Genomic DNA, 55,601 nt, shown 5'->3' on the forward strand with positions numbered 1-55,601 from the left:
CCCCGGGTCCACCATCGGGGGGGGGGCGCTGTTTGTGGGGGCGGGGGTGGGGTGGCTGCGGGGCACGGGGCCCCGCCCCCCCATGACAGGCTATCTCTGGCTGCCGGCAGGCGTGACCATGGCTGCCTTCATGCTGCGGCCGTACCGCGAGTGGCCCGGGCTCGGTGCGGCATTTGCCGTGGCACAGCTCGCACTGGCGGCGCTGGAGCGATGGCTGGTCGACGCCGTGGTATCGCGACCTGCGCCATGCGGTGTATTGCATTCCCGGCATGGCAGCGCGCATGCGCGTGGAAGAGGCCAAGCCGTTCGGCATCAAGAACCCGCTGCTGCGGCGGATCATCCAGGCCAAGCTTGCGCGCGGCGACAGCTTTCACTATCCGTGGGTGCCGCTAGCCTGCATCCGGCAGGTCGACCGGCTGCGAGCTTGGGCGCGATGCGCCGCACCGCAAACACGTTGCCAGACGCTCATCCTCCACGCGCGCGAAGACGAACTCACCAGCCTGCGCTCGGCAGAAACGCCGCAGGCCACACTGTCACTCGCGCGCACCGTCGTCCTGGAGAACAGCTATCACATGATCTGCGTGGACAATGACCGCGAGCAGGTCGCCACCGAAGTGCTCGGCTTCTTCGGGTTCGATCCTGCGGCCGCGAAACGCATGGACCGGGTGCCGATGGATGTTGATCCGGCAGCAGGCCCTGCCGCCACGCGCTCGTGCGCCGCATCCAGCCGGTGCAGCTGCGCGCTCCCTTGAACACGCGCCGTACCGCCATCAGGAACACCAGCAGGAAAGACAACGCGCGCACGGCGGTCAGAACACGCGGCCGAGCTGCAGATAGACGTTCCACACCTCGCGCGTATCGCCAGCGGCAGCGAACCGTGGTCGAGGATCACCGGGTTGCCCGTGGCCAGGTCGGTCGCCATGGCCTTGAACGGGATCGGCAACCGCGCAAAGTCAATGTTGTCGGGCCACCGTGCGGTCCAGTTCTTGAGCAGCGCCAGCAACCGATTGCCCTGCACCAGCCCTGCGGGCAGCTTGAGCTTGCCGTCGCCATATCCGGCCGACAGGCCGATCGGGTACTGGAAATCATCCTCCCGCAGCGATTGAGGGAGTTTGGCGCGCTCGTTGCGATCGAAAGCGATATCGCTCAGGTCGACCTGCGAGAGCTGTTGCTCCAGGGCATCCGCACGCAGACCGCTGGCGTACAACCCGCCGACCACTGCCCCGATGCTGGTGCCGGTGATCACGTCGACAGGAATGCGCAGTCGCTCCAGCATCTTGAGCACGCCGATATGCGCGTACCCGCGTGCTCCGCCTCCCGACAGCACGAGGCCGATGCGCGGCCGCGTCGATTCGGCGCCCTCCGGGTTGGCGGCTGCGGCGCTGCGCGCGTACGCAGCAGAGGGAAAGATCACCAGTGCCGCGAACCAGACCAGCACGGCAGCGGCCAGTCGAGACCCGTGGCGGCGAAGAAAGACGGCCGTCTGGCAAGCCATGGAGTGGAGGTGATTTCCGAATGACGCAAGGGTGATTTCAGGCGCAATGATTCCACAACCCGGATTTACCCGGTGCAATTGCCTGCGCCGCGTCAAGCGGCGCGCGCACGCCGATGAATACTTTTCAGGTCGAAAGTGACAGAATATTGCCGAACCCCCGGCACGCTTGTTCCTACAATCTGCGCTTGCTCCGCGCACGGGGCTACAGAAGACGTTCAGTATCGAGAAGAACTGAAACGCTCAGAAACAGGAGGAGATCAAGATGTGGAATCAAGTCTATGACCCACTCGGCAGTGCCGTGTGGTCGACCATCGCGGCGGGGATACCCGTAGCGGTACTGCTGTGCTCGCTGGCCTTTTTCCATATGCAGGCCCACCTGGCTGCCGGACTGGCGCTGATTGTCGGGGTGGGGATCGCCTCGTTCGTGTTCGGCATGCCCGCCGCCATGGCTGGCAAGGCCGCTGGCCTGGGTATCGTCTCCGGCCTCTTCCCGATCGGCTGGATCGTTCTCAACATCATCTTCCTGCACCGGCTCACCACCTTGAACGGCTCGTTCAAGGTCTTGCAGAGCTCGATCTCGGGCATTACCGAAGACCGCCGCCTGCAACTGCTGCTGGTGGCGTTCAGCTTCGGTGCCTTCTTCGAAGGCGCCGCCGGCTTCGGTACGCCAGTGGCGGTGACGGGTGCCATCCTGATCGGTCTGGGCTTCTCGCCGCTGGCCGCCTCGGGCCTGGCGCTGATCGCCAACACCGCTCCGGTGGCCTATGGCGCGCTGGGAGCACCGCTCATCGGTTTGGCATCGGTCACGGGCCTGGACCTGCTGCATCTGTCGGCGATGGTCGGCCGCCAGCTGCCGTTCTTCTCGGTCCTGGTGCCGTTCTGGCTGATCTGGGCGTTCGCGGGCTTCCGCGGCATGATCCAGATCTGGCCGGCGATCCTGGTGGCAGGCGTGTCGTTTGCGGTTCCGCAGTTCCTGGTCTCGAACTTCCATGGCCCGTGGCTGGTGGACGTGATTGCCGCGCTCGTCTCGATGGGCTCGCTCACGCTGTTCCTGAAGGTCTGGAAGCCCAAGACCATCTGGACGTCGACGGCCCTGCGCAACCGCGAGGACAACTCCCGCGTCGATCCCGAAGCCGCCGCCGACGCGCGCGAAGCGACCATGACGACCAACGGCAAGATCACGCGCGTGCAAGCCTGGCTGCCGTGGGTCATCCTGACGATCTTCGTGTTCATCTGGGGTGTGCCGCAGTTCAAGTCGTTCGCCGACGGCCTGTGGGCGTACAAGTTTGCCGTTCCGGGCCTGGACAAGATGGTCCTCAAGGGCCCGCCGGTGGTGCCCAAGGTCATCGCCGAAGGCGCTGTGTTCAGCTTCAACGTCCTGTCGATGGCTGGCACGGGCATCCTGGTATCGGCCATTGTGGGCGGGCTGCTGATGGGTTACTCGTTGCCGCGCATGGTCAAGGAGTACTGGAACACCATCAAGGTCACGCGTTATTCGCTGCTGACGATCTGCGCGATGTTCGGTATCGGCTACCTGACCCGCTACTCGGGCCTGGACGCAACCCTGGGTCTGGCATTCGCCCACACGGGCGTGCTCTACCCGCTGTTCGGCACGATGCTGGGCTGGCTGGGCGTGGCGCTCACGGGTTCCGACACGGCTTCGAACGTGCTGTTCGGCGGCCTGCAAAAGACCACGGCGGAACAGCTTGGCCTCTCGCCAATCCTCATGTCGGCGGCCAACAGCGCTGGTGGCGTGATGGGCAAGATGATCGATGCGCAGTCCATCGTGGTGGCCTCCACCGCGACCAAGTGGTACGGCCACGAGGGCGACATCCTGCGCTACGTGTTCTTCCACTCGATCGCGCTGGCGTTCCTGGTGGGCTTGATGATCACCCTGCAGGCCTACGTGGAGCCGTTCACGCGCATGGTCGTGCATTAAGCACTCGCTGCTGCACCGTTGTACAAAAAAGCCGCTCGACCGAGCGGCTTTTTTCATGGATGGACACGCGGCGCCCCGTTGGCTACCGACAACGCGCGACCCGTCGTGAGTCGAGCGCCAGCCGTCGGGTTTCAATCCTCGCAACGCGGGTCACCCCGAGGAGATCGACGCCTTACCAGCGCGCGTAGACGGGTGCACTGGACGCGATCCTGGTAACCGCTGGGCCAACGCAACACACGCCGCAGCGTTTGCACGGCCGGGCAGCCTTGACGCGCCCGCAGGCGCTCCAGACGGGTGATCAGGTAGATCGCCCGTCCGACGCGTCTATACCAAGCCCAGGCCGCCGGCCAGCGCCCCCAGGCTCACCAGCACCAGCGGATGCACCCGCGTGAAGGTACAGGCCAGGACGGTGGCCACGGTCAGCGCGATGGTGCCGAAGCTATTGTCGGCGCCGTGCGCAAGAACCCAGCCGGTGGAGAACAGCAGGCCGATCGTCAGGGGTGCGAGGCCACGGCGGACCAGCGCGATCCAGCGCGCGTCGGGCTTGCGATCCATGACGCGCGCGATCACGGCCGCAATCACGCATGACGGTCCGCAAATGCCCACCAGGGAAGCGATCGCTCCGCCCAGCCCTGCGGCCTGCCAGCCGAACAATTCGACGAAGAGCACGTTGGGCCCGGGCGCTGCCTGCGAGATGGCATACATCGCGCTCAACTGCTCGCTGGTCATGTAATGCCGCGTGTCGACCAGGAAGCGATGCATGTCGGGCAGCGTCGAACTGGCCCCGCCAATGGCGAGAAACGACAGCACCAGGAAGTGCCAGAAGAGGTCGAAGACCGCGGTGAGATGACTCATCGCATCGCCCTCCATTCCAGCACGAGCGCAAGCGGAATCAGCACCAGCATGACGGGAAGCAGCGGCCACTGCAGCACGCCGATGGTGAGGAAGACCGCCAGGCCGACACCGACCGCACGCCACGTGCGCGACTGTCCCTGTGCCAGCTTGACGGCCGTCGAGAGCACCAGCCCCGCCGCCACCGCTGCCATGCCCTTGAGCAGGTTCTGCACGAGCGGCAGCGCGCTGAAGTGGTCGTACAGCATGACGATCAGCAGCAGCAGCACGGCAGGGGTCAGCACCAGCCCCGCCATTGCCGCCGCGGCACCGCGCACGCCGTGGTAGCGGTAGCCGAGCATCACCGACAGGTTGACGACATTCGGACCAGGCAACACCTGCCCGAGACTCAGCAACTCGGCGAACTCGGTGTTGGACAGCCAGCGGTTACGGTCCACGATGCCGGCACGCGCGAACGGCAGCACGCCACCAAACCCCGACAGCCCCATGCGCGCAAACTCGGTGAAGAGCGTGCGGCACGAGGGAACGTTTGCGTCTGTCGGCGAACCCGCTTCAGGCGGCGTGTGCAGATCGCTCATCGGATCAGCCGGCTGCTGGCGCGGGTTTCGGCAGCGAGAGCCTCGGGTCGCGCAGCTTGGGCTCCAGCACCTTCCCCTTGCGGGCCCGCTTGCCGGCGAAAGGTTCCTGGGCACGTGTCGTCATGGTCTGCTCGACAGCCTTGCCGCCCCGCGGTCCAGTGCCCGACAGCACGAAGCCCGCCGCGCCGAAAGCCAGCACCTGGGCGAGCGTCTCGTTTTTCTCGAGTTCCATCAGAATCACGCCGCGGCCGCCGCTGGCGAGCGTCTTCAGTTCGGTGATGGGGAACAGCAGCAGGCGCCCGTTGGCCGACAGGCAAGCCACCCCGTACGCATCTTCCGGCGCAGGCGCGGGCTTGTTGGGCTGGTCACCCTCATCCAGTGTCAGGAATGCCTTGCCCGCTTTCTGGCGGCCGACCATGTCGCCCACCTTGGCCAGGAAGCCGTTGCCGCCTTGCGTGGAGATGACGAGGTTCTGCTCGGCATGGCCAGCGAAGGTGTGGGCGATATGCGTGCCCGGCGCCAGCTCGATCAGCGTGGTCAGCGGCACGCCATCGCCACGACCGCCCGGCAGGTTGGCGACCGCGACGGAATAGACGCGGCCGGTGCCCTTGTCGTCGCGCGAGCCGAAAATGAGGAGCGTATCCGTCGTGCGGCACTCGAAGGTGTCGTACAGCGCGTCGCCGGCCTTGAAGCCGAATTGCGTGGCGTCATGCCCATGACCCTGGCGCGTGCGCACCCAGCCCTTCTGCGAGACGACCACCGTGACAGGTTCGTCGATGACCTTGACTTCAGCGGCGGCGCGGCGCTCCTCCTGGATGAGCGTGCGGCGGTCGTCGCCGAATTGCTTTGCGTCGGTTTCGATCTCCTTGATGATGCGGCGGCGCATCATGGTTTCCGACTTCAGCAGCACGTCCAGATCAGCCTGCTCCTCACGCAGGTTCTTCAGTTCCTGCTCGATCTTGATGGCTTCCAGACGGGCCAACTGGCGCAGACGGATTTCCAGGATGTCCTCGGCCTGACGGTCGGTCAGGTTGAAGGCCTGGATGAGCGCTGCCTTCGGCTCGTCGCTCTCGCGAATGATGCGGATGACGTCCTCGATGCGCAGCAACACCATCTGCCGGCCTTCGAGAATGTGGATGCGGTCTTCCACCTTGCCCAGCCGGTGGCGCGTACGGCGTGTGACCGTGGCAAAGCGATAGCTGATCCACTCGCGCAGGATCTCGGCCAGGCCCTTCTGGCGCGGGCGGCCGTCCATGCCGATCATCACGAGGTTGATGGCCGCGCCCGATTCCAGCGACGTGTGCGCCAGCAGCGCGTTGGCAAACTCCTGCTGGTCGATGTTCTTGCTCTTGGGCTCGAACACGAGGCGCACCGGCGCATCCTTGCCCGATTCGTCGCGCACGGCATCGAGCAGGCCCAACATGGTCTGCTTCATCTGCAGCTGATCCGGCGACAGCGATTTCTTGCCGGCGCGCACCTTCGGATTGGTCAGCTCCTCGATCTCTTCCAGCACCTTCTGCGACGAGGTGTTGGGCGGCAGCTCCGTCACCACCAATTGCCACTGGCCGCGCGCGAGCTCCTCGATCTTCCAGCGCGCACGCACCTTCAGGCTGCCGCGGCCGGTCTCGTACACCTGCGCGATGTCTGCCGCCGACGAGATGATCTGCCCGCCGCCCGGATAGTCCGGCCCGGGCATGTACTGCATCAGGTCGGCACTGGTGAGCTTGTCGTCGCGGATCAGCGCCACCGCGGCGTTGGCCACTTCACGCAGGTTGTGCGACGGAACCTCCGTGGCCATGCCCACCGCAATGCCCGATGCGCCGTTGAGCAGCACGAACGGCAGGCGCGCCGGCAGGAGCTTCGGCTCGTCCATCGAGCCGTCGTAGTTCGGGATGAAGTCGACCGTGCCCTGGTCCAGTTCCTCAAGCAGCAGGCGCGAGATGGGCGTGAGGCGCGCTTCGGTGTAACGCATCGCCGCCGCGCCATCACCGTCGCGCGAGCCGAAGTTGCCCTGGCCGTCGATCAGCGGGTAGCGCAGCGAAAAATCCTGCGCCAGGCGCACCAGCGCGTCGTAGGCGGATTGGTCGCCGTGGGGGTGGTACTTGCCCAGCACGTCGCCGACCACGCGCGCCGACTTGACCGGCTTGGCATCGGCGCGCAGCCCCATCTCGTGCATCGCGAACAGGATGCGGCGCTGCACCGGCTTCTGGCCATCGGCCACCTCGGGCAGCGCTCGGCCCTTGACCACGCTGATGGCGTAGTCGAGGTAAGCGCGCTCGGCATACGCGCCAAGCGTCAGCGCTTCGGCCGGCTCGCTGGGGTCGAAGAGGATGTCTTGTTGTTCCATGGAGGCTCAGGCGAAAGCGGCGCACATCCGCAGCAATGCGATGCGGCGCCGCCAGGATCAATGTTGTGGTGCGTTCGTGGCCACGCCGGTGGCCGGGTCCAGTACGAGTTCGATGCGTGCAGGCCGGCCGGTGCGGCCCGGCTTGCGCGTTGCCATCACGCCATGGGCGCTGACGTTCATCAGGCCCGGCACGGCGGCCATCGGGTTGTAGTAGCGGTAGAACTGCAGCACCGTCTTCACGTAGTTCTGTGTCTCGGCGTACGGCGGGATGTCGTTGCCGTGCTTCTGCACCGCGCCCTCGCCCGCGTTGTAGGCCGCGAGCACGAGTTCAAGGTTGCCCGAGAACATGCGCAGCAGGTCGCTCAGGTAACGCACGCCGGTGGCGATGTTGGTCTTCGGGTCCGCCAGCTTCTGCGCGGCGGTGCGGCGGGCGTCGCCGGTCACGCCATAGCGTGCGCCCGTGTCGGGAATCACCTGCATCAGCCCGATCGCGCCCTTGGGCGACACGGCCTGCGGGTTGAAACCGGATTCGGCCGCAATCACGGCCTTCACCAGCGCAGGGTCCACGCCATGCCTGGTTGCCGCCTGGCGGATCAGCGGCTCGACCGTCGGCACGCTGGGGTGCTGCAGCACGGCACGCACCAGGCGCTGGCGCATGCCGCCGGCGTTGTCGAGTGCATCGCGCTTGCTGGCGTTGAGGTAGGCGTCGGCATCCGGCAGTTCCGTGGCGGGCAGCGCGATGGCTGCCTCGCCCTTGTCGTCAGGCGCGGTGACGGCGGCGCCCTTCATGAACAGCACGTAGCGGTCATCGAGGCGCTCAGCCGCAAAGTGCGCCAGTCCATTTTCATCGATGTAGCCGTAGACGTCGGCGTGCGCCGGCTGGCTGGCCACCAGGGCCAGCGCCGTCAGCGCAAACGCGAAACGTCGGAACAGCGTCATCGTGTAATGGTCGTGCTTCAGATATCGGCTTCCACCTCGTTGCCGCGCGCTTCCAGCCAGGTGCGGCGAGCTCCTGCCTCGCCCTTGCCCATCAGCATGTTCATCACGCCGATGGTCTGCTCTTCGTCCAGATCGCCCAGCGTCACGGGCAGCAGGCGCCGCGTGTCGGGGTTCATGGTGGTTTCCCAGAGCTGCTCGGCGCTCATTTCGCCCAGGCCCTTGAAGCGGGAGATCTGCCAGGCGCCTTCCTTCACGCCATCCTTGCGCAGCTTGTCTTCAATGGCTTCGAGCTCGCCGTCGTCCAGTGCGTAGAGCTTCTGCGCGGGCTTCTTGCCGCGCGCCGGGGCATCGACACGATACAGCGGCGGGCGGGCCACGCACACATTGCCGCGCGCGATCAGTTGCGGGAAGTGCTTGAAGAACAGCGTGAGCAGCAGCACCTGGATGTGTGCGCCGTCCACGTCAGCATCGGACAGGATGCAGATCTTGCCGTAGCGCAGGCCCGACAGGTCGACCGCATCGTTCGGCCCGTGGGGGTCCACGCCGATGGCGACGGCAATGTCGTGCACCTCGTTGTTGGCGAACAGGCGGTCGCGCTCGGTTTCCCAGGTGTTCAGCACCTTGCCGCGCAGGGGCAGGATCGCCTGGAATTCCTTGTCGCGGCCCATCTTGGCCGAGCCGCCAGCGGAGTCGCCTTCCACCAGGAAGAGTTCGTTGCGGGTGACGTCGTCGGATTCGCAATCGGTCAGCTTGCCGGGCAGCACGGCCACGCCGGAGCCCTTCTTCTTCTCGACCTTCTGTGCTGCGCGCGTGCGCGCCTGCGCCTGCTTGATGACGAGTTCGGCCAGCTTTTTGCCGTGCTCAACGTGCTGGTTCAGCCACAGTTCCAGCGCCGGGCGGCTGAAGGTCGACACCAGCCGCACCGCATCGCGGCTGTTCAGGCGTTCCTTGATCTGGCCCTGGAATTGCGGGTCGAGCACCTTGGCCGACAGCACGAACGAAGCGCGCGCAAACACGTCTTCCGGCATCAGCTTGACACCCTTCGGCTGAAGCGCGTGCATCTCGACGAAGCTCTTCACGGCCTGGAACAGGCCTTCACGCAGGCCGGATTCGTGCGTGCCGCCCGCCGGCGTGGGGATCAGGTTGACGTACGACTCGCGCACCGGCGAGCCCTCTTCCGTCCAGGCCACCACCCACGAGGCGCCTTCACCGAAGGCAAAGCCTTCCTCGCCGGGCTTGTCGGGGTCGGCAAAATGCTCACCCTCGAACAGGGGGATCACCGGTTCGGCGCCGCTGCCCTGCGCGAGCGATTCGACCAGGTAGCCCCGCAGGCCCTGGTCGTATTGCCATTCGAGCGTTTCACCGCTCTTTTCCAGCGTGAGCGTGACTTTCACGCCTGGCAGCAGCACGGCCTTGCTGCGCAGCAGGCGCTGCAGCTCGGCCTGCGGGATGTTCTCGGAATCGAAATACTTGGCGTCGGGCCACACGCGCACGCGCGTGCCGTTCTTCTTCTCGCCGCGCTCGGCCTTGCGCGTGGTCAGTTTTTCGATGACGTCGCCACCGGAAAACGTCAGCGTCGACACATTGCCGTCACGCCAGACCGTCACTTCCATCCGCGTCGACAGCGCGTTCGTCACCGAAACGCCCACGCCATGCAGGCCGCCGGAGAATGCATAGGCACCGCCACGGCCCTTGTCGAATTTGCCGCCAGCATGCAGGCGCGTGAAGACGATCTCGACCACCGGCACACCCTCTTCCGGGTGAATGCCGACGGGAATGCCGCGCGCCTCGTCCTCCACGCTCACGCTGCCGTCCTTGTGCAGCGTCACGGCGATCAACTTGCCGTAGCCGCCCAGCGCCTCGTCGGCGGCGTTGTCGATCACTTCCTGCACGATGTGCAGCGGGTTGTCGGTGCGCGTGTACATGCCCGGCCGTTGCTTGACCGGTTCGAGGCCCTTGAGGACCTTGATCGACGATTCGCTGTATTGGGAAGTTTTGCTCATGGAAGGCGGAAAAACTGGCCGGCGCAGGGTGTGTCCCTGCGTGCCGGGAATGCAGCGCGCATTGTAAAGGAAGCTGTCCCTACCAATGCGAAGGGATCGTCAGCCTTGGGATGCGACGCGCGGTCGACATCCCGCTGACATATGGACAGACCACCGAAGCGTCAAGCCGTGCCGGCGCGCTTGGCATCGAGGGCTTCCCAGCGCTCGAGCGCCTCCAGCAATTCCAGCTCGATCGCCTCGTGGCGCTCGGCCAGTTGCTGGGCACGCTCCGGATCGCGGCCGTAGATCGTGCCGTCTTCGAGCTCGGCGCCGAGCGCTTTCTGCTCGGTCTCCAGCGCCTCGATGCGCGCGGGCAATGCGTCCAGCTCGCGCTGCTCCTTGTAGCTGAGCTTGACCGTGGCGCGCTCGCGCGGGCGGGCGGCTTCCGCCTTCTTTTCCTCCGCGACGGGCTTGGCGGCCTGCGCCATCTGCGCGGCGCGTGCCGACTGCGTCTGCCAGTCGGAGAACCCGCCCACATACTCGCGCCAGCGGCCCTCGCCTTCCGCGGCAATCACGGAGGTGACGACGTTGTCGACAAAGGCGCGGTCGTGCGACACCAGGAACACCGTGCCGCTGTATTCCTGCAGCAGTTCTTCCAGCAGCTCAAGCGTATCGATGTCCAGATCGTTGGTCGGCTCATCGAGCACCAGCACGTTGGCCGGGCGCGCAAACAGGCGTGCCAGCAACAGCCGGTTGCGCTCGCCGCCAGAGAGCGAGGCCACCGGCGAGCGCGCCCGCTCGGGCGGGAAGAGGAAGTCTCCCAGGTAGCTCATCACGTGCTTGCGCTGGCCGTTCACTTCGATCCAGTCGCTGCCCGGACTGATGGTGTCGGCGAGCGACCGGTTCAGGTCCAACTGCGCGCGCATCTGGTCGAAATACGCCACCTGCAAGTTGGTGCCGTTGCGCACCGTGCCCGAATCGGGCGCCAATTCGCCGAGAATCAACTTCAGCAGCGTGGTCTTGCCGACCCCGTTGGCGCCGAGAATCCCGACCTTGTCGCCGCGCATGATGGTCGCGGTGAAGTTGTCGACGACGGTTTTGTCACCATAGCGCTTGGTCACGTCGATCAGCTCGGCGACGATCTTGCCGGAGCGGTCGCCCTGCGAGACTTCCAGCTTCACGTTGCCCTGCACCTCCCGGCGCGCCTGGCGCTCCACACGCATTTGTTCCAGCCGCGCAACTCGGCCCACGCTGCGGGTGCGGCGCGCTTCCACGCCCTTGCGGATCCACACCTCTTCCTGCGCGAGCAGCTTATCGAAGCGTGCGTTTTCGAGCGCTTCAGCTTCCAGCTCCTGCGCCTTGCGCGTCTGATACGCCGTGAAATTGCCGGGGTACGAGCGCAGCTTGCCGCGATCGAGTTCGATGATGCGCGTGGCGACTCGGTCGAGAAACGCGCGATCGTGCGTAATGAACAACACGCTGCCGCGGAAGGCCAACAGCAAGTCTTCGAGCCAGCGGATGGAGTCGTAGTCGAGGTGGTTGGTCGGCTCGTCCAGCAGCAGGATGTCGGGCGCGCCCACCAGCGCCTGCGCCAGCGCCACACGCTTGGTCAGGCCGCCAGACAACGAACCGATGCGCGCGCCGGGCTGCAGGCCCAGCTGGGCGATGGTCGTTTCCACGCGCGTACGCAGTTGCCACGCATCGGCCGCTTCCAGTTGGGATTGCAACGCTTGCAGCTTGTGCAGCGCGTCTTCATCGTGGGAATCGCCCATCGACGTGATCAGCGCTTCGTATTCGGCGAGCAAGCCCGCTGCATGCGGCACGCCCATCGCCACGGCTTCCGCCACGGTCTGGTCCGGATCGAACGCCGGCTCCTGCGGCACATAGGCGGAAGTGACGCCGCTCTGGCGTGCGATGAGGCCATCGTCGGGCGCGGTGATGCCCGCCACGATCTTGAGCAGCGACGACTTGCCCGTGCCGTTACGGCCGATCAGGCCGACGCGTTCGCCAGCTTCAAGCGAGAAATCGGTGTGGTCGAGCAGCGCCACGTGGCCAAACGCCAGTTGCGCATCGGAAATGGAAAACAGGGCCATGCGGGACAGGGATGGATGCGGGCCGAGAGCGGCCAGGAGGCGCGTATTGTACGACCGGTATGATCGCCGTCATTGCGCTGATCCATGCCGGTGCTATAACGCTTGTGCTGCCGGGCGCGCTTTCTTCAGCGGCGCCTACCCATCTGGACCGTAGGGGAAAATCAATGCGCGAACTGTTTGGACTGCTGATCGCCCTGATGCTCGTGGGCATTCCGGTACGGCAAATCATGCTGCGAACGGGTTTTTCGCAGTGGTGGGCACTGGTAGTGGTGGTGCCGGTGGTGAACCTAATCGCGCTGTGGGTTTTTGCCTTCTCGAACTGGCCAAGGCAGTCTCCGGACGCCACCAGTACGCTGCCGAGTCAGCGCTGAAACCCTGCGCACCAAAGAAAACGGCCCGCTTTCGGCGGGCCGGAAGAGTCTCTCCTCGATGCCTTGCGAACAAGACATGGCCGCAGGATAGCGCCCATTTTCCCTCTCAGGCACTCGGGACAAACCCGGTAAGGAAAAACGCGTAACGCCAAGCGCCGAGCGGCTTTGCACCGCGACAACGCATGGGGCGTCAGGCCCATGCAGAACGCACCGCGAGCGGGTCAACCACTCTCCGCAAAAGTGCGGCCTGCGCCCGGAATGTGCATGACGCGCACCGTAACTAGGCGGACGCGCCGCGCAGCCATCTACAGGACCAGATCGGTCTTGCTGCCTACATACAACACTGCAAGGTTCGGGCTCTGCACGGTGCTGCATCGCAGCCGTATGATGCGCCAGGCCCTCCGGCCACAAGCCGGACATAACGATAAAGCGGGCCGCCCATTCTTTCCCGGGGGATACAACCATGCCGTACGTCAAGCGCGCACTGCCTGCCGCAGCGCTGCTCTGCATTTCGCTGTCCGTTTGTTCGCCGGGTACCGTCCTGGCCTCGTCCACGCCGGTGCTCGACCGCATCCGCGACACCGGTACGGTTCACATCGCGTACCGCGAGAGTTCCGTGCCGTTTTCGTTCTACGACGCCAACGGGAAACCCGTCGGTTACGCAATGGACCTTTGCCTGCGCGTGGTCGACAAGCTGCGAACCGACCTCAAGCGTCCTGACCTGAAAGTGCAGTACGTCATGGTCACGCCGTCCACCCGAATGCCGGCCATCATCGACGGCAAGGCTGATCTCGAATGCGGATCGACCACCAACAACCGGGAACGCCGCGAGAAGGTCGCATTCACCATCCCGCACTACATCGCGGGCATCCGCATGATCGTCAAGAGTTCGTCGGGCATCCACAAGTGGGACGATCTGCGCGGTAAAACCGTGGTCACCACCAAAGGCACCACCAGCGTGACCGAATTGCGCAAGATGAACGACGTTCGCGTGCTGAACATGAAGTTCATCGAAGCGAAGGATCACGCCGAGTCGTTCGCGATGGTCGAAGCCGGCAAGGCTGACGCCTTCCCAATGGATGATGTGCTGCTCTATGGCTTTCGCGCCAACACCAAGAACCCGGCGGACTACGCCGTGGTTGGCGACATGCTGACGGTCGAACCGTACGCGATCATGCTCAGCAAGAGCGACGCTGAATTCAAGCACCTGGTCGATCGCGCGATGACCAACATCATCCTCGACTACGAGGCCGACAAGCTTTACAAGAAGTGGTTCCAGCAGCCGATTCCGCCCAACGGCGCGAGACTCGACATTCCGATGAGCTTCCTGCTGCGGGATTCCTTCAAGTACCCGAGCGACAAGATCGCCGACTGACCGCCAGACACCGCATTATCGACGCCGCCCTGCAGGGCGGCGTTTTTCCTGGTGGCGCGTGTCAGCGCCGCGGAGGCAGCATCGGCCTGCCGAGCAGTTGGGAGAGGACGGCTTCGGGCGAGTGTGTGCGGTCGCCAATCGCGGCCGGGTCCAGATAGAAGGTCTGCTCCATCATCGCGCGCCCGCGCATGGCCGCATGCAGCGTCTGGTCACTGAAGACGACCCAGGTCGCGCCAGGCGCGAACGCAAAGGTCTGCTGCGGCGCGCTCTGTTGGTACTGCAGGTCGACCTTGGCCAGATCGTGCAATTGCAGCATGCGGTGGTCGTATTCCGAACGCGGACGCTTGGTGATGTGCAGCTTGTGCATGAGCCACGATTGACCCGGCACCATGCCGCGCGTCTTCGGCACGAAGCGCTGCGCGAAATCCACAAACGGTTCGCCGACACGCCAGACGCGGGCGGCATTCGGATCGACGTTGTGGAAGACGCGCAGGAGTCGCTGACCGTGCAGCGGGTTCGATGGGAACGCGTCGACGTGCAGGCGTGTATCGTCCTTGCGCCAGCTCACTGGCCTTCCGGCAATCTCGGCTGGCCGCAGCGAGGTGCCTGCGCGCCCGAGGTACTGCCCATAGTCGGGGAACAACGCGAGAATGAGGCGCTCGGCGGCATCGGCATAGCGGCGGATCAGCGTGGCGAGATCCCGCAGATCCGAAGGGGCGCCCACAGCGCCGCGCACCGTCGTCTCGTTGGCGCGCAAGTTGATGTTTTTCGTCTTGCCGTCCGACCAGCGGGCGTCAAGGAAGCGCTGTTCGCGCGCATCCAGGTCAAACCCAAGATCGGGAAAATGCAGTACGTTGCCCCGCTCCAGCGCGGCCCGCATGGCCGTAGCCTCATCGGGCGTCACGATGGGCGCCCACTCTCGCACCGGCCAGGGCACCACCATGTCAATCGCTGGCGGTGCGCCGGTCATCGAGGGTCCTGCGCCCTGTTTTCCTGCTGAGCCCCCTGCCGGCATCAATCCTTGCTGCATGCTTGCCATGAACTGATTCAACGCGTGCTTAATAAAATAATGACGAATGATAGGACGCTCGCCCGGGATACGCATCATCAGGAAGCACAATGCAACATGTCACACAGCCGAGGCAAGCCGGCCGTGCGGGCAGCAAATACGAGGGAAACCGCGGGTCTACAGGAAGTGCTTGACGACCTGCTCTTCCAGGCCGACAAAGCGCACGAGCTGGCGCGAACCGTCGGGGAACTGCTTGATGACGTGCCCCTCGGGCGTATCGGTATGGCGGAAGTAGATGGGGCGAGCAGGCGTCCCGGACCGATGCTGCGGTAGCAGGCCTTCCAGCGACGGCTCCACCGTCCACGGATCGTCCCGTTCTTCGGATGTCAGCATGATGGTCGCCTGAAGATTGCTGGGGTTGGGGTGCGGAAGCATAACTTCCGTGAACAATCATGCAAAGTTCGGAATACTTAATTCTGGTTCTCTGAACGATCGTTCGTTTTATTTACCGTTTGCACCGCCCCCTCACTGCACTGAGTGTGGGGCGTACCCCACAGAAGCCATGTCATCATCACGGCTTCACGCAGTTTTGATAACACGACACGCTACGACCCCTGCATTTCCATGAGCGACGCTCCCCGCCCCTCCCCATTTGCCATGCTGCGCGAACAGCTGTTCCGCGCCTTCGAGCGCAAGTTGCGCCAGACATCCCGCATGTCGCGCAATGGCTTGCGCTTCACGATTTTTCTGGCCGGCGCGATGGGGGTCGCCCTATTCTCGCTGGTGTTTTCCTGGCTGGCCGATACCGCGCTTGCGTGGCAACGGGCCTTGCATGAACGCCATGCCTGGGCGGCTTTCGCCCTCTTGCCCCCTGGTCTGGCCGCCCTGCGCTGGATGACATTGCGCGTGGCGCCGCAGGCACGTGGCAGCGGCATTCCGCAGGTCATTGCCACACAGCATCTGCCGCCGTTTGGCACCGCGCAGACGACACTGGTGTCATTCCCTCAGGCGCTGTGGAAGATCGCGCTGACAGCCGTGGCGCTCTTCCTCGGAGCCTCCGTCGGGCGCGAAGGGCCGTCGGTTCAGGTCGGCGCAGCCGCCATGTTGGCGTGGGGTTACTGGTGGCAGCATCGCGCCGGGGTACGTGTCGGCTTCCATGCACAGGCATTGCTCACGGCCGGTGCCGCAGGCGGTCTGGCGGCGGCCTTCAACACCCCGCTGGCAGGCGTCGTCTTTGCCATCGAAGAACTGGGCAAGGGCGCGACCTTGCGCTGGGACCGCCTGGTCCTCGCGGGTGTGCTGGCTTCGGGCTTTCTGTCGCTCGCGGTGGTCGGGAACAATCCCTATTTTCTGGTGCATGAGCCGATCCTGTTCCTGCGCGAGGCGTGGCCGTGGATCATGCTGGCCGCGCTGGTGTGCGGGGTCTTCGGTGGGCTGTTCGCCAAACTGCTGCTGGTCGGCGTCGCTGGACTCCTCCCCGGCCCGATCGGCCAACGGGTGCAGCGTCATCCGGTATGGACGGCCTTTGGCTGCGGCGTCGTCATTGCCTGCATCGGCGCTGCCACCCAGGGGGATACATACGGCACCGGCTACACACAGGTCGCCGCGCTGCTCAACGGTCACCCCATCGAGACCCATTGGTTTGGCGTGTCCAAATTGGTCGCCACGGTAGCCTCGTACTTTGCGGGCATCCCGGGCGGCATCTTTACGCCCTCGCTGGCGATTGGCGCGGGGCTGGGGCAACACCTGTGGCAGCTCACGTCAGGCCTGGCCGACGAACGCATGCTCGTCCTCATCTCGATGGCCGCCTTTCTGGCAGCCGCCACGCAGGCACCCATCACAGCCAGCGTAATCGTCATGGAAATGACCCGCAGCCAGGACATGATGTTTCACTTGCTGGCGGCGACTTTGCTGGCGTCGTTCGTGGCGCGGCAGTTCTGTCCACGGCCGTTCTATCACGCGGCCTCGCGCGGATTCCGGCGTGAAGCCCTGGCCGTCGAAGCCTCATCGGCAAACGCCTCCAGGGCTTAGGCCGGCTGGCCTTGGCTGCGCAAATTGCGTAGAATCGCCGATCGCTCCGGGCGGCCTCCCGCGCCACCCGGACGGGTCACTCGCCGTAGCACAATGGATAGTGCACGCGCCTCCTAAGCGTGAGATACAGGTTCGATTCCTGTCGGCGGGACCAAACAAAGCAAAGCCAGGCACACCGCCTGGCTTTTGTTTTTTCTGCCCAGAAACAACGAGGCCCGCCGTCCTGGGCGGGCCTATGGCTGCGGATGGCCCGGGGCCGTCTAGGTCAGCGCCGGCAGCGCTTCGAGCAAGAGCAGCCCGATCAGTACCCCAATGATCGTCAACAGCACACGGATACCCACCTGTGTGCCTCGGATCACCAGTGGCGCCGACGCCAGGCCGATCACGCCTGCCACGCAGACGGCAAGCAACAAGTACAAGTTGGAGAAGGCCATCGGGAATTCCATCATCCGCCCCTTTCGGCCGCGTATGGCCGGTGTTTCGAGTATAGGTCGCATCCCCGATCCGGCAACCATCGAGAGATTACTTTGACGCACTGCAAAAAATCGTGCTACAGTTCCGGGCTTGGTTGCTTACTGCCCTGATTGCGGTTGGCCGATGTGCAGGTTTCAGTACCAGCGTCCATCGTTCACTATCCCGCCTAGTAAAGCATGTGCAGCCGATTGCCATTGTGCTTGGCATCGTCTCCGATCTCCCGCGTGGATTCACATCACGCCGAAGGGACCGCCGCCCCACCTCGCTGATTGATACAGCTTGAGGCCGGCCACTCCCCCGCCTTTGTCCGTTTTGCAGCCCCGTCTGTCGAACCGGCCTTATCCGATTGGCGCCGACGCCCCGTGATTAACCGGTCGCCGTATCCCATTTCCGCCGTTCGCATCGCTTGATGCGGCTGGCGCGGCAGCCCTACTACCTATTCGACATGACGCAGCCTCAAGACGGCAGCGGCGCCATTGCGCACGCTGAAACAACCTCGAACACCAACGACCTCATCGCCGACGTCGCCACGCGTGCCAGCGCTTTTGCTGAGCTGGGCCTGGACGAACGCATCGTCCGCGCACTGGGCGAGGTGAACTACACCACCCCGACGCCCGTGCAGGCGCAAGCCATTCCGGCCTGCCTGCTGGGCCGCGACCTGCTGGTGACGAGCCAGACCGGCTCGGGCAAGACGGCAGCCTTCATGCTGCCCGCCATCCAGCGCATCAGCGAGCAGCCTGAGCCGCAGCGTCCGCGCATGGACGGCCCGCCGCAACGCATGAAGGGCCGTCGTCCGCGCCCGGCACCTGCCAAGCCGTCGCTGCTGGTGCTGACCCCCACGCGCGAACTCGCGCTGCAGGTGACGACGGCTGCATCGCAGTACGGCCGCCACATGCGCCGCATCGTCTGCGCAAGCATCCTGGGCGGCATGCCCTACCCCAAGCAGCTCGACATGCTGGCACGCATGCCGGACATCATCATCGCCACGCCGGGCCGCCTGCTCGATCACATCGACTCTGGCCGCATTGACCTCTCGGCGCTGAACATGCTGGTGTTCGACGAAGCCGACCGCATGCTCGACATGGGCTTTGCCGACGACATCGAAGCCATCGTCGGGGCCACGCCTGCCACGCGCCAGATGCTGATGTTCTCGGCCACCATGGACCGCCGCATCGAGCAACTGGCCGAGCGCATGATGCGCGACCCGCAGCGCATCGAGATCGCAGCCGCAAAGATCGACCAGAGCAACATCGAAGAGCGCCTGCACTTCACCGACGACGTCTCGCACAAGCAGCAACTGCTCGACCACCTGCTGCGTGATGCGTCGCTCAAGCAAGCGATCGTCTTCACGGCCACCAAGCGTGACGCCGACTCGCTGGCTGACCGCCTGACCGAGCACGGCTTCTCCGCCGGCGCACTGCACGGCGACATGCATCAAGGCGCGCGCAACCGCACGCTGACAGCGCTGCGCCGCGGCCACCTGCGCGTGCTCGTGGCTACCGACGTGGCGGCGCGCGGCATCGACGTGCCCGACATCACGCACGTGGTCAACTTCGACCTGCCCAAGCAAGCCGAGGACTACGTGCACCGCATCGGCCGGACAGGCCGTGCCGGCCGCAGCGGGATCGCGATTAACCTGGTGAACCACAACGACACGTTCCAATGGCGCCGCATCGAGCGCTTTGTTGACCGCCGCATCGACGCGAGCGTCATCGAAGGACTGGAGCCCAAGCGTACGCCGAAGCCGCGCAGCGGCGGCCCGCGTGCCGGTGGCGAACGCGGCGGCTATCGCGGAAACGGTAGCAACGGCGGCGGCAACTGGCGCGGCCAGCGTGACGGCTATGCCGCACGTCAGGGCGGTAACGGTGGCGGCAACGAAGGCCGCTTCCAGCGCAGCTTCGGCGGTGACCGCGAAGGTTTCGCCCCCCGCCGTGACGACCGTGGCGATCGCAGCACCGGCGGCGGCTACCAAGGTGGCCAGGGCCAGCGTGAATGGAACCGAGATGACCGTGCCCCGCGCCCATCGTACAGCCAGCAAAACCGCGGCGACGCGCAACAGCGCCCGGCCCGCACGCAGGATGGCAACCGCGGTTTCGGCAACAGCAGTGGCAGCGGCTACGGCAACCGTGACGCCAACCGCGAAGGCTACGGCAATCGCGAAGGCGCGCCCCGTCGCTTCGGTGACAACAACGGCAGCCGCTTCGGCGACAGCAATGGCACCGGCGCGCCCCGCCGCAGCTATGGCAATCGTGACGGTAACCGCGACAGCTACGGCAGCAAGGGCCGCTCGCGCGACTTCGATCGTTGATCGGTTCAGCGCATCGCCCTAATGAAACAGGCCCCGCAAGGGGCCTTTTCTTTTTGCTGACGCGCCGAGTTACAGGGCGCAGGTGCGGAAGCCGACAAAGATGTCGTCCCGCTCCGGCAGGAGGAAACCCCGGAAACGCACGTGGCGCGCGCGCTGCGGCGTGTGCGCAGCCGCGCCGCGCACCGTCTGCATCGCCACGAAATGGGGTGCCGACAAGCGGGCAACGCGCCCGTGCGGAGCCCCCGGCACAAAATCGGGGTACGGCTCGAATGGCGATGACGTCCACTCCCACACCTGTCCCCAATGAAAGCCTGCGCGACCCTGTACCGCCGCCATTTCCCATTCGTCCTCGGTGGGCAGACGGCGGCCGGCCCAGCGGCACCAAGCCTGCGCTTCGTACAGGCTCACATGCCGCACCGGCTCGTCGCGATTGATCGTACGGGCCTCGCCGTAACGCAGCGCTTGCCAGACGCGGGCGGCCGGATCCCGCTGCCAGCCCAACGGTGCCGAGCGCTCCTGCATCATCAGCCAGTCCATGCCCGCCGGAGTCCACCACTGCGGATGGTCATAACCGCCATCTTCAATGAATTCGAGGTATTGCCCGTTGCTGACAGGCTGCGCGTCGATTTCAAACGCCGGCACATAGACACGGTGCGGAGGCCGTTCGTTATCGAAGGCAAAGCCATCCGCATCCGGCCAGCCCATCTGGAAACGGCCGCCCGGCAGCGACAGCGTCTGCGCCGCGGGCACAGCCACAGCGGCGAGCGGCGGTTGTCCAGCGGGTGGCAGGCCCACTACCTGCAGAAGGCCGTGCAGATGTTCCGCGCGCAAGTCTTCATGAAAGACCGCCCATCGAAACGGCTCCAGTGCCCCATCGTCATCGGTGCCGAGCGTCGCCAGCTTGCGCAGCACGCGATCAAGCACGTCATGCGCATACTGCTTGATGGGCGCGATGCCGGGCAACGTCAATTCCCAGCACGCGTCGGGCGGCATGCGGTCCATGTCGAAGAAGTTGTCGGCGCCTTCGAGCGCGGCGGGGAGCGTGGCCTGCCAGCGCGGAACGGCCCACTCGGCTCCTCCGCCGTCTTCAATGGTTTCGTTCTTGACACGACGCGGCTCGCGCAGGCACCAGAACTCGGCAAACCAGGCGAGCTGGCCGAGCGTCCACAATGGTGGGGCATGGTGCGGCACACGTTCGATCTGCCAGCCGCGCTGGGTGTCGCCAAACGCGGCAAGCAGCGCCAATGTGCGGTTGCGTGCATCGACGAGGCTGTGCGCGATGCCCTGGCGCGGCAAGCGGCGGCCGTCGGTCCAGTCGGGAATCGATCCGATGAAGGTCGGATCGGGGAGCATGAAGAATTCAGCCATCGCGGCAAACCTCGGGCGGGAATCGATCCATTATCGCACCAGCCCGGAACGCCTCTCCGCCGCCGCACCCGCGCGGCTACCGGCCGACGCTGGCGTGGCAGACCGCAAAGTCACAGTCACTGTCGGTCCAGGCATACAGGTCTTCAAATCCAGCATCCGCAAACATCGTTTGCAGGCGCGGCAGGTCGTACTTGACCGAATTCTCCGTGTGCAGGCGCTCGCCGGTAGCAAAGGCGCGCACGTGGCTGCCCCATCGCACCGTCACATCGCGCCGCGCCTCGAGGTGCATTTCGATGCGGTGAGCTTCGGTGCGATACAGCGCAACATGGCGCCAGTCGCACACGTCGAAATCAGCGCCCAGCAAGCGATTCAGGTTGCGCAGCACGTTGAGGTTGAAGGCCGCAGTCACCCCGAGCGGGTCATCGTAGGCGGCTTCCAGGCGTCGAGCCTCCTTGATGAGGTCGATGCCGATCAACACGCTGTCCCCCGGCACCGACGCTTCGCGCAGGCGGGTGAGGAACGCAAGCGCCTCATCCGGCGCGAAATTACCCAGACTCGAACCCGGATAGAACCACACCCGGCGCCCATCGCCCACGGCATCGGGCAGCGCCAAGGGGGCGCACAGATCCGCGCCGATGCCCACCATCGGCAGTTGGGGGTGCTGGCGTGCAAGTGCCCGCAGCGTGTCGCGCAGAAAATCCGCCGAAATGTCGATGGCGACATACCGCGACGGCGCCAATGTGCGAAACAGGCGCGCAGCCTTCTCGCAGTTGCCGGCCCCAAGATCGATCAACGTCGCGCCGCGCCCCACGCGCAGGGCAATTTCGGCGGCGTGCAGGCTGAAGATTGCGGCTTCGGTACGTGTCGGGTAGTACTCGGGCAGATCGGTGATGGCCTCAAACAGCCGTGAACCAAGCGTGTCATAGAAGAACTTCGGGCTGACGCTGGCGGCCTGAGCCATGAGACCGGCCTCTGCCTCGGCACGCAGTGCCGCGTCGTCTTCGGTAAAGAGCTGGTAGAAGGTCAGGCCTGCACCGACAGCGTCAACAGTGGGCTGCGGCTGGATCAGACGGGCCAGCGCGCGGCGGGCATAGGTATCGGCGGACGGCTTGGTGGCCTGCATGGTGTCTCCGTTGTGAATGGAACGGTACTGCCGGGTCATGAAGCCCGATGCCAGCGAGAAATGTGCCATCGGCTCCGCACGCGTGACGCATGGGCGAGTTTGCAGCGTAGACGCCGCTTTGTGACACCGCCACCGTTCTTTCATCCGAGTGGGCGGGAATGCCACATGACGCCCCGCGTAAAAATCGCCGGCACCGCTGAAAAAAACGGCGTATCGGCCGCTCCGATGCGGATCGTCAGGTTTTTGCGGCGCAGCAATCGCCGCCTGCGATACAATCGAGGCTTCCTCAAAGGGGAGTAGCTCGGGGGCTCTTCAGCCCCAGGCACGATCGTCAAGACGAAGCTCGCGCTTCCGGTCGTGCCGGCACCGGCAGGTTCCCAACCTGTTCGTGTCGAGCAAGACCTTTGCAACCGGATTCATGGTCTGCAAAGCGTCACGCCCCTGCATTCCATGTTGTTCGGTCAACCGATTTTGTTTGTTTGACGCTTGGAGCCACCATGGAATGGTTGTCTGACATCTTCACCATGCAGTTTGCTGCCGCGCTGGCCTCGATCATCGTGATCGACCTCGTGCTTGCGGGCGATAACGCCATCCTGATCGCGCTTGCCGCGCGCAACCTGCCGCCCGAGCTGCAGAAGAAGGCCATCCTATGGGGTGCCGCGGGCGCAATCGTCGTGCGGGCGCTCATGACGCTCGCGGTCGTGTGGCTGCTGAAGATTCCGGGCCTGATGCTGGTGGGCGGCCTGGCGCTGGTCTGGATCGCGTGGAAGCTGCTTGCCGACGACGGCGAAGGCGGCGACGAACACGGCGCGGCCAGCACAACCCTCATGGGCGCGATGAAGACGATCATCATCGCTGACGCGGTGATGGGGATCGACAACGTGCTGGCCATTGCCGGCGCCTCGCACGGCAACTTCCTGCTAGTGGTGCTGGGCTTGCTGATTAGCGTGCCTGTGGTCGTGTGGGGCAGCGGTGTGGTGCTGCGGCTGATCGAGCGCTTCCCGATCATCATCTACGGTGGTGCGGCCGTGCTGGCTTATACGGCTGCGCACATGATCGTGGCGGAACCCGTGCTCAAGCCGTTCCTTGCCGAGCAGCCGCCGCTGGCGTGGGCCGTGTATGTGCTGGTGTTTGTGGTGGTGCTGGGCGGCGGCTGGCTGGCGCAGCGTCGCCGCCAACAACCGGCTTAAGCTGCGATGGGTTGACCGGCCAACACCCGCGCCAGCATGGCGCGGTCGATGTTGCCGCCGGTCAGCGGCAGGCCTATGCGCAGGCCGGCCACCTGGTCGCGCTGCTGCCACGCAGCCGCCAGTGCGGCGGCGGCGGCGCCTTCGGCTACGTTGTGCGTTGTCGAAAAATACAGCCGGATGGCATCCGCCACTTCATCGTCCGTCACCGCGACCATCTCGTCGACACCGCTACGGATCACCCCGAGCGCAGCCGCATCCGGGGTACGACAGGCGAGGCCGTCTGCCAACAGGGTCGACACCGGTGCCGATATGACGGAACCGCTTGCAAACGAGTGTTCATAACATCGCGCGTGCGCGGACACGACCCCGACAATGCGCGTCGACAGGCCGAGCGCATCACGTGCCCGCACCGCTGCACACGCACCGGACCCCATGCCGATCGGCACATAGACCACATCGAGCGGTGCAGCCTCGAAAAGCTCAAGCCAGTAACTCGCCACGCCCGCGACCAGGTCGTCGTGGTAGGAGGGCACGAGGTGCAATCCGCGTTCTGCAGCCAATTGCGCGGCCACTTCACGGCTGGCCTGAAAATCGTCGCCGGCCTCGATCAGTTCCGCGCCCAGGGCGCGCATGGCCGCATTCTTCTCGACGCTATTGCCTTGCGGCACGACGATCGTGGCCGTCACGGCATTTCGCTGCGCCGCCAGCGCGATCGACTGCCCATGGTTGCCCCGCGTCGCCGCGATCACCCCGCCAAACGCGCGCTCGCGACGGCGCAGCGCATGAAGATACGTCAAACCGCCGCGCACCTTGAATGCGCCCACTTGCGTGTGGTTCTCGTGCTTGACCCACACTGCCGCACCAACGGCCTGCGACAGCAATGGCCAGCAGTACTGCGGCGTCGGCGGTATCACTGCGTTGACGACGCTGGCGGCAGCACGCAGATGGCGTAGTTCGGCGGCACGATGGAGCGAAGCGGCGGTGGTAAGGGGCGACATGGCGAACTCCGTCAGACAGTTTGCAGCGATGACGCTATATTCGCCGCCCTCCCCACCCGCGAACATCGACAGTTCGGCGATTTGCCGCTCAAACTGTTTCGCCCGTTTCACCGGGCCAGTTCGCTGACAGCACCAGTACAGTCGGCGCCGCGTCGCACACGTTACAATGCGGCTCACCCGATTTTTGACGCCGCTTCCACCCCTGCCGCAATGCAGCCCTACCTCGACCTGATGCGCCATGTCTACGAGCATGGCACCGACAAAGCCGACCGCACCGGCACGGGCACGCGCTCCGTATTCGGGCACCAGATGCGTTTCAACCTGCAAGACGGGTTTCCGCTGGTGACCACCAAGAAGGTGCACATCAAGTCCATCGTCTATGAACTGCTGTGGTTCCTCCAAGGCGCCACCAATGTGCGCTGGCTGCAAGACAATGGGGTGACGATCTGGGATGAATGGGCGGACGCCGACGGCGAACTCGGCCCCATCTACGGCTACCAATGGCGCTCCTGGCCCTCGCCTACCGGTGAGCACATCGACCAGATCGCCGAACTCATCGCCCAGATCAAGCGCAATCCGGATTCCCGCCGCCTGATCGTTTCCGCCTGGAACGTGGCCGACATCCCACGCATGAAGCTGCCGCCCTGCCACGCGTTCTTCCAGTTCTACGTGGCCGACGGCAAGCTCTCGTGCCAGCTCTACCAGCGCAGCGCCGACATCTTCCTCGGCGTGCCGTTCAATATCGCCAGCTACGCACTGCTCACGCACATGATCGCGCAGCAGACCGATCTGGATGTCGGCGACTTCGTGTGGACCGGCGGCGACTGCCATCTCTACAACAATCACTTCGAACAGGTCGAGACGCAACTCGCGCGCGAACCGCTGCCGCTGCCCAGGCTGCAGATCAAGCGCAAGCCCGAGAGCATCTTCGATTACCAGTACGAAGACTTTGAAATCGTCGGCTACCAGAGCCATCCCGCCATCAAGGCGCCCGTGGCGGTATAACGCATGACGATCCTGACTCTCATCGTCGCCCGCGCGCGCAACGGCGTCATTGGCCGCGACAACACCCTGCCGTGGCGCCTGCCCGAAGACCTCGCGCACTTCAAGCGCACCACCATGGGCGCCCCCATCGTCATGGGCCGCAAGACGTACGAATCGATCGGCCGCCCGCTGCCGGGTCGGCGCAACATCGTCGTCACGCGCAACGCCAAGCTGGAGCTGCCTGGCTGTGAGATCGCCTACTCGCTGGAAGATGCACAGCGGCTGTGCGTGGGCGCGGAACAGATCTTCCTGATCGGCGGCGCGCAGCTGTATGCGGATGCCCTGCCCAGCGCCGACCGGCTGATCGTTACCGAGATCGACGCTGATTTCGATGGCGACGCCCATTTCCCGGCGCCGGACCCGACGGTCTGGCGTGAGGTCGCACGCGAAACGCATCACGCCGCCGCGCCCAACGATTTCGACTACGCGTTCGTCACGTACGAACGGCCGCCTTCGGACGAGCAGTAAGCGCCCAGCGGGCAACAAAAAACGCGCTCGAAACCGAGCGCGTTTTTTGTTTGGACGAGCACGCTTATTCGCCAGCGATCGTCATCTGCTCGATCAGGATCGAACCGGTTTCCTTCGTGCCGCGGACCAGTGCATCTGCACCCACGGCAACGATCTGACGGAACATGTCGCGCAGGTTGCCGGCAATGGTGATCTCTTCCACCGGATACTGGATCACGCCGTTTTCCACCCAGTAGCCCGACGCGCCGCGCGAATAATCGCCCGTGACGTAGTTCACGCCCTGCCCCATCAGCTCGGTCACCAGCAGGCCCGTACCCATGCGGCGCAGCATGCCGGCAAAGTCGTCCTCCGGCTTGGTCTGGCTGGAGAACAGTGTCAGGTTGTGGGAGCCGCCCGCGTTGCCCGTGGTCTGCATGCCGAGCTTGCGCGCGGAATAGGTGGAGAGGAAATAGCCTTCCACGACACCGTTCTTGACCACATCCCGACGCGTCGTGCGCACGCCTTCCTCGTCAAACGGCGCGCTGCCCATCCCGCCCGGCACGTGCGGGTCTTCCTTGATCTGCACATGCGGCGAGAAGATTTCCTTGCCCAGCGCATCCAGCAGGAACGTCGACTTGCGATACAGCGCCCCGCCCGAGACCGCCTGCACGAATGCGCCGAGCAAACCGGCCGCCAACGGCGCCTCGAACAGCACGGGGCACTTGCGCGTGGTCAGACGGCGTGCGGACAGGCGTGCCAGCGCGCGCTCCGCAGCGTACTTGCCGATGGCCTCGGGCGCAGCGAGATCGCTGGGCGAGCGCTTGGACGAATACCAGTCGTCGCGCTGCATGTGCGCGCCTGAACCGGCGATCGGCGCGCACGAAATGAAGTGGCGCGAATACGGGTAGCCAGCCAGGAAACCGCGCGACGTGGCCAACACGAAGTGCGAATGCTGTGCCGAGATGCTGGCGCCGTCGCTGTTGCGGATCTTCGGGCTCACGGCAAACGCTGCGGCCTCGGCAGCGCGGGCGATTTCGACGGCCGCTTCGGCGTCGATCGTCCACGGGTGATAGAGCTGCAGGTCCTGCGGATGCTTTTCCAGCAATGCCTCTTCGGCAAGGCCGGCGCAGTCGTCATCCGCCGTGAAGCGCGCGATGTTGTAGGCTGCCTCAACCGTCGAGCGCAGTGCCGCCGGTGAAAAATCCGAGGTACTGGCGTTGCCGCGCTTCTTGCCCAGCATGACCGTCACGCCGACGACCTTGTCGCGGTTCTGCTCGATCGTCTCGATTTCGCCCTTGCGCACCGTGACAGAGAGACCTTGCCCCTCGGAGATTTCCGTTGCGGCATCGGTGGCGCCGAGATCGCGTGCAATGCGCAGCACATCGCGCGCCATCGCTTCGAGCTGCTCGCGGCGATAGGCGAACACGCTGTCGGTCACGTTGCTGGTCTTGGAATCGAGCGTTTGGGACATAAGCAAGAAAGGGGGAGAAACGGCTGCCGCGATTTTGCCAAAAGCGGGCGGAAGCGCCCATCATAGCAAGATACAATGCGCGCCATGAGCCGAGCATCCCGACACAACCCCACGTATCTGCAACCTGTCGTGCGCACCGACATCGGTGACGAAGACGACCCGGATACGCCCAAGAGCAAATCGCAGCGCAAACGCGAGGTCAACGCCTTGCAGGATCTGGGCACCGCCCTTGAAGCCCTGCCCAAGGACAAACTCGCCAAGGTGCCGCTGCCCGAGAAGCTGGCCGACGCCCTGCGTGACGCCAAGCGCATCACGAGTCACGAAGGCAAGCGCCGCCAGATGCAGTACATCGGCAAGCTGATGCGCGCCCTGACCGACGAAGACGTCGAAGCCATCCGCCGCGTGCTGGCCACGTTCGTGGGCGCATCCAAGGCTGAAACGGCACGCCTGCACGCCATTGAGCGCTGGCGCGACCGCCTCATCGGCGGCGACGACGCCGTCACCGAGTTCATTGCTGCCCATCCGGCGTGCGATGTGCAGGCCCTGCGCACGCTCGTGCGCAACGCACGCAAGGAAGCGCAGCTCGCCAAGCCGCCCAAGTCGTCGCGTGAACTCTTCCAGATGGTCAAGCAGGCCCTGGCAGGCAACGACCGCGAAAACGAATCCGATCAACCTGAAGCCGAAGACGACGAAGCATGACCGCCTCCGCCCCGCTGACCCGCCGCCATCCCGACGAGCTGATCGTCGGCTTTGTGTCGATTTCGGACCGCGCCTCTGCAGGCACTTACCAGGATGAAGGCATTCCGGCGCTGCTCGACTGGTTTGGCGCCGCGCTGTCGTCGCCGTGGCAAGCAGTGGAGCGGCTGATTCCCGACGACCAGGCGACCATTGCGGAAACGCTGATCGACCTCGTCGACCATGCCGGCTGCGACCTGGTGCTGACCACCGGCGGCACAGGCCCAACGCGCCGTGACGTCACGCCCGAGGCCACGCTGGCCGTCGCCACCAAGGAGATGCCCGGATTTGGCGAGCAGATGCGCCAGATCAGCCTGAACTTCGTGCCGACCGCGATTCTGTCGCGTCAGGTGGCGGTGATTCGTGAAACGCCGTCACGCGCCACGCTGATCATCAACCTGCCCGGCCAGCCGCGCGCCATCAAGGAAACGCTGGAAGGACTGAAGGATGTGGAGGGTCGTACCACCGTGCCGGGTATCTTTGCCGCGGTCCCGTATTGCATCGACCTCATCGGCGGCCCGTACGTCGAGACGCACGACAGCGTGGTCAAGGCCTGGCGCCCCAAGCACGCCGTGCGCGCCAAGCCGCTGCAGGTTTAGGGCGCGACTGACGACGCCAGGGCCTCGGCCTCGGGCGTCTGCGGCACGTCACGAATGAAGTGCTGGCGGTAGTAGCGCAGCTCCTCGATCGACTCGATGATGTCTGCGTAAGCCGTGTGCTGCTGGCGCTTCACGAAACCCTTGGCGATGGCCGGCTGCCAGCGCTTGCACAGTTCCTTGAGCGTGGAAACATCCAGGTTGCGGTAGTGGAAGTACTCCTCCAGCTTGGGCATGTAGCGCGCCATGAAACGGCGATCCTGGCAGATCGAGTTACCGCACATCGGAGACTTGCTCTTCGGCACCCATTTCTTGAGGAAGGCGAGCAGCTCGGCTTCCGCCTCCGCTTCCGTCATGGTCGACGCCTTGACCTTGTCGATCAGGCCTGAGCGGCCATGCGTGCCCTTGTTCCAGGCGTCCATTCCGTCGAGCAGTTCGTCGGACTGATGAACGACCAGCACCGGGCCTTCGGCCAGCACGTTCAGCTCAGAATCCGTCACCACCACGGCCACTTCGATGATGCGGTCGTTCTCGGGGCTCAGGCCGGTCATTTCCATGTCGACCCACACCAGATTGTTGTCGCTCTTGGCAGCGACGCGGCTGGTCATCGAAGGGGAAGCGGCGGACTGGGAAACTGGGGTGCTCACGCGAAGGCCTTGAGAAAATGACTGAAGGCTATAATTTTCGCATATTCGATAGGTGTTTCCCCACATGCCCGCCTTTACTCTTGTCTTCCTGGTCGCACTCGTTCTGATGGCCGCCACCCGCCTGTGGTTGGCCGCACGGCAGATCCGTCACGTAGCACGGCATCGCGACGCCGTGCCTTCGGAGTTTGCCGAGTCGATCACGCTCGACATGCACCGCAAGGCCGCCGACTACACCATCGCCCGGACCCGTCTGGCGATGCTGGAAGTGCCGGTCCAGGCGGCACTGCTGATCGCGCTGACGCTGCTCGGCGGGCTGAACTGGATCAATCAGGCATGGCTGGGTGTGTTCGGCCCCGGTTACGCCTACGGCGTCGCGCTCATTGCCTCCGTCATTGTCATCAGCAGTGTGATCGAGCTACCGTTTTCGCTGTACGCCCAATTTGTCGTGGAAGAGCGGTTCGGCTTCAACCGCATGACCTGGAAGCTCTGGGCGCTGGACCTCGTCAAGGGTATCGGCATTGGCACCGTGCTGGGCTTACCCCTTCTGCTGGCGGTGCTGTGGTTGATGAACAAGATGGGCGCGCATTGGTGGCTCTACACGTGGATCGTATGGATGGCGTTCATGCTGTTCGTCCAGGCGATCTATCCGAACGTCATTGCGCCGCTCTACAACAAGTTCACCCCGCTGCAGGATGACGAGATGCGCGCACGCATTGAAAGCCTGCTCAAGCGTTGCGGCTTCGCCAGCAAGGGTCTGTTCGTCATGGACGGCAGCCGCCGCAGCGCCCACGGCAACGCCTACTTCAGCGGCTTCGGCGCCACCAAGCGCATCGTGTTCTTTGACACGCTGCTGGCACGCCTGAACCCATCCGAGATGGAAGCCGTGCTCGCTCATGAGCTTGGACACTTCAAGCGACACCACATCACCAAGCGCATCGCGGTGACGTTTGTGCTGAGTCTTGGCGCGCTTGCCCTGCTCGGCTGGCTGATGACGCGCACGTGGTTCTATCTCGGCCTGGGCGTGGCGCCCAACCTGCTCTCCGATAACCACGCGCTCGCGCTGATGCTGTTCTTCATCGTGCTGCCCGTGTTCACGTTCTTCGTGTCACCGCTGGCAAGCCTGTCGTCGCGCAAGGACGAGTACGAGGCGGACGCCTTCGCTGCAGAGCACGCCGATGCCAAGCAACTGGTCTCGGCGCTGGTCAAGCTGTTTCAGGATAACGCGTCAACGCTCACGCCCGACCCTGTGTATTCGACGTTCTACTACTCGCACCCGACCGCATCGCAACGCGTGGCGCGCCTCGTGCAGGCCGGCGCATGACGCGCGGCAATCCGGTCCGGGGGGCCAGGCAGGCTGCCACCGGAGAGCACGGGTTGGTCATTGCTGCACACGGACGCCACTATCTGGTCGAACGCGAAGGTGGTGGCTATGTGCAGTGCTTCCCACGCGGCAAGCGGAGCGAATGTGCAGTGGGCGATCGCGTCGTCTATGAAGCCACTGCCGTCGATCAGGGCGTGGTCGTGCGCGTCGACGGGCGCCGCAACCTGCTCTACCGCTCCGACCAGTTCAAATCCAAGATGCTGGCCGCGAATCTGGACCAGGTGATCATCATGCTCGGCACCGAGCCGAGCTTCTCCGAAGATTTGCTTGGCCGCGCGCTCGTTGCTGCGGAGGCGCTGGGCATCACGCCATTGATCCTGCTGAACAAGATCGATCTGACTGCTCGATTGGAAACGGCTCGCTCGCGTCTGGCGCTGTATCGGCAACTCGGTTACACGGTGCTGGAGTTGACCGTGCATGGCGCGCCGGACGCCGCGCATGCCGCGCTGGAGCCGCATGTCGCCGGCCGCGCGTCGATCCTCATCGGGCAGTCGGGTATGGGCAAGTCGTCACTGTTGAATCTGCTGATTCCGGGCGTCGACGCGCAAACACGCGAGATTTCTGAAAAACTCGATTCCGGCAAGCACACGACCACATTCACGCGGCTCTATCACCTCCCCGCTGAATGGGGTCGGGGCGGCATGCTGATCGATTCGCCCGGTTTCCAGGAGTTCGGTCTGCACCATCTGTCGGAGGGTATGCTCGAGCGCGCCTTTCCCGAATTCCGTCAGCGACTCACCGAATGCCGCTTTTATAACTGTCGCCACCTGCAAGAACCAGGCTGCGGCATCCTGGACGCGATGGCCAAGGGAACGATCGATCCACGCCGGCACCAGCTCTATGCGCAGTTGCTGCACGAATCGGAGCAGCAGAAGCCCTGGTAGCAGGCGAGATACGTTCGGGGAGACTGTGGGATGAAGTTGTTGATCAGCAGTCCGTCGCTCGGCATGGCGGCGCATTGGCAGAACGTGCTGTCTGCCGCCGGCATCCGTACGGAGCTTCGCAACATCTACCTGAGCAGCGTCGCCGGCGATATACCGCCCCAGGATTGCGCAGCGCAGGTTTGGCTGGTGAACCCTGCCCAGGAAACGCAAGCGCAAGCGTTGCTCGAGCAGGCCCGCCATCCGCCCAGCGGCCCGGCTTGGTGCTGCGCGCACTGTGGCGAAACGCACGAGCCGCAGTTTGCGCAGTGCTGGCGCTGCGGCAAAGACCGCGAGGATGCCGCCTGACTCAGGCTCGCGGCGACGTCAGCCGAGCCATACGGCAATCGACAGCATTGCCAGCAGCAGCATCCAGAGCACCACGGCGCGCCACACCAGGCCGACCGCGGATTGAAGCGTGCGTACGTTGGGCTCCTGCCCCACTTCGATCGGGTACGCACCGTCCTCGTCGGCGAGGCTTTCGGCTGAGTCACGCTGCGGGATCGGTGCACCCAGGCGCACCCCCAACGCACCGCCGCCAGCCGCCATCAGAATGCCGTTGACCTCATCGCTCCACTTGGCCGCACGGTTGCGCCACGCGTACACCGCATCCTCGAAATTACCAACGATGGCGAAGCCGATGGCCGTCAGACGTGCCGGGATATAGTCGATCACGTGGAAAGCCTGGCGTGCGAACAGCCCCAGCGCCGGGCTGCGCTCCATCGACGGTTCGCTCCAGTGGCGAGCCAGGTATTCCGCCCCGCGATACAAGACCACGCCGGCCGGCCCGATCGGAACCAGAAACCAGAAGAACACCCCAAAGACGTGCCGATGGACCGCCACGATCGCGCACTCGAGCGTGTGACGGACGATCTCGTTGACCGGCATGTCGGTCGTGTCATACCCAGACCACTCATTGAGGATCAACCGCGCGCCGGTGACATCGTCACGGCGCAGCGCCTCGTGGATATCCGTAAAGTAATGGCTGAACTGGCGGAACCCGAGCGTCAGATAAACCATCAGCACGTTCCACAAGAAGGCCAGCCCAATGCTGATCGAGGACAGGAGGTAGTGCACCAGCGCCACCACCACCACAGCGGGCAGCGTCACCACGCACCAGGCCAACACGGCATCGCGGCGATTGCCGGTATCGAACCATTCTTCCGCCCGCGCAGCCAAGGCGCGCACGATGTCGTAGATCGGGTTGTCCCGGCTGAGCGCACGGAACTGCTCAAGAATCAGCGCGCAGAGTACGGAGAAAAAGGTCATTGGAGGGCAGTGCGAAGGCGCAGGTCACGCCATGAGTGCGATGTGCAAGACGATAGCACACGGCGTGCGCGCCACAGCGCATCGTGACGCCAACGCTACGCCGCCAGCAGGTGGTACAGGTTGCGCAGCATGCCAGCGGTGGCGCCCCAGATAAAGTGGTAGCCGCCGTCCGACCGGCGATACGGCATGGCATAGAAACGCCGCACACGATCTTCCCAGCGCAATTCCCGCACTTCATGGTTGGCTGGGTCCATCAGAAAGGCGAGCGGCACCTCAAATACCTCGGCCACTTCGCTGGGATCGGGTTGGACGGTGAAATGCGGGGTCAGCAAACCGACGACGGGACTCACATGAAAGCCTGTACCGGTGATGTAGTCCGGCAGACGGCCTACGACCTCGATGAAGTCCGCGCTGATGCCCACCTCCTCCACCGTCTCGCGCAGTGCGGTGGCCGTCATGTCGCGGTCGATCGTCTCTCGTCCACCGCCGGGAAAACTGATCTGCCCCGCATGCTGGCTGAGCGACGCATTGCGCTGTGTCAGAAGCACCGTCAGACCTGCCTCGCGCTGCACCAGCGGTACGAGTACGGCGGCCTCCCGCAGCTTGAGCGATGCGTCGATCAGGCGCGATTCGTCGGTAAGTTCAGGACGCCAATCCGGCTGGGCCTGCAGCCGCTCACGCACGAAGCGAGCCGTCAACCGCGCCTCGTCGAGCGCGGGTAGCGATGCATCGGAAGGCATCACTGGCAACTGCTCTGGATCGAATACGGGACGGCGCATGGCGTAATGTGGGACCAATCGTGGACGGAAGACATGTGAGGACAATCTTCCGCCGCAAAAGAGAAAAAAGGCACCCGAAGGTGCCTTTTCGCAACGCGCGCAGATTACTCTGCAGCGGCTTCCTTGCGCTTGAAGGTCAGCTTCTCCTTGATACGAGCCGACTTGCCCGAGCGCTCGCGCAGGTAGTACAGCTTCGCACGGCGCACATCACCGCGACGCTTCACTTCGATGCTGGCCAGCAGCGGCGAGTACAGCTGGAACGTACGCTCCACGCCTTCACCCGAAGAAATCTTGCGAACGATGAACGACGAGTTCAGGCCACGATTGCGCTTGGCAATCACGACGCCTTCATACGCCTGCACACGCTTGCGGTTGCCTTCAACGACGTTCACGTTGACGATCACGGTGTCGCCGGGGGCGAACGGGGGGATCGTCTTGTTGGCCGTCAGGCGCTTGATTTCTTCCTGCTCGATTTGCTCGATGAGATTCATCTTTTTCTCCTTGACCATCATGCCGGCGTTTTGCCCGGTCGACTGACCGCGGCCCCGGTAGAGGATGGGAACTTCACTTGGACGAGGCTCCCGGTGTGGAAGCTACGACCCCTTTGCCGTCATCGCCGCGGCAGCGAGGAAGACCTCATCGCTGCGGGACAACAAACCCTGCTTGCGTGCCGCCTCGATCAGATCGGGCCGCTTGCGCATCGTATTCAACAGCGCCTGCTGGCGACGCCACTTCTCTATCTCGGCATGGTGGCCAGCCAGCAGCACATCGGGCACACGCATGCCTTCATACTCTTCCGGCCGCGTGTAGTGCGGGCAGTCGAGCAAACCGTTGACGAAACTGTCCTGCACCGCCGATTGCGCATCGCCCAGCACACCGGGCAACTGCCGCACCACCGCGTCAATGACGGCCATTGCTGCGATCTCACCGCCGGAAAGGACGAAATCACCGAGGCTGATCTCCTCGTCGACGCGGCGATCAACCAGGCGCTGATCAATCGCCTCGTAACGGCCGCACATCAGCGTGAGGGCTGGCAACTGCGCCAGCTCCATCACCCGCCGATGCGTGAGGGGCCGCCCCTGCGGCGACAACAGCACAACATGTGAAGCTGCCGGCGCCTGTGCCTCACGGATGGCATCGAGCGCAGCCTCCATCGGCTTGGCGAGCATCACCATTCCAGGGCCGCCGCCATACGGGCGATCGTCCACCGTCCGGTAGTTGTCGGACGTGAAATCGCGTGGGTTCCAGGTGCGCAACGTGTACACCTGCTGCTTGGCTGCCCGGCTGGTAATGCCCCAGTCCGTCAGCGCCCGAAACATCTCTGGGAACAGCGAGATGACATCGAACTGCATCGCCGAATTCTCCGGCCGCATGTTCAGTAATCCAGACCCCAGTCGACGACGATGCGCTTACCCGCCACATCCACCGACTTCACGTACACCTCGACAAACGGCACCAACCGCTCGGCGCCATCCTCATCCACGATGCGCAGAATCTGATGCGCGCCGTTGTCGATCAGGCCAGCCACTGTCCCGAGCGTTTCCTGCTGCTCGTTGACCACGGTGGCGCCAATCAGATCGACCCAATAGAACTCATCGTCCTCTGGCTCGGGAAAATCAGCCCGACTGACCCACACCGCACAACCGCGCAGCGCCTCGGCGACATTGCGATCGGGTACCGCCGACGATCCGGCGACCACCGTGCCACTGTGCTCGCGCGACGTATTGACAGGAAATACCCGCCAGTCCGTCGATGCTCCCGGCGCGCCAGCTGCAGGCTTCAGCCACCAGATCCGGGCGTTCAGGAGTGCGTCGGCATCGCCATGCGGCTGGACTTTGATCCAGCCGCGAATTCCGTAGGCGCCGCCCACAAAACCGACCTCGACCAGATCATCGGGCAGTGACGGATTGGCGCGCGAGCCCGGCCGCATGGCCTGCAAGCGCTCCGTCACCTTTTGTGAGGCAGCCTCTGCAGCTTTGGCAGCGGGGCCGGGGCGCGTCGATGTTGGGCGCGTCACGGCAGGATGTGCGCGGACGGCACCGTCGATCGACGCATGCTAAAACTTAGGCAGCGACTTTCTTCGCGCCTTCCTTCACCAGACGAGCAACCGTCGGCGACAGTTGCGCGCCCACGCCTTGCCAGTAGGTCAGGCGGTCTTGGGCAATGCGCAGACCTTCTTCGCCGTCAGTGGCGAGAGGATTGTAGAAACCGACGCGCTCGATGAAACGGCCGTCACGGCGGTTACGCGAGTCGGTCGCAACGATATTGAAGAACGGGCGCTTCTTGGAGCCACCGCGGGCCAGACGGATCACGACCATGGATCTTTTCCTTGAAAAACTGGGTATGCGTACAGAGAAACGCGAAAGTATAGCCCAATTTTCCAGACCAAACAAACACTTAGACTCAGTGCGACAGCACTGCGGCATGCAGGCGTGGTGCGGGCAGCACGCTGGAGCCGCCCTGATGTGCCTGGCGTGGCTGGTCACCGCGTCGCCCGCGCAGGCAACATTGCCGATCGAGACCCTGCGCGTGCCGCCCGGCTTCCACGTCGACGTACTGACCGCCGAGACGCCTGCCGCGCGGGAGATGGCGCTCTCTCCGGCCGGCATCCTGTATGTGGGAAGCAAGGCGGGCAACGTGTACGCGCTGCCGCTACAGACGGCTGGCGCGCGCGTGCGCGTGGTGGCTTCAGGGTTGCTGTTGCCGGTCGGCGTGGCGTGGCACGGCGGCAGCCTCTATGTGTCGGCCGTGTCACGCGTAGTGAGGCTCGATGACATCGACAAACGCCTGGACAACCCACCCCAGCCCGTCGTCGTGACCGACAAGCTGCCCGCCGAGACCCACCACGGCGCGAGATTCATTGCCTTTGGCCCCGACGGCAAGCTGTATGTGCCGATCGGCGCGCCATGCAACATCTGCCGCCCCGACGAAAACCGGTACGCCAACATCCTCCGGATGAACGCCGACGGCAGCGGCAAGGAGCTGGTTGCGCGCGGCATCCGCAACACGGTTGGCTTCGATTGGCATCCCGTCACACACGCGCTGTGGTTCACCGACAACGGACGTGACCTCATGGGCGACGACGTACCCGACGACGAACTGAACCGCGTCACCGCTCCCAATCCACACTTTGGCTATCCGTTCTGTCACGCCGGCAACGTCTCCGACCCCGAATTCGGCGCAGGACACCCTTGCAGCAACTATGTCCCGCCCGTAGCCAAACTTGGCGCTCACGTGGCTGCGTTGGGCATGCGCTTCTATACGGGCAACCGCTTTCCGGCGGACTACCGCAACAACATCTTCATCGCCGAGCACGGCTCGTGGAACCGCTCGTCGAAGGTGGGCTACCGGATCGTGCGTGTCGCGCTTGACCAGGCGGGCAACGTCATCAAGCAGGAGCCCTTCGTGCAGGGCTGGCTGCAAGGCGAACGCGCCTGGGGGCGCCCCACCGATGTGCTGGTCGCACCCGACGGCAGCCTGCTCGTGACCGACGATTACGCAGGCGCTGTGTATCGCATCCGCTACACGGGAAAATGACACCCATCGTCCGGCGTCCGAGCCATGCACGAGGGAAACATCTCGTTACATGGGTAACGTTCGGACAGTGGATGCGGCATGAGTGAAGCCTTACATTGGTAGCCATGAACACGCGCCTCCGGCTCTCTCCGGTACGAGACATGCATGGGGTGCGTGGCACTTTCGAACCCTTGTCCGACAGGAGATAGCCATGCAGATCCGCGCATTGCTTCGCCCCTTGGCGGCGGGTGTTCTGATCGTCGCCTCCGCGGGCGCTTTGGCTGCCAACGCATCGGCGCGTCAGGCTGCCGCCGCTTTTCCAGAACCGACGATGCCCGCCTGGACCGAAGCCTCCGCGGCTGCGCCATACGGACGATCGATGGTCGCGCAGGTTTTCTTCGTTGATGCCCGCGGTGCACAGGCAGCGCGCATCCGTGAGCAAATGGAGCGCATGGAGGCGCGGGCCCCCCCCGACGACCGCCTCAACGGCCGCGTGCAACCCCATGAGGGTGGTGGCCGCGGAGACTGGCAGCAGCAACAGGAACGCTTCCGGCAGGAGCGCGGCACCGGCGACCAGGGCGGCAATTGGCGCGGCTCACGCCGGGGCTAAGGCGACCGGGCCACCCCATTTTTGCCTCATAGCGTCCCAGGCTGCTGCAAGATTTCACCGCGTCGATGAGCGTGCCCTCTCTGCGGCCCGTGCGGGTTGAGTGACCGGGCCTCTTCCGCCAGCACTGCATCGCAGTGTTGCGCACGTCACGCCGGATGGACGGCCCGCACCGCACCCTGCCGAGACAGATTGAATCCGTTCCTGGTGACGGTCGCGAATGCGCCGGGATTCAGGTTGGGCGTAGAATGCGCGGCGCGATGTTGCCCTGCCGTTTCTTCTGCGCCCGCCATGCCGACAACTGCTCTTCAGAGAAAATCCAAGCTGCTTACCGTGCTGCTCGCCTTCCTGCTCGGCAGCGTGGGAGCGCATCGCTTTTACCTCAAGGGCCGGCGAGACTTCTGGGCGTGGACACAAGTGATCGCCATGGTCCTCGGAGCGATCGGCGTGACGCTGCTATGGACGACGCAGCGTGCCAGCACGCCGGGTTGGATCTGCGCGATTGTCGGCGGGACCTCCGTGCTGGCGGGCTATCTGTCTGCCCTCGTCTATGGGCTGCGCGCCGATGAAAAATGGGATGCCCAATTCAACGCCGACGGCACGCCTACCCGCTCCGGGTGGCCCGTTGTGCTGTTGAGCATCCTGACGCTCATGATCGGCACCGCTCTACTGATGGCCGGGCTCGCCATCACTTTCCAGACATACTTCGAAACACAGGTACAGGCTGCGAAAGAACTGTCGCAGTAGTCAAAACAAGCTGCCCTGGCGCTCGTCGACCGGCATCCCCGGTTTGACGGACCGCGCGGGCGGCTTGAACTGCGACGTGTCGAGGACCAGATCGTTGTAACGCTGGAAATGGAAGCCCAGCCTGTCGGCCGCCTTGTAGAAACGTTGGCGCAGCAGGTCGGCCCAAATGCCCGTGCCATGCATGCGCGTTGCAAAATCAGCCTTGTAGTCCTGACCGCCGTGCAGGTCGCGCACGCGGTTCATCACGCGTTGCGCGCGGTCGGGAAAATGCGCCATCAGCCAATCCTGGAACACGATGTTCAGCTCGTTCGGTAAGCGCAACACGATGTAACTGGCATAGGTAGCGCCTGCCTCCCGCGAAGCCTCCAGTATCTGCTCCATGTGACCATCGGTGATGAAGGGGATCATCGGCGCGACGCTCACGCCAACCGGAATGCCCGCTTCGGCCAGCGTGCGGATCGTGCGCAGGCGGCGCGAGGGTGCGGCGGCACGCGGCTCCAGCTTGCGCGCGAGATCGGCGTCGAGCGTGGTGATCGTGACGGCCGCGACGGCGAGATGCTTCGCCGCCATCGGCGCGAGCAGATCGATATCGCGCTCAATCAAGGATGACTTGGTGATCAGTCCCACCGGATGGTCGCAATCGTGAAGCACCTGCAACACCTCACGCGTAATCCGCAGGTCGCGCTCGATGGGCTGATAGGCGTCCGTGTTCACGCCCAGCGCGATCGCTTCGCAGCGATAGCCGGGCTTGGCCAGCGTCTCGCGCAGCACCTGGGCAGCGTTTGTCTTGGCGAATAGCCTGGTCTCGAAATCCAGACCAGGTGACAGTTCCAGGTAAGCGTGTGTCGGCCGGGCAAAGCAATACACGCAACCGTGCTCACACCCACGATACGGGTTTAAAGAAACGCTAAACGGAACGTCGGGCGACTGATTGTGGCTGAGAATCGAACGCGCACGCTCCACGCAGACACTGGTGTCAACGCGCGGTGGCATGTCCTCCGGGTCCGTCTGGCCGACCAGCGGTTGCCAGCCGTCGTCAACGCGCGCGCGTTCCTCGCGTTCAAAGCGGCCTGGCAGGTTGGAAGTGGCGCCGCGCCCCTTGCGTAGGGCATGGCGATCGGACATGTCGGGCACAGCGATCAGTAGGACGAGAGGACGGGAGGACCGGGATCCGGGGCTTTCCGATCGTATCGCATCGGCCCGCGCTGCGCAGTGCTTGGCGTTGGCTACGACTGCCCCGGGATCCAGGCGATTTGAAGGGCATCCCCACGTCACTGCCCTCCTTCCGTCACGTCGATGGCGAGGGTCTCCTTGATTTCTTCCATCACGATGTAGCTCTTGGACTGCACGGCGCCCGGCAACTGCAACAGGATGTCGCCGAGCAGCCGGCGGTACTCGCTCATTTCGCGGATGCGTGCCTTGATGAGGTAATCGAAATCACCCGAAACGAGGTGGCACTCAAGCACTTCGGGGATCCGCAGCACCTCGCGACGGAATTGCTCGAACATGTTGCCGGACTTGCTGCCCAGGCTGATCTCGACGAACACCAGCAGCGAAGCACCCAGCATGGCGGGATTCAACCGCGCGTAGTAACCGAGGATGAAGCCTTCGCGCTCCAGGCGTTTGACACGCTCGATGCACGGCGTGATGGTCAAGCCGACTGCCTCGGACAGCTCCTTCATCGACAGCCGCCCGTCCTTTTGCAGGAGGTCAAGGATGCGGCGATCGAGCTTATCAAGGGCGCGGACGGGCTTGCGCTGGGTTCGCATGATCAAACACCTCAAAATCGCAATAGTTTCTGTTTCTGTCAAATATACAGAAACAATTACTAGAGTTGTACGAATACGATAGCGACATCTATCGTGATTGCATCTCCGGGGAGTATGACCATGCGCGTGCTTGTTCTTGGCAGCGGCGTTATCGGCGTGACCAGCGCCTATTACCTGGCCCGCGCTGGCCATGAAGTCACCGTGGTCGACCGCGAAGCCGGGCCGGCCCTGGATACGAGCTTTGCCAATGCGGGGCAGATTTCGCCGGGCTATGCGTCGCCGTGGGCCGCGCCGGGCGTGCCGCTCAAGGCCATCAAATGGATGTTCCAACAGCATGCGCCGCTGTCCATTCGCCCTGACGGCACCCTCTTCCAACTGAAGTGGATGTGGCAGATGCTGCGCAATTGCGACGCGGCCAGCTATGCGCAGAACAAGGAACGGATGGTTCGCCTGGCGGAATACAGCCGCGACTGCATCCGCGATCTGCGCGCCGAGACCAGCATCGCCTACGAAGGGCGCCAGCAAGGCACGCTTCAAGTCTTCCGCACCCAGCAACAACTCGACAGCGCCGCGAAAGATATCGCCGTGCTCGAACGCGCTGGCGTGCCGTACGAACTGCTTTCGCGCGATGACCTCGTGCGCAGTGAACCGGGCCTGGCCGCCACCCGCCACAAGCTGGCTGGCGGTCTACGCCTGCCCAACGACGAAACGGGCGACTGCCAGCTCTTCACCACACGCCTCGCGGCGATGGCTGAGGCGATGGGCGTGCGCTTCCGTTTCAACAGCAATATCAACAGCCTGATCATCAGGAACGACGCCGTACGCGGCGCGCTGGTGGATGGCCAACCGGTCGAAGCCGACCTTGTGGTCGTGGCACTCGGCAGCTACAGCACCCCCTTCCTGAAGCATCTGGTGGGCGTGCCGGTGTATCCGCTCAAGGGCTTCTCGATCACGGTACCCATGACGGACGCCAGCAAGAGCCCGGTGTCCACCGTGCTCGACGAAACGTACAAGGTGGCCGTCACGCGTTTCGATGACCGCATTCGCGTGGGTGGCATGGCACAGATCGTCGGCTACGACAAGCGGCTGGACCCGGCCAAGCGCAAGACCCTGGAATTCGTCGTCAACGATCTCTTTCCGGGCGGGGGCGATGTCTCACGCGCCTCGTTCTGGACCGGCCTGCGACCGATGACGCCGGACGGCACGCCGATTGTCGGACCGACGCCCGTGCGCGGTCTCTGGCTCAACACCGGCCACGGCACGCTGGGTTGGACGATGGCGTGTGGCTCGGGCAGGTTGTTGGCGGATCTGGTATCGGGCCGGTCGCCCGCCATCCGCTCGGATGATCTGTCGGTCTATCGCTACCTTGGTGGAGCACGGCAACCCGCGACGCAACCCGCGTTGGCCTGATCTCTCACGCCGCGCCAAACAGAAAGGGAGGCCGAAGCCTCCCTTTTCTGATGCCGGCAGATGTCGGTCAGAATTGCACTTCGGGCATGGTCCCGATCGTCTCGCCACCGGTCAGAACCGACTGTGCAATGCCGGGTGCCTGCGTGAGCAGCACATCGGCAAACACGCGGGCCGTTGCGATCTTGGCGCCATAGAAGTTCGGGTCTTCGGCCTCACGGTCGATGGCCACGAGTAGCGCGCGCGCCATCTGCCACCCCGACAGCACGATGCCGCACAGGCGCAGATAAGGCACGCTGCCCGCGAACACGGCGTTCGGCTGCGCCTTGGTCTGCTCCACGACAAAGCGCACCACCGATTCCATCGCCTCGCGGCCGGCGGCCAGACGCGTGCGCATCGCCTCGCAATGCGCACCGCCCTTGGCGGCGAGCGCGGCTTCCACCTTTGCGATCTCGGCGCAGATGCCCAGTGCCACCGCGCCACCATCACGCACCGTCTTGCGACCGATCAGATCATTGGCCTGGATGGCGGTGGTGCCTTCGTAGATCGGCAGAATGCGCGCATCGCGGTAATACTGCGCTGCGCCCGTCTCCTCGATGAAGCCCATGCCGCCATGCACCTGTATGCCGAGGCTCGTCACGTCGATCGACATCTCGGTGCTCCAGCCCTTTACGATCGGCACCAGGAACTCGTACAACGCGGCGTTCTGCTTGCGCACAGCCTCGTCGGCTGCATGATGGCCGGCGTCACTGGCAGCGGCTGCCACAAAGGCCAGCGCGCGTGCGCCTTCGGTCATCGCACGCATCGTCAGCAGCATGCGCTTGACATCCGGGTGATGGATGATCGGCACCGGCTTGGCGACCGAGCCATCCACAGGGCGGCTCTGCACGCGATCGCGCGCATAGGCCACGGCTTTCTGGTACGCGCGCTCGGACACACCGATACCCTGCATACCCACGGCGTAACGCGCGGCGTTCATCATGATGAACATGTATTCAAGGCCACGGTTCTCCTCGCCGACGAGCGTGCCAATCGCGCCACCGTGGTCGCCGAACTGCAGCACGGCGGTCGGGCTCGCCTTGATGCCGAGCTTGTGCTCGATCGATACGCAATGCACATCGTTGCGCGCGCCCAGCGAGCCGTCGTCATTGACCATGAACTTCGGCACCACGAACAACGAGATCCCCTTCACGCCTTCGGGGGCATTCGGGGTACGCGCAAGCACCAGATGGACGATGTTCTCGGCCATGTCGTGTTCGCCCCAGGTGATGTAGATCTTCGTACCAAAGATCTTGAACGTGCCGTCACCCACGGGCTCGGCACGCGTGCGCACCAGCGCCAGATCAGAGCCGGCCTGCGGCTCCGTCAGGTTCATCGTACCGGTCCATTCACCTGAAATGAGCTTGGGCACGAAGCGTTGCTTCTGCGCTTCGCTGCCAGCCGTCAGCAGCGCCTCGATGGCGCCATCGGTCAGCAGCGGGCACAGCGCAAACGACAGGTTGGCCGCATTCAACATCTCGATGCATGCGGTGGCAATCAGTTTGGGCAGGCCCTGGCCGCCATATTCCAGCGGGTGCTGCACGCCCTGCCAACCACCCTGGCCAAATTGTTGGAAAGCGTCCTTGAAACCGGCGGTCGCTGTCACAACGCCGTCCTTCCAACTGCTCGGGTTCCGATCGCCTGCGACATTGAGCGGCGCAACAACCTCGCCGGTAAAACGCGCGCTTTCTTCAAGGACGGCTTGCGCCGTGTCGGCAGTGGCCTCTTCGAAGCCGGGCAGCTTGGCAACGTTATCCAGGCCCGCGAGTTCGTTCATCACGAACAGCATGTCCTTGACAGGGGCTTGATAGGTCATGTCTTTCTCCAATCTCGTTCAGCACAATCAGGGCACTGCGTCAGTCGTAGGCTCCATCCTGATCGCGCTCGCGTACAAAAAAGCCGCTTCCAAACGGGTCGGAAACGGCTTTGCGTCGGGCAGTAGTGCAGCGTGCGTCAGATGATGCGCGCCGCGCGGTGCAATCAACCCAGTGCGGTCACCAGCTCCGGCACCACAGTGTTCAGGTCGCCAACCAGTCCGTAGTCCGCCACCTGGAAGATCGGCGCTTCCGGATCCTTGTTGATCGCCACGATCACCTTGGAATCCTTCATGCCGGCCAGGTGTTGGATCGCGCCCGAGATACCGACGGCGATGTACAGCTGTGGCGCGACGATCTTGCCGGTCTGGCCGACCTGGTAGTCGTTCGGCACGAAGCCGGCGTCGACTGCCGCACGCGAGGCACCGAGTGCAGCGCCCAGCTTGTCGGCCAGCGGCGTCAGCACCTTGGTGTAGTTCTCGCCCGAGCCCACGCCACGGCCGCCCGACACGATGATCTTCGCGGCGGTGAGTTCCGGGCGGTCGCTCTTCGTCACTTCGCGGGAGACGAATTGCGAGATACCGGCGTCCGCCACGGCGGTCAGGTTTTCGGTAGCCGCCGAACCATCGGTAGCGGCAGCCGGGTCGAATGCCGTGCCGCGCACGGTGATCACCTTCACCTTGTCGGCCGATTGCACGGTGGCAATCGCGTTACCGGCGTAGATCGGGCGCTCGAAGGTGTCCGGACCGTCGACCTTGGTGATGTCGGACAGTTGGGCCACGTCCAGCTTGGCGGCCACGCGCGGCAGGATGTTCTTACCGTAGGCGGTGGCGGGCGCCAGGATGTGGCTGTAGTTGCCGGCGATGGCCAAGGCCTGCTCGGCGACGTTCTCGGCCAGGCCATCGGCAAACTGGGGCGCGTCGGCCACCAGCACCTTGGTCACGCCAGCGATCTGCGCGGCGGCCTGTGCAGCGGCCCCGCAGCCAGCGCCGGCCACCAGCACGTGGACGTCGCCGCCGCATTGGACGGCTGCAGCCACGGTGTTCAGCGTGGCGGCCTTGATGGATTGATTGTCGTGTTCAGCAATAACGAGTGCGGTCATCTTGATCTGCCTATTCGGTGTGCTTGAAGTTGCGTGCAAGTAGCGTGACCGCTTACAGCACCTTGGCTTCCGTCTTGAGCTTGGACACCAGCGTGGCCACATCGGGCACCATCACGCCGGCGCTGCGCTTGGCGGGCTCAACCACCTTCAGCGTCTTCAGGCGCGGGGCAACGTCCACGCCCAGGTCTTCGGGCTTGACCGTGTCGAGCGGCTTTTTCTTCGCCTTCATGATGTTCGGCAGCGTCACATAGCGCGGCTCGTTCAGGCGCAGGTCGGTGGTGACCACGGCCGGCAGCTTGACCGACAGGGTTTCCAGGCCACCGTCCACTTCACGCGTGACCGAAGCCTTGCCGTCGGCAATCTGCACCTTCGAGGCAAACGTAGCTTGCGGCAGGCCGGCCAGCGCAGCCAGCATCTGGCCGGTCTGGTTGGCGTCATCGTCAATCGCCTGCTTGCCCAGGATGATCAGTTGCGGCTGTTCCTTGTCGACCAGCGCCTTGAGCAGCTTGGCGACAGCCAGCGGCTGGAGCTCTTCGGCCGTCTCGACCAGAATGCCGCGATCGGCGCCGATGGCCATGGCGGTGCGCAGCGTTTCCTGGCACTGCGTCACGCCGCACGACACGGCGATCACTTCGGTAGCGACGCCAGCCTCCTTCAGGCGGACGGCTTCTTCCACGGCGATCTCGTCGAACGGGTTCATGCTCATCTTGACGTTGGCAAGATCGACACCGCTGCCGTCCGTCTTCACGCGAACCTTCACGTTGTAATCGATCACGCGCTTGACTGCGACCAGGACTTTCATGCGCTCACTCCACTAATTGATAAGACGATTTTGCAAAACGCCGGCCATTATAAGGGGGGCCGGTCGCTCGCGTAATTTTTCCGAACGGTCGTGCTATTTTAACCGCGAAAATTTGCCGGACGCCAGTCAAACGTCCGGCAACGAGTTGGGGAAAACCCTCTAACCGTGTGTAGAAGTGCTTACCAAGCCACGATCACAGCGTCTTTGTACTTGGCTTTCACAAACGCCTTCACCGCATCCGAGTGGTAGGCCTTGACCAGCTTGGCGACCCACGGCTGATCCTTGTCAGCGGCACGCACGGCAATCACGTTGGCGTACGGGCCCTTGGGGCTTTCGATGGCGATGCCGTCCTTGGTCGGGTCCAGGCCGGCCTTCTCGGCGTAGTTGCCGTTGACGGCAGCGGCGTCCAGGTCATCCAGCGAGCGCGGCAACTGGGCGGCGTCCAGCTCGACAAACTTCAGCTTTTTCGGGTTGTCGGCCACGTCGCGCGGCGACGCCTTGAAACCAGCGTTCGGCTTGAGTTTGATCACGCCTTGCGATTGCAGCAGCAGCAGCGCGCGGCCGCCGTTGGTCGGGTCGTTCGGCAGGCCGAAGCGGGCGCCATCCTTCAGGTCTTTCAGCGACTTGATCTTCTTCGAGTAGATGCCCATCGGGAACGTGATGGTCTGGCCCACGCTCACGAACTTGTAGCCGCGCGTCGCGACCTGGTCGTCGAGGTACGGCTGATGCTGGTAGCTGTTGGCATCGAGATCGCCTGCGGCCAGTGCGGCATTCGGCTGGATGTAGTCGTTGAATTCGACGATCTGGATCTTCAGGCCATTCTTCTCGGCAACCTTCTTCACCTCTTCCATGATCTCGGCGTGCGGGCCGGCGGTGACACCGACCTTGATCGGCTTGGTCTGTGCCAGGGCGCTCCCGGCAACGAATGCCAGCGCAGCACCCAGGCTTGCGGACCATTGCAGCAGTTGACGACGATTCATTACGTTTCCTCGTGTTGTCTGTCGGTTGAATGATTAGCGATGGCTCAGGCGGCGGACCAGCCAGTCCCCCGTCGATTGCACCGCCTGCACAAAGACGATCAGGATGACGACCACCGCCAGCATGATGTCCGATTCATAGCGCTGATAACCGTAGCGGATGCCCAGATCCCCGAGGCCGCCGCCGCCGATGGTGCCAGCCATGGCCGAATAGCCAACCAGACTGACGAAGGTGATGGTCAGCCCAGCAAGGATGCCCGGCATCGCCTCGGGCAGCAGCACTTTATAGACGAGCTGGCCCGTGGTGGCTCCCATCGACTGCGCGGCTTCGATGAGACCGCGGTCCACCTCGCGCAGTGCGGTTTCCACCAGACGCGCGACAAATGGAATCGCGGCAATCGTCAGTGGCACGATGGCCGCAGCCGTGCCGATGGAGGACCCGGCCAACAGGCGCGTGAACGGGATCACCGCGACCAGCAGGATGATGAACGGCACCGAGCGCACGGCATTGACGACGAGGCCTGCCACGCGGTTGAACACCGGCGCTGACAGTACACCGCCGGACGCCGTCAGATACAACAGCACGCCCAGCGGCACGCCGAACAGCGCGCCGATGCCCCCGGACACGCCAACCATGGCGAGCGTCTCCCAGAAAGCGGGCAAAAACAGGTCGGTCAGGTCAGACCACATGATTGATCTCCTCGACCACCACGCCTTGTTCACGCAGGAAGTTCATCGCGTTGCTGATGTCGGCGGTTTCGCCCGAAGCCAGGATGGCGAGCGAGCCGAATGCCTGACCCTGGATCTCGTCGATATGGCCGTGCAGGATATTGAAATCGAGCCCGTAATGGCGGATCGCCTGGGCCAGCACCGGCTGATCCACGCCTGCGCCGGTGAAGGCCAACCGGAACAGGTGGTCGCGGCCGCCGTGCTCACGCGCGACAAGCCTGCTTTCCACGCGCGCCAGCACGGAGGGCGGCAAGTCCTGCGAGATCACTTCGCCAATGAGCGCGCGCGTCACATCGTGCTGCGGCTTCAGGAAAACGTCGATGACGCGGCCGAGCTCCACGACGCTGCCTGCATCCAGCACCGCCACGCGGTCACACACCTGCTTGATCACTTCCATCTGATGCGTAATCAGGACGATCGTCAGGCCCAGTTCGCGGTTGATCTTGCGCAGCAGGTCCAGGATCGAACGCGTGGTCTCCGGGTCCAGTGCGGAAGTGGCTTCGTCGGACAGCAACACATCCGGCTGGCTTGCCAGTGCGCGGGCAATGCCCACGCGCTGCTTCTGCCCACCTGAGATCTGTGCCGGGTAGCGGTCCTTATGCGCCGCCAGTCCGACGAGGTCCAGCAGCGGCAGGACGATCTCGCGGATGCGCTCGCGCGGGGTGTCTGCAAGCTCCAGCGGCAGCGCAACGTTGTCATACACCGTGCGTGAAGACAGCAGATTGAAGTGCTGGAAGATCATGCCGATCTTGCGGCGCGCCTGGCGCAGCCCTTCGGCGTTCAATGCCATGAGGTCCTGGCCCGCCACCGTCACGGTGCCCGACGTTGGCCTGTTCAGCAGGTTGATCACGCGAACGAGCGTGCTCTTGCCCGCCCCGCTGCGGCCGATGATGCCGAAAATCTCGCCGCGCTGGATGGTCAGGTCGACGTCGCGCAGCGCGTGGACGTCGTTGCCGCCCGCCCCCTGAAAGCGCTGTGAAATCCCCTTGAGTTCGATCATGCTCGACAGACAAAAACGGCAACCGCCCTGGTCCCGGGCCGTTGCCGTCTCTTCTTGTTTGAATGAGGCGCTAGTGTAAGGCAGAGGCTACATGCGAGGAACGATTCTTTGACGATGTCTTTATTACTTTTTCGAATTTTGCAGACAATTTTTGATCAGGCGCCTACAACTCCGCCAGCGCCTTGATGTGCGCGACCACGCTGCGGCCCAGTGCGCTCAGGTTGTACCCCCCCTCCAGACAACTCACGATGCGGCCGCCCGCATGCGTACGGGCCACCTGCATGAGTTGCTGCGTGATCCAGGTGTAATCGGCCTCGACGAGGCCCATCTGACCCAGGTCATCCTCACGATGTGCATCAAAGCCGGCGGAAATGAACAACATCTCGGGACGGAACGCCTCCAGACGCGGCAGCCAAATCGTTTCCACGACCTCCCGCACGGTCAGTCCGGTCGTGTACGCCGGCAGAGGGATGTTGACCATGTTGGGCGTGACCGTCTCGGAGCCCGAATACGGATAGAACGGGTGCTGAAAGATGCTGCACATCAACACACGCGGCTCGTCGCGGAAAGCGGCTTCCGTGCCATTGCCGTGGTGCACGTCGAAGTCGACGATTGCCACGCGCTGCAGGCCATGTTGCTCCAGCGCATGACGGGCAGCCACCGCCACGTTGTTGAAGAAGCAGAAGCCCATTGCACGGCCGGGCTCGGCGTGATGGCCAGGCGGGCGGATGCTGCAGAAGGCATTTTCCAGCTCGCCCGCGATGACTTTATCGGTGGCGTCCACCGCAGCACCTGCGGCCAGCAGCGCGGCCATGTAGGTGTGGGGATTCATCGACGTATCGGGGTCGATCGGCATGTAGCCTGCGATGGGCACGCTGGCTACCAGTTCGCGCACGTATTCTGGGCGGTGCACCCGGCACAGGTGCGCCTCGGTGGCGGGCGGCGCCTCGCAGGGCACCAGAAACTGGTCAATGCGGCTGGCAATCAGTTGGTCTTCGATCGCGCGCAGGCGGTCCGGGCATTCGGGATGGTGCGGCCCCATCTCGTGCCGGAGGAATTCAGGATGCGTATAAAGGCCGGTCGCCATGTTGATGTTGTAATCCGGGGGACTTCGGTGTCTCCAGCCGCTACGTTAGCACGGCGGCACGGTGCCGCACGCCAAGATGTTCCGAAGGGAGCATCCGCTACAATGCCGCGGTCCCCTCTGAAGCCTGTCCATGAGCCAATCATCCCCCTCCCGTCGTCCCGTATTGCGCGCCCTGGTGGCGGGCGCCGCGCTCTCGGCGTTCTCCTTCCCGGCCCTCTCTCTGGCGGCCACGAAGGCCGCCCGAGCGTCCAAGCGCCGTGTCGCGGTGCATGAAGAAGAGATCGACCCCGACCGCTATCGCAATAACCCCCAGACGCAGGCCTTCATCAGCGAACTGGTTGGCCAGTACAACTTCGACCGCGCCTCGCTGGATGCCCTGTTTGCCGGCACGGCGTATTCCGCTACGGTGGCGCGACTGATCCTGCCGCCCGCCACGCCCGGACGTCGAAGCTGGACGGCTTATCGCGGCCGCTTCATCGAGCCCATCCGCATCAATGCCGGCGTCCAGTTCTGGCAGCAGTACGGCGACACGCTGCGCCGCGCGGAAACCGAATTTGGCGTGCCGGCCGACGTCATCGTCGGCATCCTTGGCGTGGAAACGATCTACGGTCGGGATATGGGCAACTTCCGCGTCATGGATGCGCTCTCCACGCTGGCGTTCGATTATCCCGATACGCCCAATCGCGAAGACCGCAGCGCGATGTTCCGCAAGCAGCTCAAGGATTACCTGCTCTGGTGCCGAGACACGGGCACCGACGCGTTCTCCGTACTCGGTTCATACGCGGGAGCGGTCGGTATTCCGCAGTTCATGCCGACCAGCATCCGCGAGTACGCCGTCGACTACGACCGCGATGGGCATGTCGACCTGCGCAACAGTGCCGTCGATGCCATCGGCAGCGTCGCCCATTTTCTGCAAATGCACGGCTGGGAGCCGCATCGTCCGGTGATGTGGAACATTGCCAGCGACGCGGACAGCCTGGGCATCGCGGGAGCGGCCGCCGATGGTCAGCCATATCCGCGCATGACGCTCTCCAGGCTGACGCGCGCGGGCCTTGCACTGGCACCCGGTGTTGATACGGCGCGCGAACAAGAGACCGATGTGCTGGTGGTCGACCTGCCGACGCCTAACCAGCCGACCGAATACCGGGTCGGCTTGCGCAACTTCTATGTGCTCACGCGCTACAACCGCAGTTTCTTCTACGCCGCGGCTGTGTACGAATTGGGGCAAGCTGTCCGGCAAGCCATGCGAGGTTGACCGCATTTGCCGCAAAACAAAAAGCGCAGCCTCGGCTGCGCTTTTTTCATTGCGGTCTGGCGAATCGTCAGGCGGGGAACACACCCGTCGACAGATAGCGATCACCACGGTCACACACCACGAACGCGATGGTGGCGTTTTCCACCTCTTCGGCAATCCGCAGGGCGACACACAATGCGCCCGCCGCCGAGATGCCACAAAAGATGCCCTCTTCGCGAGCCATGCGCCGCGCCATGTGCTCGGCGTCGGACTGGCTGACGGCTTCGGTCCGGTCGATGAACTTGGGATCGTAGATCTTCGGCATGTAGGCTTCCGGCCATTTGCGGATGCCCGGGATGCGTGACCCCTCAGCCGGCTGCGCACCGATGATTTGGATCGCCGGATTCTTCTCCTTCAGGAAGCGGGAGACGCCGGTGATCGTGCCGGTCGTGCCCATGGCGGAGACGAAGTGCGTGATGCGGCCCGCTGTGTCACGCCACAGCTCAGGGCCGGTGGTCTCGTAGTGCGCGAGCGGATTATCCGGGTTGGCGAACTGATCGAGGATGACACCCTTGCCTTCCTTCTCCATCGCATCGGCCAGATCGCGGGCATATTCCATGCCGCCTTTGACAGGCGTGAGGATGATCTCGGCACCGTAGGCAGCCATGCTTTGGCGACGCTCGACCGACAAGTCTTCCGGCATGATCAGCACCATCTTGTAACCACGGATCGCGGCAGCCATGGCCAGCGCGATCCCCGTGTTGCCCGAAGTTGCCTCGATGAGCGTGTCGCCCGGCTTGATGCGGCCGCGCGCTTCGGCGTGCTTGATCATGGAGAGCGCCGGACGATCCTTGACGGAGCCGGCGGGGTTGTTGCCCTCAAGCTTGCCTAGGATGACGTTGCCGCGCCGCGCATTGCCTTCGCCGGGAATGCGCTGCAACTGAACCAGCGGTGTATTACCGATGGTGTCTTCGATAGTGGGATAAGCCATGGTGCGTTGAAGGTGGTGTCCGGCCATTGTAATGCAGCCGGGCAAGCGACCCGACAACCCTGCCGCGCCCATGGCAAAACGCCCCGCATGGCGGGGCGTGAAGTTTGTCGATGGAGGACTCACTTCTTCTTGATGTCCTTCTTGGCGACGGCAGGTGCGGGAGATGCCTTTCCGAACGTCAGCCCGTCATTCTGCAGCTTGGCAAGCGTCTTGTCGCCGATGCCCGACACGCGGGCCTTGAAGTCTGCGGCATCCTTGTACGGACCGTTCTTGGCGCGTTCTTCCAGGATGACCTTGGAGCGCTTCGGGCCGATGCCGGACAAGCTCTCCAGCGAAGCCTGATCTGCGGTATTTACGTCAACGGCCGCAGAGGCCGACAGCATGGACAGCGACATCAACGCCACAGCCAACAGTTTCTTCAACATATGCTCCTCCTGCGTTTGGGGTTCAAGATGAAAAAGCCGCCACCTTTGAGTGGCGGCTCCAACACATCTTAAGGAGCATCGTCGCAATGCTGTGGTGCGCGCACAAAAAGTCACGCACCGTCTGATCGGCTGCGTTCAGGTCGCCTGTTTCAGCAGCCACTGACAGTAGCGCGCGACACCTTCCTGGACCGTGAGGAACGGTGCGGTGTAGCCGGCAGCGCGCAGGCGTGATTGGTCAGCCTGTGTGAAACATTGGTATTTTCCATGCAGAGCATCCGGAAACTTGACGTATTCAATCAGACCTTCCTGGGCCAGTTCATCGGTGGAGAGCACGGGCTTGCCTTCGGCTTCGCGCAGGGTGTTCACCACCGTTGTCGCGATATCGTTGAACGGCTGCGCGCGTCCGGTGCCGAGGTTGAAGATGCCCGACTTGTCTGGATGATCGAAGAAGAACAGGTTGACCTTCACCACGTCTTCCACCGATACGAAATCGCGCATCTGGCCGCCCTGCGGGTAGCCGTTGTACTCGCCGAACAGCTTGACGGTGCCTTCGGCGCGGAACTGGTTGAAGTTGTGGAACGCCACCGATGCCATGCGCCCCTTGTGCTGCTCACGCGGCCCATAGACGTTGAAGTAACGGAAGCCGACGATCTGCGACAGCGCGGTCGGCATGACACGGCGCACGACCTGGTCAAACAGCAGCTTGGAATAGCCGTACACGTTGAGCGGCCGCTCGAACTCAGGCGCTTCGCGGAAGGTTTCCGACGCGCCGTACGTGGCCGCCGACGAGGCATAGAGGAACTGCACGCCCTGGTCCAGGCACGCGCGCATCACCGCCAGCGAGTAGCGGTAATTGTTGTCCATCATGTAGCGGCCATCGGTCTCCATGGTGTCGGAGCAGGCGCCCTCATGGAAGATCGCGCGGACCTTGCCGAATTCGCCGCGCGCAAAGCGTTCGACAAAATCGGTCTTATCGAGGTAGTCGCTGATCTGGCAGTCGACGATGTTCTTGAACTTGTCGGCCCGCGTGAGGTTGTCGACCGCGATGATGTCGGTCTCGCCGCGCTCGTTCAGGCCCTTGACGATGTTGGCGCCGATAAAGCCTGCCGCGCCGGTGACGATGATGGTCATGATCCGTTGATCAGGTGATCAGTTGAAGAGTTCTGCGTGGGTGACGACCGCCGTGCCCAGCTTGCCGACCACGATGCCGCCAGCGCGATTCGCGTACTGCACGGCTTCCTTGATGTTGGCGCCTGCGCCCAGCAGCGTGGCCAGCGTGGCGATCACGGTATCGCCCGCGCCCGAGACGTCGAACACCTCACGCGCCTGCGCCGACACGTGCAGCACTTCGTGCTCGGTATAGAGCGTCATGCCCTCTTCCGAGCGCGTGAGCAGCAGCGCCTCCAACTGCAGATCCCGACGCAGGTTCTGCGCGCGGATGGTCAGGTCCGACTCGGTCTTCCATGAGCCGACCACCTGACGCATCTCGGCGCGATTGGGCGTGATCATGGTGGCCCCCTTGTAGCGCGAGTAGTCTTCGCCTTTCGGGTCGACCAGCACGCGGCGACCTGCGTGGCGTGAGGTCTCGATCATCTTGGCCACGTGCGTGAGGCCGCCCTTGCCATAGTCGGACAGGACCACCACGTCATGCTGCGCCACCAGCGCACCGAAGCGATCGAGCACCGACATCAACACTTCATGCGTGGGCGGATTCTCGAAATCCACGCGAATCAATTGCTGCTGACGCGCCAGCACGCGCAGCTTGATCGTCGTGTTGACGGCCGGATCCCGATGGAGGTGACCCGTCACGTGGCTCTCGCCCAGCAGTTTTTCGATACTCCGGCCAGGCTCATCGTCACCGATCACGCCCAGCATGCCGGCTTGCGCACCCAGCGCCGCGACGTTGCGCGCCACATTGGCGGCGCCGCCAAGGCGCTCGTCCGAGCGCTTGATCTGCACCACTGGCACAGGGGCCTCGGGCGAAATCCGTTCAACATCACCGAACCAGTACCGGTCGAGCATCATGTCACCCACGACAAGGATGCGGGCGGCGTGGATCTGTTCAGAGGCGGGCGTGGTCTTGATCATGGGCGTCGGCTGCGGCCGAGGAAACTACGATTGCGGGTGGGTGGAACGTCCGATGGCGTGATATTCGAAGCCCGCCTCGCGCATGGCTTGCGGCTCGAACAGGTTGCGGCCGTCGAACACCAACGGCGTCTTCAGCAGCGCCTTCACGGCATTGAAATCAGGACTGCGGAACGCCTTCCACTCGGTCACGATGGCAAGCGCGTCGGCGTTCTTGAGCGCGTCCATCTGACCAGCGCAGAACGTCACACGTTCCAATTGTTCAACGGAAAGATCGAGCGCCAGCGCGCGGCGGGCCTCCTCCATTGCCACCGGGTCGTACACCTGCACGCGTGCGCCGCGCGACAGCAGGGCGGCGATCAGGATACGGCTCGGCGCCTCGCGCATGTCATCGGTGTTCGGCTTGAACGCGAGGCCCCAGATGGCAAACGTCCGGCCGGTCAGATCGGCGCCCATGCGGTCTTCGATCTTGTCCACGAGCACTTCCTTTTGCTTGTCGTTGACAGCCTCGACAGCCTCCAGCACGTGCAGCGTCTGCCCATATTCCTGCGCGGTCCGCACCAGAGCCTGCACGTCCTTCGGAAAGCACGAGCCGCCGTAGCCTGTCCCGGCATACAGGAAGCTGTAACCGATACGGGGGTCCGAGCCAATTCCAAGGCGCACCAGCTCGATATCGGCGCCCACCTTGTCGGCCAGATTGGCCATCTCGTTCATGAACGAGATGCGCGTGGCGAGCATCGAGTTGGCAGCGTACTTGGTGAATTCGGCCGAACGAACGTCCATGTAGAAAGTGCGTTCGTGGTTGCGGTTGAACGGTGCATACAGCGTCCGCATGATGGCCTTCGCGCGCAGGCCGTCCGTATCGGCATAGGTACCGAGCACGATACGGTCCGGGCGCATGAAGTCGTCCACGGCCGCGCCTTCCTTCAAAAATTCCGGATTCGACACGACCGAAAAACCCACGTCGGACTTGCCGCGCGCGGCCAGTACCGCGGACACAGCAGCGCGCACCTTGTCCCCGGTGCCGACGGGCACAGTGGACTTGTCGACGATGACCTTGAAGCCCGTCATGTGCTCGGCGATGTTGCGGGCCGCTGCCAGCACATACTTCAGGTCGGCCGAGCCGTCTTCATCGGGCGGCGTTCCCACGGCGATGAATTGCACGTCACCATGCGCCACGCTTGCCGCCACATCGGTGGAGAACCGGATGCGACCCGCCGCGCGATTGCGGTCGATCAGCTCCTTCAGCCCCGGTTCGTAAATGGGCACCCCGCCAGCGTTGAGCAGGTCGATCTTCTTCTGGTCGACGTCGAGGCAGAAGACGTCGTTGCCCAGCTCCGCCAGACAGGCGCCTGTGACCAGCCCGACATAACCGCTACCGATGATGGTGATTTTCATACGTACACTTCAAAAATTGAAAAGGCGCCGACGCGGCCGACAACCGAACCGCACCGGACTGAATCACATGCTGGGCCCGCTGCTGCCGCCAAGCGTCTCGGTGCGGCGCGG

53 protein-coding genes, 1 tRNA gene and 5 pseudogenes (1 of these 59 running past the window's edge) are annotated in these 55,601 nt (G+C 64.0%); 21 read left to right on the forward strand and 38 right to left on the reverse strand.

Annotated elements, in window-relative coordinates; translation table 11 throughout:
• Window positions 1–28 precede the first annotated feature (28 nt).
• A pseudogene (locus R2N03_RS13695) lies at window positions 29–208 on the forward strand (MASE1 domain-containing protein); the annotation flags it as partial.
• 1 nt (window position 209) lies between these two features.
• Window positions 210–752: pseudogene (locus R2N03_RS13700) on the forward strand (alpha/beta hydrolase); the annotation flags it as partial.
• 98 nt (window positions 753–850) lie between these two features.
• On the opposite strand, the pseudogene R2N03_RS13705 reads toward R2N03_RS13700, so the two are convergent.
• Window positions 851–1,659, reverse strand: a pseudogene (locus tag R2N03_RS13705) (patatin-like phospholipase family protein); the annotation flags it as partial.
• A gap of 98 nt (window positions 1,660–1,757) precedes the next feature.
• Between R2N03_RS13705 and R2N03_RS13710 the strand changes: the two are divergent.
• A complete protein-coding gene (locus R2N03_RS13710; protein WP_316658202.1) occupies window positions 1,758–3,434 on the forward strand; it encodes an L-lactate permease in 1,677 nt (558 codons plus the stop codon).
• 324 nt (window positions 3,435–3,758) lie between these two features.
• Here R2N03_RS13710 and R2N03_RS13715 read toward each other — a convergent pair whose 3' ends face one another.
• From R2N03_RS13715 to R2N03_RS21040, 8 genes and pseudogenes are all read right to left on the reverse strand, one after another.
• Entirely contained in the window at window positions 3,759–4,304 is a 546-nt protein-coding gene (locus tag R2N03_RS13715) for a chromate transporter (RefSeq protein ID WP_316658203.1), read from the reverse strand.
• A complete protein-coding gene (locus R2N03_RS13720; RefSeq protein WP_316658204.1) occupies window positions 4,286–4,864 on the reverse strand; it encodes a chromate transporter in 579 nt (192 codons plus the stop codon). The genes R2N03_RS13715 and R2N03_RS13720 overlap by 19 nt, the downstream gene beginning before the upstream one ends.
• 4 nt (window positions 4,865–4,868) lie before the next feature.
• On the reverse strand, window positions 4,869–7,211 hold the full coding sequence (gene parC, locus R2N03_RS13725; protein ID WP_316658205.1) for a DNA topoisomerase IV subunit A: 2,343 nt from the start codon (window positions 7,209–7,211) through the stop codon (window positions 4,869–4,871).
• Between the two features lie 57 nt (window positions 7,212–7,268).
• Window positions 7,269–8,150 (reverse strand): lytic transglycosylase domain-containing protein, encoded by an 882-nt coding sequence (locus tag R2N03_RS13730; RefSeq protein ID WP_316658206.1) that lies wholly within the window; start codon window positions 8,148–8,150, stop codon window positions 7,269–7,271.
• 17 nt (window positions 8,151–8,167) lie between these two features.
• The gene (locus R2N03_RS13735; RefSeq protein WP_316658207.1) at window positions 8,168–10,153 is read right to left on the reverse strand and encodes a DNA topoisomerase IV subunit B; all 1,986 of its coding nucleotides are present in this window, start codon (window positions 10,151–10,153) and stop codon (window positions 8,168–8,170) included.
• A gap of 161 nt (window positions 10,154–10,314) precedes the next feature.
• Window positions 10,315–10,620 (reverse strand): hypothetical protein, encoded by a 306-nt coding sequence (locus R2N03_RS21030; RefSeq protein WP_428984415.1) that lies wholly within the window; start codon window positions 10,618–10,620, stop codon window positions 10,315–10,317.
• A 258-nt stretch (window positions 10,621–10,878) separates the two neighbouring features.
• A pseudogene (locus tag R2N03_RS21035) lies at window positions 10,879–11,190 on the reverse strand (ATP-binding cassette domain-containing protein); the annotation flags it as partial.
• 153 nt (window positions 11,191–11,343) lie between these two features.
• A pseudogene (locus R2N03_RS21040) lies at window positions 11,344–12,225 on the reverse strand (ABC-F family ATP-binding cassette domain-containing protein); the annotation flags it as partial.
• Between the two features lie 164 nt (window positions 12,226–12,389).
• Between R2N03_RS21040 and R2N03_RS13745 the strand changes: the two are divergent.
• Together R2N03_RS13745 and R2N03_RS13750 are read left to right on the forward strand one after the other, a co-directional pair.
• Window positions 12,390–12,596, forward strand: coding sequence for a hypothetical protein (locus tag R2N03_RS13745; protein ID WP_316658586.1), 207 nt, complete (start codon window positions 12,390–12,392; stop codon window positions 12,594–12,596).
• Between the two features lie 463 nt (window positions 12,597–13,059).
• A complete protein-coding gene (locus R2N03_RS13750) occupies window positions 13,060–13,971 on the forward strand; it encodes an amino acid ABC transporter substrate-binding protein (RefSeq protein ID WP_316658209.1) in 912 nt (303 codons plus the stop codon).
• Window positions 13,972–14,032: 61 nt separating this feature from the next.
• Here R2N03_RS13750 and kdoO read toward each other — a convergent pair whose 3' ends face one another.
• Complete coding sequence (gene kdoO, locus R2N03_RS13755) at window positions 14,033–14,941, reverse strand: Kdo hydroxylase KdoO (RefSeq protein WP_428984409.1); 909 nt, start codon at window positions 14,939–14,941, stop codon at window positions 14,033–14,035.
• A 216-nt stretch (window positions 14,942–15,157) separates the two neighbouring features.
• A complete protein-coding gene (locus R2N03_RS13760; protein ID WP_316658211.1) occupies window positions 15,158–15,373 on the reverse strand; it encodes a hypothetical protein in 216 nt (71 codons plus the stop codon).
• Window positions 15,374–15,604: 231 nt separating this feature from the next.
• Here R2N03_RS13760 and R2N03_RS13765 point away from each other — a divergent pair, with 231 nt between their 5' ends.
• Entirely contained in the window at window positions 15,605–17,011 is a 1,407-nt protein-coding gene (locus R2N03_RS13765) for a chloride channel protein (RefSeq protein ID WP_316658212.1), read from the forward strand.
• Between the two features lie 79 nt (window positions 17,012–17,090).
• Window positions 17,091–17,165, forward strand: a tRNA-Arg gene (locus tag R2N03_RS13770).
• A gap of 106 nt (window positions 17,166–17,271) precedes the next feature.
• Here the strand turns inward: R2N03_RS13770 and R2N03_RS13775 are convergent.
• Window positions 17,272–17,460, reverse strand: coding sequence for a hypothetical protein (locus tag R2N03_RS13775; RefSeq protein ID WP_316658213.1), 189 nt, complete (start codon window positions 17,458–17,460; stop codon window positions 17,272–17,274).
• A gap of 470 nt (window positions 17,461–17,930) precedes the next feature.
• Between R2N03_RS13775 and R2N03_RS13780 the strand changes: the two genes are divergently transcribed.
• Complete coding sequence (locus R2N03_RS13780) at window positions 17,931–19,793, forward strand: DEAD/DEAH box helicase (RefSeq protein WP_316658214.1); 1,863 nt, start codon at window positions 17,931–17,933, stop codon at window positions 19,791–19,793.
• 69 nt (window positions 19,794–19,862) lie between these two features.
• Here R2N03_RS13780 and R2N03_RS13785 read toward each other — a convergent pair whose 3' ends face one another.
• Both R2N03_RS13785 and egtD read right to left on the reverse strand, forming a co-directional pair.
• On the reverse strand, window positions 19,863–21,161 hold the full coding sequence (locus R2N03_RS13785) for an SUMF1/EgtB/PvdO family nonheme iron enzyme (RefSeq protein ID WP_316658215.1): 1,299 nt from the start codon (window positions 21,159–21,161) through the stop codon (window positions 19,863–19,865).
• Between the two features lie 76 nt (window positions 21,162–21,237).
• Window positions 21,238–22,284 carry an L-histidine N(alpha)-methyltransferase gene (gene egtD / locus R2N03_RS13790; protein ID WP_316658587.1) on the reverse strand — a complete coding sequence of 349 codons (1,047 nt, stop codon included), beginning with the start codon at window positions 22,282–22,284 and terminating at the stop codon, window positions 21,238–21,240.
• A 497-nt stretch (window positions 22,285–22,781) separates the two neighbouring features.
• On the opposite strand from egtD, the gene R2N03_RS13795 reads away from it, so the two are divergent.
• Window positions 22,782–23,474 (forward strand): TerC family protein, encoded by a 693-nt coding sequence (locus R2N03_RS13795; RefSeq protein WP_316658216.1) that lies wholly within the window; start codon window positions 22,782–22,784, stop codon window positions 23,472–23,474.
• On the opposite strand, the gene R2N03_RS13800 is transcribed toward R2N03_RS13795, so the two are convergent.
• Window positions 23,471–24,472, reverse strand: coding sequence for a threonine dehydratase (locus R2N03_RS13800; RefSeq protein WP_316658588.1), 1,002 nt, complete (start codon window positions 24,470–24,472; stop codon window positions 23,471–23,473). The two genes, R2N03_RS13795 and R2N03_RS13800, sit on opposite strands and share 4 nt — an antisense overlap.
• A gap of 210 nt (window positions 24,473–24,682) precedes the next feature.
• Between R2N03_RS13800 and R2N03_RS13805 the strand changes: the two genes are divergently transcribed.
• Together R2N03_RS13805 and R2N03_RS13810 are read left to right on the forward strand one after the other, a co-directional pair.
• The gene (locus tag R2N03_RS13805; RefSeq protein WP_316658217.1) at window positions 24,683–25,477 is read left to right on the forward strand and encodes a thymidylate synthase; all 795 of its coding nucleotides are present in this window, start codon (window positions 24,683–24,685) and stop codon (window positions 25,475–25,477) included.
• A 3-nt stretch (window positions 25,478–25,480) separates the two neighbouring features.
• Window positions 25,481–25,984 (forward strand): dihydrofolate reductase, encoded by a 504-nt coding sequence (locus R2N03_RS13810; protein ID WP_316658218.1) that lies wholly within the window; start codon window positions 25,481–25,483, stop codon window positions 25,982–25,984.
• A 64-nt stretch (window positions 25,985–26,048) separates the two neighbouring features.
• On the opposite strand, the gene pmbA is transcribed toward R2N03_RS13810, so the two are convergent.
• Window positions 26,049–27,434, reverse strand: a complete 1,386-nt coding sequence (gene pmbA, locus R2N03_RS13815) for a metalloprotease PmbA (RefSeq protein WP_316658590.1) — start codon at window positions 27,432–27,434, stop codon at window positions 26,049–26,051.
• A gap of 84 nt (window positions 27,435–27,518) precedes the next feature.
• Here pmbA and yjgA point away from each other — a divergent pair, with 84 nt between their 5' ends.
• The gene (gene yjgA, locus R2N03_RS13820; RefSeq protein WP_316658219.1) at window positions 27,519–28,133 is read left to right on the forward strand and encodes a ribosome biogenesis factor YjgA; all 615 of its coding nucleotides are present in this window, start codon (window positions 27,519–27,521) and stop codon (window positions 28,131–28,133) included.
• Window positions 28,130–28,768 (forward strand): molybdopterin adenylyltransferase, encoded by a 639-nt coding sequence (mog, locus tag R2N03_RS13825; RefSeq protein WP_316658220.1) that lies wholly within the window; start codon window positions 28,130–28,132, stop codon window positions 28,766–28,768. Before yjgA ends, mog begins: the two co-directional genes overlap by 4 nt.
• Here mog and orn read toward each other — a convergent pair.
• Window positions 28,765–29,373, reverse strand: coding sequence for an oligoribonuclease (orn, locus tag R2N03_RS13830; protein ID WP_428984410.1), 609 nt, complete (start codon window positions 29,371–29,373; stop codon window positions 28,765–28,767). The genes mog and orn overlap by 4 nt on opposite strands.
• A 103-nt stretch (window positions 29,374–29,476) precedes the next feature.
• Here orn and R2N03_RS13835 point away from each other — a divergent pair, with 103 nt between their 5' ends.
• Genes R2N03_RS13835 through R2N03_RS13845 form a run of 3 tightly spaced genes read left to right on the forward strand, consistent with a single transcriptional unit; the run spans window position 29,477 to window position 32,022 of the window.
• Window positions 29,477–30,733, forward strand: coding sequence for a M48 family metallopeptidase (locus R2N03_RS13835; protein ID WP_316658222.1), 1,257 nt, complete (start codon window positions 29,477–29,479; stop codon window positions 30,731–30,733).
• Entirely contained in the window at window positions 30,730–31,677 is a 948-nt protein-coding gene (gene rsgA / locus R2N03_RS13840) for a ribosome small subunit-dependent GTPase A (RefSeq protein ID WP_316658223.1), read from the forward strand. The genes R2N03_RS13835 and rsgA overlap by 4 nt, the downstream gene beginning before the upstream one ends.
• Window positions 31,678–31,707: 30 nt before the next feature.
• On the forward strand, window positions 31,708–32,022 hold the full coding sequence (locus R2N03_RS13845; RefSeq protein ID WP_316658224.1) for a hypothetical protein: 315 nt from the start codon (window positions 31,708–31,710) through the stop codon (window positions 32,020–32,022).
• Window positions 32,023–32,040: 18 nt separating this feature from the next.
• Here R2N03_RS13845 and R2N03_RS13850 read toward each other — a convergent pair whose 3' ends face one another.
• The 6 genes from R2N03_RS13850 to rpsP form a co-directional block, all read right to left on the reverse strand.
• Window positions 32,041–32,982, reverse strand: a complete 942-nt coding sequence (locus R2N03_RS13850) for a CobD/CbiB family protein (protein ID WP_316658225.1) — start codon at window positions 32,980–32,982, stop codon at window positions 32,041–32,043.
• Between the two features lie 95 nt (window positions 32,983–33,077).
• Complete coding sequence (locus R2N03_RS13855; RefSeq protein WP_316658226.1) at window positions 33,078–33,761, reverse strand: CoA pyrophosphatase; 684 nt, start codon at window positions 33,759–33,761, stop codon at window positions 33,078–33,080.
• Window positions 33,762–33,865: 104 nt separating this feature from the next.
• On the reverse strand, window positions 33,866–34,252 hold the full coding sequence (gene rplS, locus R2N03_RS13860) for a 50S ribosomal protein L19 (protein WP_045786360.1): 387 nt from the start codon (window positions 34,250–34,252) through the stop codon (window positions 33,866–33,868).
• A 102-nt stretch (window positions 34,253–34,354) separates the two neighbouring features.
• On the reverse strand, window positions 34,355–35,113 hold the full coding sequence (trmD, locus tag R2N03_RS13865; RefSeq protein ID WP_316658228.1) for a tRNA (guanosine(37)-N1)-methyltransferase TrmD: 759 nt from the start codon (window positions 35,111–35,113) through the stop codon (window positions 34,355–34,357).
• 23 nt (window positions 35,114–35,136) lie between these two features.
• Window positions 35,137–35,691, reverse strand: a complete 555-nt coding sequence (gene rimM, locus R2N03_RS13870) for a ribosome maturation factor RimM (protein WP_316658592.1) — start codon at window positions 35,689–35,691, stop codon at window positions 35,137–35,139.
• 133 nt (window positions 35,692–35,824) lie between these two features.
• A complete protein-coding gene (gene rpsP / locus R2N03_RS13875; RefSeq protein ID WP_316658229.1) occupies window positions 35,825–36,079 on the reverse strand; it encodes a 30S ribosomal protein S16 in 255 nt (84 codons plus the stop codon).
• Between the two features lie 145 nt (window positions 36,080–36,224).
• Between rpsP and R2N03_RS13880 the strand changes: the two genes are divergently transcribed.
• The 3 genes from R2N03_RS13880 to R2N03_RS13890 all read left to right on the forward strand — a co-directional run bounded on the left by R2N03_RS13880 (window position 36,225) and on the right by R2N03_RS13890 (window position 38,631).
• On the forward strand, window positions 36,225–37,298 hold the full coding sequence (locus tag R2N03_RS13880) for a PQQ-dependent sugar dehydrogenase (protein WP_316658593.1): 1,074 nt from the start codon (window positions 36,225–36,227) through the stop codon (window positions 37,296–37,298).
• A 190-nt stretch (window positions 37,299–37,488) separates the two neighbouring features.
• Entirely contained in the window at window positions 37,489–37,887 is a 399-nt protein-coding gene (locus R2N03_RS13885) for a hypothetical protein (RefSeq protein WP_316658230.1), read from the forward strand.
• A 288-nt stretch (window positions 37,888–38,175) separates the two neighbouring features.
• A complete protein-coding gene (locus tag R2N03_RS13890; RefSeq protein ID WP_316658594.1) occupies window positions 38,176–38,631 on the forward strand; it encodes an NINE protein in 456 nt (151 codons plus the stop codon).
• Here R2N03_RS13890 and R2N03_RS13895 read toward each other — a convergent pair whose 3' ends face one another.
• Complete coding sequence (locus R2N03_RS13895) at window positions 38,632–39,756, reverse strand: PA0069 family radical SAM protein (protein WP_316658231.1); 1,125 nt, start codon at window positions 39,754–39,756, stop codon at window positions 38,632–38,634. It lies immediately after the preceding gene.
• Window positions 39,757–39,902: 146 nt separating this feature from the next.
• The gene (locus R2N03_RS13900) at window positions 39,903–40,400 is read right to left on the reverse strand and encodes an Lrp/AsnC ligand binding domain-containing protein (protein ID WP_316658232.1); all 498 of its coding nucleotides are present in this window, start codon (window positions 40,398–40,400) and stop codon (window positions 39,903–39,905) included.
• 120 nt (window positions 40,401–40,520) lie between these two features.
• Between R2N03_RS13900 and R2N03_RS13905 the strand changes: the two genes are divergently transcribed.
• Complete coding sequence (locus R2N03_RS13905) at window positions 40,521–41,810, forward strand: D-amino acid dehydrogenase (RefSeq protein ID WP_316658233.1); 1,290 nt, start codon at window positions 40,521–40,523, stop codon at window positions 41,808–41,810.
• Window positions 41,811–41,877: 67 nt separating this feature from the next.
• Here R2N03_RS13905 and R2N03_RS13910 read toward each other — a convergent pair whose 3' ends face one another.
• The 7 genes from R2N03_RS13910 to R2N03_RS13940 form a co-directional block, all read right to left on the reverse strand.
• Entirely contained in the window at window positions 41,878–43,662 is a 1,785-nt protein-coding gene (locus R2N03_RS13910; protein WP_316658234.1) for an acyl-CoA dehydrogenase, read from the reverse strand.
• A 164-nt stretch (window positions 43,663–43,826) separates the two neighbouring features.
• The gene (locus R2N03_RS13915; protein WP_316658236.1) at window positions 43,827–44,762 is read right to left on the reverse strand and encodes an electron transfer flavoprotein subunit alpha/FixB family protein; all 936 of its coding nucleotides are present in this window, start codon (window positions 44,760–44,762) and stop codon (window positions 43,827–43,829) included.
• A 52-nt stretch (window positions 44,763–44,814) separates the two neighbouring features.
• A complete protein-coding gene (locus R2N03_RS13920; RefSeq protein WP_260802802.1) occupies window positions 44,815–45,564 on the reverse strand; it encodes an electron transfer flavoprotein subunit beta/FixA family protein in 750 nt (249 codons plus the stop codon).
• Window positions 45,565–45,743: 179 nt separating this feature from the next.
• Window positions 45,744–46,544, reverse strand: a complete 801-nt coding sequence (locus R2N03_RS13925; protein ID WP_316658237.1) for a MetQ/NlpA family ABC transporter substrate-binding protein — start codon at window positions 46,542–46,544, stop codon at window positions 45,744–45,746.
• Between the two features lie 33 nt (window positions 46,545–46,577).
• Window positions 46,578–47,231 carry a methionine ABC transporter permease gene (locus R2N03_RS13930; protein WP_316658238.1) on the reverse strand — a complete coding sequence of 218 codons (654 nt, stop codon included), beginning with the start codon at window positions 47,229–47,231 and terminating at the stop codon, window positions 46,578–46,580.
• Window positions 47,221–48,270 carry a methionine ABC transporter ATP-binding protein gene (locus tag R2N03_RS13935; RefSeq protein WP_316658239.1) on the reverse strand — a complete coding sequence of 350 codons (1,050 nt, stop codon included), beginning with the start codon at window positions 48,268–48,270 and terminating at the stop codon, window positions 47,221–47,223. Before R2N03_RS13935 ends, R2N03_RS13930 begins: the two co-directional genes overlap by 11 nt.
• Window positions 48,271–48,433: 163 nt before the next feature.
• The gene (locus tag R2N03_RS13940; RefSeq protein ID WP_316658240.1) at window positions 48,434–49,357 is read right to left on the reverse strand and encodes a histone deacetylase family protein; all 924 of its coding nucleotides are present in this window, start codon (window positions 49,355–49,357) and stop codon (window positions 48,434–48,436) included.
• 130 nt (window positions 49,358–49,487) lie between these two features.
• On the opposite strand from R2N03_RS13940, the gene mltB reads away from it, so the two are divergent.
• Window positions 49,488–50,612, forward strand: a complete 1,125-nt coding sequence (gene mltB, locus R2N03_RS13945) for a lytic murein transglycosylase B (protein ID WP_316658241.1) — start codon at window positions 49,488–49,490, stop codon at window positions 50,610–50,612.
• 67 nt (window positions 50,613–50,679) lie between these two features.
• Here the strand turns inward: mltB and cysM are convergent, their stop codons facing one another.
• The 6 genes from cysM to lapB all read right to left on the reverse strand — a co-directional run.
• Window positions 50,680–51,582, reverse strand: a complete 903-nt coding sequence (gene cysM / locus R2N03_RS13950; protein WP_316658242.1) for a cysteine synthase CysM — start codon at window positions 51,580–51,582, stop codon at window positions 50,680–50,682.
• Window positions 51,583–51,701: 119 nt separating this feature from the next.
• Window positions 51,702–52,007, reverse strand: coding sequence for a ComEA family DNA-binding protein (locus R2N03_RS13955; protein ID WP_316658243.1), 306 nt, complete (start codon window positions 52,005–52,007; stop codon window positions 51,702–51,704).
• Window positions 52,008–52,142: 135 nt separating this feature from the next.
• Window positions 52,143–53,138: an ADP-glyceromanno-heptose 6-epimerase gene (gene rfaD / locus R2N03_RS13960; protein ID WP_316658244.1), complete on the reverse strand. Its 996-nt coding sequence runs from the start codon at window positions 53,136–53,138 to the stop codon at window positions 52,143–52,145.
• 18 nt (window positions 53,139–53,156) lie between these two features.
• A complete protein-coding gene (gene rfaE1 / locus R2N03_RS13965) occupies window positions 53,157–54,095 on the reverse strand; it encodes a D-glycero-beta-D-manno-heptose-7-phosphate kinase (protein ID WP_316658245.1) in 939 nt (312 codons plus the stop codon).
• 24 nt (window positions 54,096–54,119) lie between these two features.
• Window positions 54,120–55,490, reverse strand: a complete 1,371-nt coding sequence (locus R2N03_RS13970) for a UDP-glucose dehydrogenase family protein (RefSeq protein WP_316658246.1) — start codon at window positions 55,488–55,490, stop codon at window positions 54,120–54,122.
• Between the two features lie 63 nt (window positions 55,491–55,553).
• Window positions 55,554–55,601: the 3' end of a lipopolysaccharide assembly protein LapB gene (gene lapB / locus R2N03_RS13975; RefSeq protein WP_316658247.1), read on the reverse strand. 1,227 nt of this gene lie beyond the right edge of the window; only the last 48 of its 1,275 coding nucleotides appear in the window; its start codon lies off the right edge, out of view; the stop codon is at window positions 55,554–55,556.

It is taken from the genome of Ralstonia condita (assembly GCF_958405655.1).
Taxonomy (GTDB): domain Bacteria; phylum Pseudomonadota; class Gammaproteobacteria; order Burkholderiales; family Burkholderiaceae; genus Ralstonia; species Ralstonia condita.

Excerpts from the sequence above, each read along its gene's own strand:
- R2N03_RS13710 (WP_316658202.1), top strand. The coding sequence starts at position 1,758 with ATGTGGAATCAAGTCTATGACCCACTCGGCAGTGCCGTGTGGTCGACC.
- R2N03_RS13715 (WP_316658203.1), bottom strand. The coding sequence starts at position 4,304 with ATGGAGGGCGATGCGATGAGTCATCTCACCGCGGTCTTCGACCTCTTC.
- R2N03_RS13720 (WP_316658204.1), bottom strand. The coding sequence starts at position 4,864 with ATGAGCGATCTGCACACGCCGCCTGAAGCGGGTTCGCCGACAGACGCA.
- parC (WP_316658205.1), bottom strand. The coding sequence starts at position 7,211 with ATGGAACAACAAGACATCCTCTTCGACCCCAGCGAGCCGGCCGAAGCG.
- R2N03_RS13730 (WP_316658206.1), bottom strand. The coding sequence starts at position 8,150 with ATGACGCTGTTCCGACGTTTCGCGTTTGCGCTGACGGCGCTGGCCCTG.
- R2N03_RS13735 (WP_316658207.1), bottom strand. The coding sequence starts at position 10,153 with ATGAGCAAAACTTCCCAATACAGCGAATCGTCGATCAAGGTCCTCAAG.
- R2N03_RS21030 (WP_428984415.1), bottom strand. The coding sequence starts at position 10,620 with ATGGCGCAGGCCGCCAAGCCCGTCGCGGAGGAAAAGAAGGCGGAAGCC.
- R2N03_RS13745 (WP_316658586.1), top strand. The coding sequence starts at position 12,390 with ATGCGCGAACTGTTTGGACTGCTGATCGCCCTGATGCTCGTGGGCATT.
- R2N03_RS13750 (WP_316658209.1), top strand. The coding sequence starts at position 13,060 with ATGCCGTACGTCAAGCGCGCACTGCCTGCCGCAGCGCTGCTCTGCATT.
- kdoO (WP_428984409.1), bottom strand. The coding sequence starts at position 14,941 with ATGACCGGCGCACCGCCAGCGATTGACATGGTGGTGCCCTGGCCGGTG.
- R2N03_RS13760 (WP_316658211.1), bottom strand. The coding sequence starts at position 15,373 with ATGCTGACATCCGAAGAACGGGACGATCCGTGGACGGTGGAGCCGTCG.
- R2N03_RS13765 (WP_316658212.1), top strand. The coding sequence starts at position 15,605 with ATGAGCGACGCTCCCCGCCCCTCCCCATTTGCCATGCTGCGCGAACAG.
- R2N03_RS13775 (WP_316658213.1), bottom strand. The coding sequence starts at position 17,460 with ATGATGGAATTCCCGATGGCCTTCTCCAACTTGTACTTGTTGCTTGCC.
- R2N03_RS13780 (WP_316658214.1), top strand. The coding sequence starts at position 17,931 with ATGACGCAGCCTCAAGACGGCAGCGGCGCCATTGCGCACGCTGAAACA.
- R2N03_RS13785 (WP_316658215.1), bottom strand. The coding sequence starts at position 21,161 with ATGGCTGAATTCTTCATGCTCCCCGATCCGACCTTCATCGGATCGATT.
- egtD (WP_316658587.1), bottom strand. The coding sequence starts at position 22,284 with ATGCAGGCCACCAAGCCGTCCGCCGATACCTATGCCCGCCGCGCGCTG.
- R2N03_RS13795 (WP_316658216.1), top strand. The coding sequence starts at position 22,782 with ATGGAATGGTTGTCTGACATCTTCACCATGCAGTTTGCTGCCGCGCTG.
- R2N03_RS13800 (WP_316658588.1), bottom strand. The coding sequence starts at position 24,472 with ATGTCGCCCCTTACCACCGCCGCTTCGCTCCATCGTGCCGCCGAACTA.
- R2N03_RS13805 (WP_316658217.1), top strand. The coding sequence starts at position 24,683 with ATGCAGCCCTACCTCGACCTGATGCGCCATGTCTACGAGCATGGCACC.
- R2N03_RS13810 (WP_316658218.1), top strand. The coding sequence starts at position 25,481 with ATGACGATCCTGACTCTCATCGTCGCCCGCGCGCGCAACGGCGTCATT.
- pmbA (WP_316658590.1), bottom strand. The coding sequence starts at position 27,434 with ATGTCCCAAACGCTCGATTCCAAGACCAGCAACGTGACCGACAGCGTG.
- yjgA (WP_316658219.1), top strand. The coding sequence starts at position 27,519 with ATGAGCCGAGCATCCCGACACAACCCCACGTATCTGCAACCTGTCGTG.
- mog (WP_316658220.1), top strand. The coding sequence starts at position 28,130 with ATGACCGCCTCCGCCCCGCTGACCCGCCGCCATCCCGACGAGCTGATC.
- orn (WP_428984410.1), bottom strand. The coding sequence starts at position 29,373 with ATGACCAGCCGCGTCGCTGCCAAGAGCGACAACAATCTGGTGTGGGTC.
- R2N03_RS13835 (WP_316658222.1), top strand. The coding sequence starts at position 29,477 with ATGCCCGCCTTTACTCTTGTCTTCCTGGTCGCACTCGTTCTGATGGCC.
- rsgA (WP_316658223.1), top strand. The coding sequence starts at position 30,730 with ATGACGCGCGGCAATCCGGTCCGGGGGGCCAGGCAGGCTGCCACCGGA.
- R2N03_RS13845 (WP_316658224.1), top strand. The coding sequence starts at position 31,708 with ATGAAGTTGTTGATCAGCAGTCCGTCGCTCGGCATGGCGGCGCATTGG.
- R2N03_RS13850 (WP_316658225.1), bottom strand. The coding sequence starts at position 32,982 with ATGACCTTTTTCTCCGTACTCTGCGCGCTGATTCTTGAGCAGTTCCGT.
- R2N03_RS13855 (WP_316658226.1), bottom strand. The coding sequence starts at position 33,761 with ATGCGCCGTCCCGTATTCGATCCAGAGCAGTTGCCAGTGATGCCTTCC.
- rplS (WP_045786360.1), bottom strand. The coding sequence starts at position 34,252 with ATGAATCTCATCGAGCAAATCGAGCAGGAAGAAATCAAGCGCCTGACG.
- trmD (WP_316658228.1), bottom strand. The coding sequence starts at position 35,113 with ATGCAGTTCGATGTCATCTCGCTGTTCCCAGAGATGTTTCGGGCGCTG.
- rimM (WP_316658592.1), bottom strand. The coding sequence starts at position 35,691 with ATGCGGCCGGGCTCGCGCGCCAATCCGTCACTGCCCGATGATCTGGTC.
- rpsP (WP_316658229.1), bottom strand. The coding sequence starts at position 36,079 with ATGGTCGTGATCCGTCTGGCCCGCGGTGGCTCCAAGAAGCGCCCGTTC.
- R2N03_RS13880 (WP_316658593.1), top strand. The coding sequence starts at position 36,225 with ATGTGCCTGGCGTGGCTGGTCACCGCGTCGCCCGCGCAGGCAACATTG.
- R2N03_RS13885 (WP_316658230.1), top strand. The coding sequence starts at position 37,489 with ATGCAGATCCGCGCATTGCTTCGCCCCTTGGCGGCGGGTGTTCTGATC.
- R2N03_RS13890 (WP_316658594.1), top strand. The coding sequence starts at position 38,176 with ATGCCGACAACTGCTCTTCAGAGAAAATCCAAGCTGCTTACCGTGCTG.
- R2N03_RS13895 (WP_316658231.1), bottom strand. The coding sequence starts at position 39,756 with ATGTCCGATCGCCATGCCCTACGCAAGGGGCGCGGCGCCACTTCCAAC.
- R2N03_RS13900 (WP_316658232.1), bottom strand. The coding sequence starts at position 40,400 with ATGCGAACCCAGCGCAAGCCCGTCCGCGCCCTTGATAAGCTCGATCGC.
- R2N03_RS13905 (WP_316658233.1), top strand. The coding sequence starts at position 40,521 with ATGCGCGTGCTTGTTCTTGGCAGCGGCGTTATCGGCGTGACCAGCGCC.
- R2N03_RS13910 (WP_316658234.1), bottom strand. The coding sequence starts at position 43,662 with ATGACCTATCAAGCCCCTGTCAAGGACATGCTGTTCGTGATGAACGAA.
- R2N03_RS13915 (WP_316658236.1), bottom strand. The coding sequence starts at position 44,762 with ATGACCGCACTCGTTATTGCTGAACACGACAATCAATCCATCAAGGCC.
- R2N03_RS13920 (WP_260802802.1), bottom strand. The coding sequence starts at position 45,564 with ATGAAAGTCCTGGTCGCAGTCAAGCGCGTGATCGATTACAACGTGAAG.
- R2N03_RS13925 (WP_316658237.1), bottom strand. The coding sequence starts at position 46,544 with ATGAATCGTCGTCAACTGCTGCAATGGTCCGCAAGCCTGGGTGCTGCG.
- R2N03_RS13930 (WP_316658238.1), bottom strand. The coding sequence starts at position 47,231 with ATGTGGTCTGACCTGACCGACCTGTTTTTGCCCGCTTTCTGGGAGACG.
- R2N03_RS13935 (WP_316658239.1), bottom strand. The coding sequence starts at position 48,270 with ATGATCGAACTCAAGGGGATTTCACAGCGCTTTCAGGGGGCGGGCGGC.
- R2N03_RS13940 (WP_316658240.1), bottom strand. The coding sequence starts at position 49,357 with ATGGCGACCGGCCTTTATACGCATCCTGAATTCCTCCGGCACGAGATG.
- mltB (WP_316658241.1), top strand. The coding sequence starts at position 49,488 with ATGAGCCAATCATCCCCCTCCCGTCGTCCCGTATTGCGCGCCCTGGTG.
- cysM (WP_316658242.1), bottom strand. The coding sequence starts at position 51,582 with ATGGCTTATCCCACTATCGAAGACACCATCGGTAATACACCGCTGGTT.
- R2N03_RS13955 (WP_316658243.1), bottom strand. The coding sequence starts at position 52,007 with ATGTTGAAGAAACTGTTGGCTGTGGCGTTGATGTCGCTGTCCATGCTG.
- rfaD (WP_316658244.1), bottom strand. The coding sequence starts at position 53,138 with ATGACCATCATCGTCACCGGCGCGGCAGGCTTTATCGGCGCCAACATC.
- rfaE1 (WP_316658245.1), bottom strand. The coding sequence starts at position 54,095 with ATGATCAAGACCACGCCCGCCTCTGAACAGATCCACGCCGCCCGCATC.
- R2N03_RS13970 (WP_316658246.1), bottom strand. The coding sequence starts at position 55,490 with ATGAAAATCACCATCATCGGTAGCGGTTATGTCGGGCTGGTCACAGGC.